Here is a 57,509-nt window from a genome sequence, read left to right on the forward strand (position 1 = left end):
CGCGCCGGACAGGCCGCGGGCCTCGACGTCGACGCGTTCGCACCCCGGCTGTCCTTCTTCTGGGCGATCGGCATGAACTTCTTCATGGAGATCGCAAAGCTGCGCGCCGCCCGCCTGCTCTGGGCCAAGCTCGTGCAGCAGTTCGACCCGAAGAACGCCAAATCACTCTCGCTGCGCACCCACTCCCAGACATCGGGCTGGTCGCTGACCGCGCAGGACGTGTTCAACAACGTCACCCGCACCTGTGTGGAGGCGATGGCCGCCACGCAGGGGCACACGCAGTCGCTGCACACCAACGCCCTGGACGAGGCGCTGGCCCTGCCCACCGACTTCTCCGCACGCATCGCCCGCAACACCCAGCTCCTCCTCCAACAGGAGTCCGGCACCGGCCGCGTCATCGACCCCTGGGGCGGCAGCGCCTACGTCGAAAAGCTCACCTACGACCTCGCGCGGCGGGCCTGGCAGCACATCGAGGAGGTCGAAGCCGCAGGCGGCATGGCCAAGGCCATCGACGCGGGCATCCCCAAGCTCCGCATCGAGGAGGCCGCCGCCCGCACCCAGGCCCGCATCGACTCCGGCCGCCAACCCGTCATCGGCGTCAACAAATACCGCGTCGAAACCGACGAGCAGATCGACGTCCTCAAGGTCGACAACACCTCCGTACGCGCCCAGCAGATCGAGAAGCTGCGCCGGCTGCGCGAAGAACGCGACGAACAAGCGTGCCAGGACGCTCTGCGCGCGCTGACCGCCGCCGCCGAGCGCGACCCGGGCCCCGGCCTGGAGGGCAATCTGCTGGCCCTGGCCGTGGACGCGGCCCGCGCCATGGCGACCGTGGGCGAGATCTCGGACGCACTGGAAAAGGTCTATGGCCGGCACGCGGGCCAGATCCGTACGATCTCCGGTGTGTATCGCAACGAGGCAGGGGAGTCGCCGTCCGTGGACCGCACCCGCGCACTGGTCGACGCGTTCGAGGAGGCGGAGGGGCGGCGTCCGCGCATCCTGGTCGCCAAGATGGGCCAGGACGGGCACGACCGCGGCCAGAAGGTCATCTCCACCGCCTTCGCCGACCTGGGCTTCGACGTGGACGTCGGCCCGCTCTTCCAGACCCCGGGCGAGGTCGCCCGACAGGCGGTCGAGGCGGACGTGCACATCGTGGGCGTCTCGTCCCTGGCCGCCGGCCACCTCACCCTCGTCCCCGCGCTCCGCGAGGAGCTGGCAGCCGAGGGCCGCGAGGACATCATGATCGTGGTGGGCGGAGTGATTCCGCCGCAGGACGTGGACGCGCTCCTGGAGGCGGGTGCCGCGGCCGTGTTCCCGCCCGGGACGGTGATCCCCGAAGCGGCCCACGACCTGGTGACGCGGCTCGGTTCCGCGCTCGGCCACGAGCTGTGAGCCGCTGAGCGATGGCCCCGAGGATCGATCTCGACAGTTATGTGAAGGGCGTGCTCGACGGGAAGCGCGCGCACATCGCGCGCGCCATCACCCTGGTCGAGTCCACCCGGCCCGACCACCGGGCGCTCGCCCAGGAGCTGCTGCGCCGGCTGCTGCCGCACTCGGGCCACGCCCGGCGCGTCGGCATCAGCGGGGTGCCCGGGGTCGGCAAGTCGACGTTCATCGACGCGCTCGGCACCATGCTCACGGGGCTCGGGCACCGGGTCGCCGTGCTGGCCGTCGACCCTTCGTCCAGCCGGACGGGCGGCTCCATCCTGGGCGACAAGACCCGGATGGAGCGGCTGGCGGTGGACCCGAACGCCTTCGTTCGCCCCTCCCCCACCGCCGGCACGCTGGGCGGGGTGGCGAAGGCGACCCGCGAGTCCGTCGTGGTGATGGAGGCGGCGGGCTACGACGTGGTGCTGGTGGAGACCGTCGGTGTCGGCCAGTCGGAGACCGCGGTCGCCAACATGGTCGACACGTTCCTGCTGCTGACCCTGGCGCGGACGGGCGACCAGTTGCAGGGCATCAAGAAGGGCGTCCTGGAGCTCGCGGACGCCATCGCGGTCAACAAGGCGGACGGCCCGCACGAGCGCGACGCGCGGGCCGCCGCCCGTGAACTCGCGGGCGCGCTGCGGCTGATGCACCCGGCGGACGCGGTGTGGACCCCGCCGGTCCTGACGTGCAGCGCCCGCGAGTCGACCGGTCTCGACACGCTGTGGGAGCGGCTGGAACAGCACCGGGCGCTGCTGGAGTCGACCGGCCGGCTCGCCGCCAAGCGCAGCGAGCAGCAGGTGGACTGGGCCTGGACGATGGTGCGCGACGAACTCCTGGAGAGCCTGCGCGGCCATCCCGGGGTGCGGGCGCTGGCACCGGACCTGGAGCGCCGGGTGCGGGAGGGGACGCTCCCGGCGACGCTGGCCGCCGAGGAGATCCTTGCCGCGTTCCGGGGACCGGGCCCGACGGTCTGAGCGGCCGCCGCCCGCCGTGCCCGGTCACATCCGGGTGTGGAGGGCGGCGGTGTGCTTCCGGACCTGTTCCGGGGTGAGGTAGCTGTCGGTGTACTCGAAGTCCCGCAGGGTCGCCGGCTTGCGCATCTGGAAGCCGGTGCGGACGAAGTCGTCCCCGGCGGTGGCGTTGATCAGCCAGTTCGCCATGACCCGGGCCTTGGCCACGTTGGTGCGCAGCGCCGTCCAGTGGTATCCGCGCGCCACGGCCTGGGCGCTGATGCCGTGCAGCTCGATCCCGAGGGGCTTGGACACGGCGTCCTTGCCGCCGAGGTCCACGACGAGCCCCAGGTCCTTGTGGACGTACGGCTGAAGCGGCTGGTTGCGCAGCTTGGCGAGGATGTTGTCGGCGAGTTTGCGGCCTTGGCGCAGCGCGTGCTGGGCGGTGGGCGGGCAGATCGCGCCGTCGCCCTTGGCCAGGTCGGGCACGGCGGCCACGTCGCCGAGTGCGAAGATCCCGTCGTGACCCGGCAGCACCATCTCGGGCGTGACGGCGAGCCGCCCCTTCACGGTCTCCGCGTCGAAGGTGCCGACCAGCGGGCTGGCGGCGACCCCGGCGGTCCAGATCAGCGTCCGGCAGGGCAGCACCCGGCCGTCGGTGAACGTCACGGTGTCGGGCCCCGCCTCGGCGACGGACACGCCGAGCGACACCTCGATGCCCCGGTCGCGCAGCACCTTGAGGGCGCTGGCACCCAGCTTGTCGCCCAGCTCGGGCATGAGCTTCGGGGCGATGTCGATCAGGTGCCACTTGACGAGCTTCGGGTCGAGGCGGGGGTAGTGCCGCAGCGCGTTGGTGGTCAGCCGCTGCAGGCAGGCCGCGGTCTCGGTGCCCGCGTACCCGCCGCCGACCACGACGAACTGGAGCCGCGACGCCCGCTCCTCCTCGTCGTCGCTGGCGTCCGCGAGGTCGAGCTGCGCGATGACGTGGTCGCGTACGTAGGCGGCCTCGGCCAGCGTCTTCATGCCGCGGGCGTGGTCGAGGAGGCCGGGGATGTCGAAGGTCCGGGTGACGCTGCCGGGGCTGAGGACGAGGTGGTCGTACCGTTCGTTGACGACCTCGTCGGTGATCTTGCGGATCACGCACACCTTCGCCTCGGGGTCCACGCCGATGGCCCCGCCGGGAATGATCCGGGTGCGGTGGCGGCTGCTGCGGCGCAGCGAGAGCGCGACGGACTGCGGGGTCAGCACCCCGGACGCCACCTGGGGCAGCAGGGGCAGGTAGAGCTGGTACGAGAACGGCGCGACGAGCGTGATGTCCGCTTCCCCGGGGCGCAGCCCCCGCTCCAGACGGCGTACGCACTCGACCCCGGCGAAACCGGCTCCGACTACGAGAATCCTGGGTCGTGCCACAGTGATCGTCCCTTCTGGGGGTCTGCACGGTCGTCCGTTCGCCTGCCCCGTCACACGCGCCCGTCACCTCTCATCTTCACGACCGCGAGGCGAGTGCGCCTGCTGGGAAGGCAGAACGGACGACCGTGCCGGATCATCTGGCCAGGTACGTGACCACCCCGCAGGCGCCGCCCGCCGCGCCCGCGCAGACCACGGCGGCCGCGACACAGCGGGCCCGCAGCCTGCGGTAGCGCTCGGTGTACTCACCGCGCAATTGCAGGGCGCGGGCGGAGATCCGTGCCAGCACCACCCGGGATTCGGCGGTGCGCTCGGCGGTGTAGACGCGCTCCACGTCCTCGCGCTGGGCAGTGGTGAGCCAGGGCAGCTGGTCCGTGAAGCGCCGGGCGAGCCTGCGTGCCTGCTCGACCTCGGCGTTCCACAGCAGATAGCCCTCCATCCTGGCCAGGCCGCGGGCGCTCTCGGTGGCCGGGTCGGACGGTGCCCGTCCCTCCTCGCCGCTCACTCGTGCTTGTCCCCCGGCGCCACCGTCACGGAGGTGTGCGGCTTCGTGGCGGTCTCCTCCAGCTCGCGCACGGCGGGGTGGTGGAGGTCGAAGGCCGGGGATTCGGAGCGGATGCGGGGCAGGGTGACGAAGTTGTGCCGCGGCGGCGGGCAGGAGGTGGCCCACTCCAGCGAGCGGCCGTAGCCCCACGGGTCGTCCACCTCGATCTTCTTGCCGTACTTGGCGGTCTTCCAGACGTTGTAGAGGAAGGGCAGCATCGACAGGCCCAGCAGGAAGGACGAGACGGTCGAGATGGTGTTCAGCGCGGTGAAGCCGTCCGACGCGAGGTAGTCCGCGTACCTGCGGGGCATGCCCTCCGCGCCGAGCCAGTGCTGCACCAGGAACGTGCCGTGGAAGCCCACGAACAGCGTCCAGAAGGTCATCTTGCCGAGCCGCTCGTCCAGCATCTTGCCGGTGAACTTCGGCCACCAGAAGTGGAACCCGGCGAACATGGCGAAGACCACGGTGCCGAAGACGACGTAGTGGAAGTGCGCGACCACGAAGTACGAGTCGGAGACGTGGAAGTCGAGCGGCGGGGATGCCAGGATCACCCCGGTCAGGCCGCCGAAGAGGAACGTGACGAGGAAGCCGATCGACCAGAGCATCGGTGTCTCGAAGGACAGCGAGCCCTTCCACATCGTGCCGATCCAGTTGAAGAACTTCACCCCGGTGGGCACCGCGATGAGGAACGTCATGAAGGAGAAGAACGGCAGCAGCACCCCGCCGGTGACGTACATGTGGTGCGCCCACACCGTGATCGAGAGCCCGGCGATGGCGGTCGTCGCGGCCACCAGACCGATGTAGCCAAAGATCGGCTTGCGGCTGAAGACCGGGATGATCTCGGAGACGATCCCGAAGAACGGCAGGGCGATGATGTACACCTCTGGATGGCCGAAGAACCAGAAGAGGTGTTGCCACAGCAGGGCGCCGCCGTTGGCCGCGTCGAAGACGTGCGCACCGAACTTGCGGTCCGCCTCCAGCGCCAGGAGCGCGGCGGCGAGGACCGGGAAGGCCAGCAGGACCAGCACACCGGTCAGCAGGACGTTCCAGGTGAAGATCGGCATGCGGAACATCGTCATGCCCGGCGCGCGCATGCAGATGATCGTGGTGATGAAGTTGACCGAACCGAGGATCGTGCCGAAGCCGGAGAAGGCCAGACCCATGATCCACAGGTCTCCGCCGATCCCGGGCGAGCGGACCACGTCGGTGAGCGGCGAGTAGGCGAACCAGCCGAAGTCGGCTGCGCCGTTGGGGGTGAGGAAGCCCGCCACCGCGATGAGCGAGCCGAAGAGGTACAGCCAGTAGGCCAGCATGTTCAGCCGGGGGAACGCCACGTCGGGCGCGCCGATCTGGAGCGGCATGATCCAGTTCGCGAAGCCGGCGAACAGGGGCGTCGCGAACATCAGCAGCATGATCGTGCCGTGCATCGTGAACGCCTGGTTGAACTGCTCGTTCGACATGATCTGCATGCCCGGGCGGGCGAGCTCGGCGCGCATGAACAGGGCGAGCAGCCCGCCGCCGAGGAAGAACGCGAACGAGGTGATCAGGTAGAGCGTGCCGATCGTCTTGTGGTCGGTGGTGGTCGCCCACTTGATGACGACGTTGCCGGGTTCCCGGCTGCGTACCGGCAGCTCGTTGGAGTACGACTCCTCGTCCTCGGCCGTACCTGGTGTGCCCGTCGTCGTCACGGGGCCGCTCCTTCGCTTGTGCGTCCGTGTTACCGGATGCAGCAAAGCAGCGAAGCGGGCCCGCGGCGCGGCCCGGCACCCGCCGGGGCCCGACATTCACCCGTCAGGGGGGGTTACGGAACGCCGACGCCCCGGCGCGGCGGAGCCGGCCGGGGCGTCGGGTGACCTACGGGTCAGGCGAGGCTCGCGATCGCCTGGTTGAACGTCGCGGACGGACGCATGACGGCCGCGGCCTTGGCCGGGTCGGGCTGGTAGTAGCCGCCGATGTCGGCCGGCTTGCCCTGGACGGCGATCAGCTCGTCCACGATCGTCTGCTCCTGCTCGGACAGCGTCTTGGCCAGCGGGGCGAACGCGGTGGCGAGCTCGGCGTCGTCGGTCTGCTGCGCCAGCTCCTGGGCCCAGTACAGGGACAGGTAGAAGTGGCTGCCGCGGTTGTCGATGCCACCGAGGCGGCGGGAGGGCGACTTGTCCTCGTTGAGGAACGTGGCCGTGGCCCGGTCCAGCGTGTCGGCGAGGACCTGGGCGCGGGCGTTGCCCGTGGTCTGCGCGAGGTGCTCGAAGCTGACGGCGAGGGCCAGGAACTCGCCCAGGCTGTCCCAGCGCAGGTAGTCCTCCTTGACCAGCTGCTGGACGTGCTTCGGCGCGGAGCCGCCGGCGCCCGTCTCGAAGAGGCCGCCGCCGTTCATCAGCGGGACGACGGAGAGCATCTTCGCGCTGGTGCCGAGCTCCAGGATCGGGAAGAGGTCCGTCAGGTAGTCGCGGAGCACGTTGCCGGTGACGGAGATGGTGTCCTCGCCGCGGCGGATGCGCTCCAGGGAGAAGGCGGTGGCCTTCTCCGGGGTCATGATCTCGATCTGCAGACCCTCGGTGTCGTGGTCGGCGAGGTACGTCTTGACCTTCTCGATGAGCTTCGCGTCGTGCGCGCGGTCCTCGTCGAGCCAGAAGACGGCCGGGTTGCCGGTCGCGCGGGCGCGGGTGACGGCGAGCTTGACCCAGTCCTGGATCGGCAGGTCCTTGGTCTGGCACATGCGGAAGATGTCGCCGGCGCCGACGGCCTGCTCCAGCACCGCGTTGCCCGCGGCGTCCACGACGCGGACGGTGCCGGTGACGGGGATCTCGAAGGTCTTGTCGTGGCTGCCGTACTCCTCGGCCTTCTGCGCCATGAGGCCGACGTTGGGCACGGAGCCCATCGTGGCCGGGTCGAAGGCGCCGTTGGCGCGGCAGTCGTCGATGACGACCTGGTAGACACCGGCGTAGCTGCTGTCCGGCAGGACGGCGATGGTGTCGGCCTCGTTGCCGTCCGGGCCCCACATGTGGCCGGAGGTGCGGATCATGGCCGGCATGGAGGCGTCGACGATGACGTCGCTGGGGACGTGCAGGTTGGTGATGCCCTTGTCGGAGTCGACCATGGCGAGGGCGGGGCCCTCGGCGAGCTCGGCCTCGAAGGACTCCTTGATCTTCGCGCCCTCGGGCAGGGACTCCAGGCCCTTGAGGATGCCGCCCAGCCCGTCGTTCGGGGTCAGGCCGGCCGCGGCGAGCGCGTCACCGTACTCGGCGAAGGTCTTCGGGAAGAAGGCGCGCACGACGTGGCCGAAGATGATCGGGTCCGAGACCTTCATCATCGTGGCCTTGAGGTGCACGGAGAACAGGACGCCCTCGGCCTTGGCGCGGGCGATCTGGGCGGTGATGAACTCGCGCAGGGCGGCGACGCGCATGACGGACGCGTCCACGACCTCGCCCGCGAGGACCGGTACGGACTCGCGCAGGACGGTGGTGGTGCCGTCGTCGCCGGCGAGCTCGATGCGCAGGCTGCCGGGCTCGGCGATGACCGCGGACTTCTCGGTGGACCGGAAGTCGTCGACGCCCATGGTGGCGACGTTGGTCTTCGAGTCGGCGGTCCAGGCGCCCATGCGGTGCGGGTGGGTCTTGGCGTAGTTCTTGACCGACGCGGGGGCGCGGCGGTCGGAGTTGCCCTCGCGCAGGACCGGGTTGACGGCGCTGCCCTTGACCTTGTCGTAGCGGGCGCGGACGTCCTTGTCCTCGTCGGTCTTCGGGTCGTCCGGGTAGTCCGGGAGGGCGTAGCCCTGGGCCTGGAGCTCGGCGATCGCGGCCTTCAGCTGCGGGATCGAGGCCGAGATGTTCGGCAGCTTGATGATGTTGGCGCCCGGAGTGGTGGCCAGCTCGCCCAGCTCGGCGAGGGCGTCGTCGATGCGCTGGTCCTCGCGGAGGCGCTCCGGGAAGCCGGCGATGATCCGGCCCGCCAGGGAGATGTCACGGCTCTCGACGGTGACCCCGGCCTTGGAGGCGTACGCCTCGATCACGGGCAGGAACGAATACGTCGCCAGGGCCGGGGCCTCGTCGGTGTGTGTATAGATGATGGTCGAGTCAGTCACCCTGTGCTCCGCTCCACGTCTGCAACATTGCTTGACATCAAGATATCTCGTGAGCGGCGCGGACTCGACAGGGCCCTGCCACACACCGGCCGGAACGGTGCTACGGGCGGCCTTCGGGCGGAATCTCCTCGCCGGGCGGCACGGGTCCGGGCGGGGTGCCTTCGCCGAAGGGGCGGCCGCCGAGCTGTTCGCGGTGGTGCGGGGTCAGCCAGCCGGAGAGGTCGGGGCCCGCGGGCACGATGCCGGTGGGGTTGATGCCGGTGTGCACCCGGTAGTAGTGCTGCTTGATGTGGTGGAAGTCGACCGTGTCCCCGAACCCGGGGGTCTGGTAGAGGTCCCTGGCGTACGCCCACAGCACCGGGTCCTCCGAGAGCTTCCGGCGGTTGCACTTGAAGTGGCCGTGATAGACGGCGTCGAAGCGGACCAGGGTGGTGAAGAACCGGATGTCGGCCTCGGTGATCGTGTCGCCGACGAGGTAGCGCCGGTCCGCGAGCCGCCCGGACATCTCCTCCAGGCGGCGGAACAGCGCCTCGTACGCCTCCTCGTAGGCCTCCTGGCCGTCCGCGAACCCGGCGCGGTACACCCCGTTGTTGACGTCCCGGTAGATGCCCTCCATGACCTCGTCGATCTCCGCGCGCAGCGGCTCGGGGTAGAGGTCGGGCGCACCGGGCCGGTGCAGGGCGGTCCACTCGGTGGCGAGGTCCAGGGTGATCTGCTGGTAGTCGTTGGTGACCAGCTTGCCGGTGGGCACGTCCACGATCGCCGGGACGCTGACGCCGCCCGGATAGTCGCGCTCGCGGGCGTCGTACGCCTCGCTGAGGTAGCGGATGCCGAGCACCGGGTCCCGGCCGTCCGGGTCGAGTGTGAAGCGCCAGCTGCGGTCGTCCTGGAGCGGGTCGGCGACGCCGAGCGAGAGGGCGTCCTCCAGGCCGAGGAGCCGGCGCGAGACCAGGGCGCGGCCGGCCCAGGGGCAGGCCCGGCTGGCGATGAGCCGGTAGCGGCCCGCCTCGACGGGCCAGCCGTCGCGGCCGTCGGCGGTGATGCGGTCCGCGAAGTGGCTTCGGGAGCGTTTGAAGGGCTTGTGTCCGTACGAGCTGTTGCTGTCGATGCCGGCGGAGTCGTTCATCGCGTTCTCCTCAGGAGGCGGCTGCGGAAGGCGGGGCGTGCTGTGTACGGCGTCTGCCCCGTCGGCCGCCGCCCACGTCGGCGACCGCGACGAGCAGGGCGCCGACGACGAACGCGACGGACACGATGAGCCCGTGGTCGTACGCGTCGGACCAGCCGTCCCCGCCGACCTGGGCGAAGAACACCGCTCCGACGGCGGCGATCCCGATGGCGGAGCCGACGCGCTGGCCGGTCTGGAGGGTGCCCCCGGCGCTGCCCGCGGTGGCCACCGGCACCTCGGACAGGGTCAGGGTCTGGTTGGGGGCGATGACCAGGCCGCTGCCGAGCCCCGCGAAGAGCAGCGGGGCCGCCATCGCCCAGCCTGCGCCCCGCCCGGGCACCAGGTGGACGGCGAGCGCGGTGGCCCCGAGCCCGATGGCCACGGCGGCCAGGCCGACGACGACGAGGGGGCGGCCGAAGCGGCCGACGAGCCGGCCGCCGGGACTGGCGGCGACGGCGGAGCCCAGGGCGAAGGGAGTGATCGCCAGGCCGGCCTGGAGGGCGGTGTAGTGCAGACCGCTCTGCAGGTAGAGGGTGGTGATGAAGAAGATGGAGGTGAATCCGGCGAAGTAGAGCAGGATGAGCAGACAGCCCAGCCAGTACGAGCGCACCTTGAAGAGCCGGAGGTCCACGACCGGCTGGGTGCCGCGACGCCCGCACCGGGACTCCCAGCCGACGAACGCGGCGAGCAGCGCCGCGGCCAGGATCAGCAGCAGCCACTTCTCATCGCCGGGCCACTGCCGGGACTGGACGAAGGGCAGCAGCAGGGCCAGCACCCCGGTGCCGAGCAGGAGCACGCCGAGCGGGTCGAGGTCGCGCAGCCGGACCGGACCGGCGGACGGGGTGTCGGGCAGCAGGCGGCGGGCCAGCAGGAGGCAGACGAGTCCCAGCGGGAGGTTGACGTAGAACACCCAGCGCCAGCCCTCGTCCGCTCCGGCCGCCTGGATCAGCAGGCCGCCGAGCAGCGGGCCGACCGCGGTCGAGATGCCGACCACGGTGCCGAACATGCCGAAGGCGCGGCCGCGTTCCCGGCCCTGGAACATCTGCTGGATGAGGGCGGAGATCTGCGGCGAGACCATGCCTCCGGCCAGGCCTTGCACGAGCCGGGCGATCACCAGCCACAGGCTGGACTGGGCGGCGCCGCAGGCCGCGGAGGACAGCGTGAAGAGCGTGAGCCCGGCCATGAACACGGCACGCCGTCCGCGTGCGTCGCCGAGCCGCCCGGCCGGGATGAGGAACAGGCCGAAGGCCAGGGCGTAACCGGACAGGACCCACTGCAGGTCGGACTCCGGAGTGTGCAGCCCCTCCTTGATCGAGGGGAGCGCGACGTTGACGATCGAGACGTCCAGGAGGGTCATGAACCCGGCGACCAGGCAGACCGCGAGCGCCTGCCACCGTCGCGGATCGGGCGTGTCCTGCCCGTCGGAACCCCGGTCCCGCGCGCTGTCTGCCATGGTTCGCACCCTAGGACGCGCGCCCGGATTCCTCATCCCGGCTGGTCCACCCGGCCGTGCCGCGTACGCGCGGTCGCGGTCCGGTTAGGGTACGGCGCATGCAGTCGTACACGATCGGGCAGGCGGCCCGGCTCCTGGGCGTCAGCCCCGACACCGCGCGGCGCTGGGCCGACGCGGGGCGCGTCGCGACCCACCGCGACGAGGGCGGCCGCCGGCTGATCGACGGCCGCGACCTGGCGGCGTTCTCGGTCGAGGTCGCGCAGAACGGCGCGGGCGACGAGGAGGTCTCGTACACCTCCGCGCGCAACGCGTTCGCGGGCATCGTCACCGCCGTGAAGCTGGGCGACGTGGCCGCGCAGGTCGAGATCCAGGCGGGACCGCACCGGCTGGTGTCCCTGCTGACCAGGGAGGCCGTGGAGGAACTGGGCCTGGAGGTCGGTGTGCAGGCCACCGCCCGGGTGAAGTCGACCAGCGTGCACATCGACCGGGCCTGACGCTCAGTCCATGCCCTTCCGGGCGGCGGCCAGGATCTTGACCACGGTGTGGAAGAAGCGGGTCGTCGCGTCACGGCCGAGGACGCCTTCCTGGAAGCCCTTGGCGGCCGGTGCCTTGCCGTTGACCAGGTGCCAGACGACGAAGGCGTCGTGGTCGGTGTGGCCGATGATCTCCATGTCCTTCTTCGGGGAGAGCATCGGCAGGGCCAGGTCCGGGGCGATGCGTCCGGTCGTGAACACGACGCAGCAGCGGATGTCGTCGGTGACCGTGACGTCCTTGAACGGGTCGAGCGCGATCAGCTCCTCCAGCTCGGGGACCGTGCGCAGGCACACCGCGACGTCGTAGCCGAGGGCCCCGGAGAGATGGCCGCCGATCCGGGCGGTGAGGGCGGCCCGGTCGGTCTCCTCGGTCTCGAAGAAGACGTTGCCGCTCTGGATGTAGCTGCGCACGGAGGCGAGACCCAGCTCCGTGAAGAGGCCGCGCAGCCGCTCCATCTTCACGGAGCGGCCCGGCACGTTCAGTCCTCGGAGCAGTGCGATGTACAGCAATTCCGGGTCACCTGTTCATGCGGGAGGGCCGCGGGCGCGGCGGACGCCGACAGCGTAGCCCCGCCGTCTTCGCAGCGGCGCGATCTCGGCCTACGGTGGGAACGGTTCACGCCGTCCGGGTCCGACAGCTCTCCTGGGAGATTCCGTTGCGCATGCTGATCAACGTTCCCGAAACCGTGGTGGCCGACGCGTTGCGCGGGATCGCCGCCTCCCATCCCGGGCTCACCGTGGACGTGGAGAACCGGGTCGTCGTACGCCGGGACGCGCCGGTGGCCGGAAAGGTGGCCCTGGTCTCCGGTGGCGGGTCGGGGCACGAGCCGCTGCACGCCGGGTTCGTCGGGCCGGGGATGCTGTCGGCGGCGTGTCCGGGCGAGGTGTTCACCTCGCCGGTGCCGGACCAGATGGTGCGGGCGGCGGCTGCCGTGGACAGCGGCGAGGGCGTGCTCTTCGTCGTCAAGAACTACACCGGGGACGTCCTCAACTTCGAGATGGCCGCCGAACTCGCCGAGGAGGAGGGGCTGCGCGTCGAGCAGGTGCTCGTGGACGACGACGTCGCGGTGACCGACAGCCTCTACACCGCCGGGCGCCGGGGCACGGGGGCCACCCTGTTCGTGGAGAAGATCGCGGGTGCGGTGGCCGACGAGGGCGCCCCGCTGGACCGGGTGGCGGCGGTCGCCCGCCGGGTGAACGAGTCCTCGCGCAGCTTCGGCGTGGCCCTGAGCTCCGTCACGACGCCCGCGAAGGGCTCCCCCACCTTCGACCTGCCCGCCGGCGAGCTCGAACTGGGCATCGGCATCCACGGCGAACCGGGCCGGGAGCGGCGGGCGATGATGACCTCCGGGGAGATCGCGGACTTCGCCGTGAACGCGGTCCTGGACGACCTGCGGCCCAGCGGTCCGGTGCTCGCCCTGGTCAACGGCATGGGCGCGACCCCGCTGCTGGAGCTGTACGGGTTCGGCGCCGAGGTGCACCGGGTGCTGCGGGAACGGGGCGTGGTCGTCGCTCGTACGCTCGTGGGGAACTATGTGACGTCGCTCGACATGGCGGGCTGCTCGGTGACGCTGTGCCAGGTGGACGAGGAGCTGCTGCGGCTCTGGGACGCGCCGGTCGAGACGCCGGCGCTGCGCTGGGGCCGCTGATCCGCGCGTGACGGACCGAGGAGTGCATGTGCTCGACGCCGATTTCTTCCACCGCTGGATGACCGCGACCGCCGGTCTGGTCGACCGCGAGGCGGCTCGTCTGACTGAGCTGGACTCCGCGATCGGGGACGCCGATCACGGCAGCAACCTCCAGCGCGGGTTCGCCGCGGTCTCGGCGGCCCTGGCGAAGGAACCGCCGGGGACCCCGGGAGCCGTGCTCGCCCTCGCCGGACGGCAGCTGATCTCCACGGTCGGCGGGGCCTCGGGCCCTCTGTACGGGACGCTGCTGCGGCGTACGGGCAAGGCCCTGGGCGACGCGCCTGCCGTGTCCCCGGCGGATCTGGCGCGGGCGCTGGGCGAGGGCGTCGCGGCGGTGGCGCAGCTGGGCGGGGCGCAGGCCGGTGACAAGACGATGCTCGACGCGCTGCTGCCGGCCGTGGAGGCGCTCGGGACCTCGTTCGCGGCAGGGCGGGAGGCGGCGGCCGCGGGCGCCGCGGCGACCGTGCCGCTCCGGGCGCGCAAGGGCCGGGCGAGCTATCTGGGCGAGCGGAGCATCGGGCACCAGGACCCGGGGGCCACCTCGGCGGCGCTGCTGATCGCCGCGCTGGCGGACGCTGCGGAGAGGGACGGGGGCGCGGAGTGAGCGGGCAGGTGGGCATCGTGCTGGTCTCGCACAGCGGGCCGGTGGCCGAGTCCGTGGCGGAGCTGGCCCGCGGGCTGGCGGCGGGCGGGGCGACGGCTCCGGTGGCCGCGGCGGGCGGCACCGGGGCGGGCGGGCTCGGCACGAGTACGGAGCTGATCGCGCAGGCCGCCCGGACGGTGGATGGCGGGGCGGGCGTCGCCGTCCTGGTCGATCTGGGCAGCGCGGTCCTGACGGTGAGGGCGATGCTGGCCGAGGGCGACGAACTCCCGGCCGGGACGCGGCTGGTGGACGCCCCGTTCGTGGAGGGCGCGGTGGCCGCGGTGGTCACGGCGTCGGCGGGCGGGGACCTCGACGCGGTGCAGGCGGCGGCCTCGGAGGCGTACGACTACCGCAAGGCGTAGGGCGGGGGCGCCGCGCACACTTGACGGTATGACGGCCAAGAAGACCACCCGCCGCAGCGCGGGGCTCCTGCTGTTCCGCACCGGTGCTGGGCGCGGCCTCGAAGTGCTCATCGGCCACATGGGCGGCCCGTTCTGGGCGGGGCGCGAAGAGGCCGCCTGGTCGGTGCCGAAGGGCGAGTACGCCCCCGACGAGGAGCCGGCGGCGGCTGCGCGGCGGGAGTTCGAGGAGGAGTTCGGGCATCCGGCGCCGGACGGTGCGTGGGTGGCGCTGGGCGAGGCGCGTCAGCCGAGCGGGAAGACGGTGACCGTGTGGGCCGTGGAGGGCGATGCCGACCCGGCGACGGCGGTGCCCGGCACGTTCTCGATGGAGTGGCCCCGGAAGTCGGGGACGCTGCGGGAGTTCCCGGAGATGGACCGGTTCGCCTGGTGCACGCCCGAGGAGGCGGTCCGGCGGCTGGTGAAGGGACAGCGGGTCTTCGTGGACCGGCTGCGCAGGCATCTGGCGGGCGGCGGAGCGCTCAGTGCGGGCGGAGGCGGATGACGGCGAGGCCGCCGTCCAGGTCGACGGTGGACCGGTGCGGCGGGGCGCCGTCCTTCTCGTCGTCGCGGAGCAGCAGGGCGCTCTGCCGCTCCTTCAGCTCGCTCTGCTTGCCGGGCGAGAACGTGGCGTGCAGCTGCTCGAAGCCGGTCGCCGAGATCTGGCCCTGGCGGGCGCTGTTGCGCCAGGGCAGCAGCCCCGCGCGCCCGGCGCGCAGCAGCAGCTGGTCGAGGAAGGCCGCGACGGTCAGACCGATGACCAGGCCGGGCAGTGTCATCAGTACGAGGAATCCCATGCGGCCAGTCTCGTCGGTCGGGGGCGGCCGGTGCAACGGCCGCCCCCGTACCCAGGGCCAGGGCCCGTCCGGTCAGCTCTGCGGGAGGATGACCGCCCGGCCGTTGATCTTGCCGGCGTGCAGGCGCTCGTAGGCGAGCGGTGCCTCGTCCAGCGGGTACGTCTCGACGTGGACGTCCACCGCGCCGGTGCGGGCGAGGTCCAGGACCTCGGCCAGCTCGGAGCGCGATCCCCAGTACGGGGCGGTGACCGTCGTGTTGAACGGGAGGGCGCCGAAGCCCACGGGGAGCGCTCCCCCGCCGATTCCGACGATGGTCACGTCGGAGTCGACGGCGGCCGCGGCGCCCGCGGTGGCGACGGTCGGCGGGGCCCCGACGAAGTCCAGGACGACCTGGGCGCCGATGCCGCCCGTCAGTTCCCGGATGCGGGCGGCCGCGTGCTCGTCGGACAGGACGGTCTCGTGCGCCCCGACGGTGCGGGCGAGGGCCAGCTTGTCCTCGGTGACGTCCAGGGCGATGACCCGGGCGGCCGTGAGGGCGCGCAGCAGCTGGATCGCGACGTGACCGAGGCCGCCGGTGCCGATGACCACGGCGGTGGCGCCGGGTACCAGCTTCGGCAGGGAGCGCTTGATGGCGTGGTACGGGGTGAGGCCCGCGTCGGTGAGCGGCACGGTCCGGACCGGGTCGAGGTCGCCGAGGGGCACCAGGTGGCGCGGGTCGTCCACGATCATGTACTCGGCCATGGCCCCGGGCGAGCCCAGGCCGGGCGGGTTGATGCCGAGCTCGGCGGCGCGCAGGCAGTAGTTCTCCTTGCCCTCGGCGCACTTCACGCAGGTGCCGCAGCCCCAGGGGCCGTAGACGGCGACGGACTGGCCGGTCTCCAGGCCGGTGACGCCGTCGCCGAGAGCGGCGATCGTGCCGACGCCCTCGTGGCCGAGGGTGAGCGGCAGCGGGTACGGGAACTGGTCCGCGGGCCAGCTCATCACGGCGATGTCGGAGTGGCAGACGCCCGCCGCCGTGACCTTGAGCAGCACCTGCCCGGGGCCCGGCTCGGGGTCGGGCACGGTGACGACCTCGGGTGCGGCGCCGATCTCGCGGTACTGAACTGCCTTCATGGGGTCCTCCTCGACCTCTGTGGCTTGTGTGCTGCCCCCCGGAATCCCCCGTTGTCCCCCGCGCCCCGCTCAGGAGGCCGAGTAGCCGCCGTCCACCAGGTGGTAGCTGCCGTGGATGAACGAGGCGCGGTCGGAGAGCAGGAACGCGGCGAGCTCCGCGACCTCCTCGGACGTGCCCAGGCGGCCGGCCGGGTGCAGCGAGATCAGGTGGTCGCGGGCCGGGCCCTCCGTGTTCCGCAGGAGGGGGGTGTCGATGAAGCCGGGGCCCACCGCGTTGATCCGGACGTTCTGGGCGGCGTACTCCAGGGCTGCGGTCTTGGTGAGGCCGACGACGCCGTGCTTGGCGGCGACGTAGGCGGGCGAGCCGGCGAAGCCGTTGGTGCCCAGGATCGAGGACATGTTGACGATCGCGCCACCGCCCGCGGCGACGATGGCGGGCAGCTCGTAACGCATCGAGTAGAAGACGCCGCTGAGGTTGGTGGCGACGACCCGGTCCCAGTCCTCGATGGCGTATGCGCCGGTCGGGTCGCTGGGACCGCCGATGCCCGCGTTGTTCACGGCGAGGTGCAGGGCGCCGAAGGTGTCGACGGCGAACCGGACGCCCGCCTCGACGGACGCGGGGTCGGTGACGTCCATGGCCACGGCGGCGGCCCGGCCGCCGGCGCTCTCCAGCGCGGCCGCGGCCTCGCGGGCGCTCGCCTCGTTGTAGTCGGCGACGACGACCGAGGCGCCCGCGCCGGCGAGCCGGTGCGCGAGGGCCAGGCCGATGCCGGAGGCCCCTCCGGTGACGAGGGCGGTGCGGCCGGCGAACTCCTGGTCGGTGGGGGTGGTGCTCATGGTGTGCCGTTTCCTTCCGTGGTGCTGGTGTTGCTGTGCGGCGCGGGGCCGGCGAACAGTTCGCCGGACAGGGCGTCGAAGGCCCGTTCCACGAGCCGGGGCAGCTCGTCGGGGCGGTTCCCGCGGACCCAGGCGGCCTGGGCGGCGAGGAGGGCGCCGGCGCCGGCGGCGACCGTGACGGCGGGCCGCAGATCGCTGAGGGGGTCGGTGCCGAGCCGGTCCGCGATGATGGCGACCGAGTCCGCCTGGGCGTCCACCCGGATGTGGTGGAAGGCCGCGTAGAGGGTCGGTTCGCGCTCGGCGAGGACCAGCAGTTCGTAGATGCGCGGGCGGCGGTGCCAGGCCGGTACCCCGGTGTCCGCGAGCCAGTCCTGGACGGCCCGGTGGTAGGCGGTGAGCGGGGGCTCCCCGGCCGGGCGGGCGCGCAGGGCCTCGTTGATGCGGTCGCCGTCGCCCCGGATCGAGTCCAGGACGGCGTCCTCCTTGCTCGCGAAGTACCGGCTGAAGGTGCGGCGGTCCAGGTCGGCGCGTTCCGCGATCTCCTCGACCGTGACCTCCTTGAGCCCCCGGTCGAGCACGAGCTCGAACGCGGCTCCGGCCAGCGCGTCCCGGGTCCGGCGGGCCTTGCGGCCCCGCCGGTCCGGAATCTTCCGTTCCGCATGCATGTCTTTCACCGTACACCCGAAAATGTCCCGACGCGACAGAAGTCTCGTCGGGACATCGTGTACCTGTGACCGGCCCAGATCACCGCATGCCGAGCACCTCGGCCGGCCGCATCGCCTCGTACACCGTCGGCCCGGACGGGGCGGGGTGCGACTCGGCGACCCGGCTCAGGGCGAGTACGGCGATGTCGTCGCGGCGCACACCGCCGGAGAACTCCTCCAGGTCCTCTCCGAGCGCGTCGAGCAGTTCCTGGGGGCCCCGGCGCGCCCAGCGGCTCAGCCGGGCGTCGAGCGGATAGAAGCGTCCCTCGGCGTCGCGGGCCTCGGTCACCCCGTCGGTGAACATCAGGAGCGTCGCGCCGGGCGGGAAGTCGAGCGGTTCCGCGGTGCGGCCCTCGCCGCCGAGTCCCGCCAGGCCCAGCGGCACCGACGTCCGGCGCAGCGGGACGGGGACGGCAACCCCATCGTGCACCAGGCGGGGCAGCAGATGGCCGCAGTTGACGGCCTGCGCCCGGCCCTCGCCGTCGAACCCGAGCACGAGCGCGGTCACGAAGCGTTCCTGGTCACCGGTCTGGGCGGCGAAGGCGTTCTGCCGGACGACGGCGTCCTCCAGCCGGTCCACGACCCCGATGAGGGAGGGCTCCCGGATGGCCGCCTCACGGAACGCGCCGAGGACGGCGAAGCCGACGCCGATGGCCGGAAGTCCCTTGCCCTGGACGTCCCCGATGATCACGCGGGTGCCGTAGGGCGACTGAACGACCTCGTAGATGTCACCGCCGACCAGATGGTCCTCCTCGATCGGCGTGTACGAGCCGTGGGCGGTGATCTGGTCGGTGGGAATGGGCAGGGGCCGCAGGATCTGGCGCTGGAGGGTGACGGCGGCGGAACGCAGCCTGGCGACCTCGGTGGCGTGCCGGATGCGCAGCACACAGGCGCCGATGCCGAGGAGACATGCCAGCACGGTGAAGACGACGCTGCTCGCGACGTCCCAGTAGCTTCCCCCGGCCACCAGGCGCGAGGCGACGGCCACCGCCATGACGGAGACGGCGACACCGGTGGTCTGGGCGATCGTGCCGAAGACCGAGACAAAGGCCGGTACCACCACCAGCAGGGGTACCAGACGCAGATCCTGGCCCGTCAGCACGTCCAGGCAGACGATGGCGGCGGTGAGCAGGGCCAGCGCGCCGAACAGCACCCCGTTCCCGACCCTGGGGGCGCGCACGGCGGCCTCTCCGAGGTCGGTGCCGGGAAGCGTCACGCGGGGCGCGGGCCGGCTCAGGAGTCCGAACGTCAAGGCCCTCTCCTTCCGGGATCTGCCGGCCGGATGCCGGCGCGTACCTCCATTCGACCCGCTCGGAGGGCCGCCGCACACGAGGCTTACGGCCCCGAGGGCCCGGCCGAAGGTCCCGGAGAGCGGGGGCGGTGTCTCCGGGCCCGGAGACACCGCCCCGCTCAGCGCGCCGCCGGAGTCGTGGCGGGACGGCCCGGCGCGGGCACACCGGCCGGTACGAGGGCGGCCAGGAACTCGACCCGCCGGCGGAGCTCGAAGCCGAGCGACTCGTAGAGCCGGACGGCCCCGGTGTTGGCGGCGGCCGCGTGCAGGAACGGGGTCTCGCCGCGCTGCCGGATCTCGTGGGCGACGGCGCGCACCAGTCCGCCGCCGAGCCCCTGGCCGCGTACCGACTCGTCGGTGCACACGGCGCTGATCTCGCTCCAGCCCGGCGGGCGCATGCGCTCACCGGCCATGGCGACGAGCACCCCGTCCCGGCGCACACCGAGGTAGGTGCCGAGTTCCACGGTCCGGGGCTCGAAGGGGCCCGGCCTGGTGCGGGCGACCAGGTCGAGCATTTCGGGCACGTCGGCGGGGCCCAGCCGGACCGCTTCGGGAAGGGGCGCCGCGGCCACGCCCGCGTCCACGAGCTGGACGCCGGCGGCATGGAAGGTGATCTCCCAGTCGGCGGGCGGGGGCTCCCGGAACGCGGTGACGGTGACCTCTCCGCCCGGCCCGGTGAGCGCCGCCACGTCGGCCCAGTCGGCGGGCCCGGGGTCCGGCGGGAGGGCCACCCAGGGGGCGACCTCGGCGGGGTAGCGGGCCACGCGGCCCCGGTGTTCGGCGAAGTGGGCGTGCGGGCCGCGCAGCGCGGTGCCCACCGGGTCGTCCAGGGGGTGGCCCGGGTCCGGGTGCCCGTTCACGCGGTCACCTCGATCACCGTCTTGCCCAGGGCGTGGCCGTCCTCCACCGCGCGCAGCGCCTCGGCGGCCCGGTCGAGGGGCAGGGTCCGGGTCACATGGGTGCGCAGGACCCCCTCGACGGTCAGCCGCGCCACCTCGTCGAGGACGGCGGCGGTGCGGGCCCGCTGGACGGGTGCTCCGCCGAGCTCGGTCACCAGGGGCTTGCCGCCCGCGCTGATGAGCGCGGCCGGGTCGGTCAGGCCGGCCGCCTCGCGCAGGGTGTCGCCGCCGACCAGGTCGAAGACGGCGTCCACGCCCTCCGGGGCGGCTGCCCGCACCCGGTCGGCGAGGCCGGGGCCGGACGGGATGTGCTCGGCGCCCAGGGACTCCACGAAGTCCTTCTTGGCCACGCTCGCGACGCCGAGGACCCGGAGGCCCGCGTGGCGGGCGAGCTGGACGGCGGCGCTGCCCACACCGCCGCCGGCGCCGGTGACCAGGAGCGTGGCGCCGGGAGCCGGGGCGAGCTGCCGCACCCCGTCGTAGGCGGTGGCGGCGGCGACGGGCAGGACCGCCGCGTCGGCGAAGGACAGGGCGGCCGGTTTGTGGGCGGTGACCGCGACGGGCATGAGCGTGTACTCGGCGTACCCGCCGGTCAGCGGGTTGCCGAACACCTCGTCGCCGGGGGCGAAGCCGGTCACCCCGGGGCCGGTCTCCACGACGGTGCCGGCGGCCTCGCTGCCGAACACGGTCGGGAAGGGCGACGGCCGGCTGCCGGGCCGGGTGTAGCCGGTGCGCAGCTTCCAGTCGACCGGGTTGACGCCCGCCGCGCGGACGGCGACGAGCAGTTCGCCGGGGCCGGGTTTCGGCCGTTCCAGGTCGGCGAAGCCCTCCACCTCCGGCCCGCCGTTGCGGGTGAACACGTACGCCTTCGGCATGAGCTCCTTCTCCCCTGTTCCGTGCGCCGGCGCCCCGCTGAAGGGCGCCCCAGCTGCGGCAAGGACGGGTGGCGCGCGGGTATTCCCGTACCGTCGATTTCGACTCAATCACGGTCCGGTCCGCGCCGGTGGGCCCCTGCGGCGGGCCGTCCTGTGGCACGCTGAGGGCGGCCGTCCCACCGGGCTCCCCCGTACCGGTGGGGCGGTCGCGCGCCGTCGCGGAGCCGGCGCCCCGGGCCGGTCAGTCGCCGTCCCGCCCGGGGGCCCGGCCCGCGTAGTAGGTGGCGATCATGTCCTCCTCGCCGTGTCCGGCGGCCTCCGCGCGCTCGAAGCGGGCGGCCGACGCGGCGGCCAGGTCCAGCCGGACGCCGGCCTGGGCGGCCGCGTCGAGGATGAGCCGGGTGTCCTTGAGTGCCGTGGAGAGGGCGAAGCTCGGCGTGAGGTCCCCCTCCAGGACGGCGGCGGACTTGGCCTGGAGGTAGCCCGAGTCCAGCGGCCCGCCCCTGACCAGGCCGAGGAAGGTACGCGGGTCGACGCCGAGCCCTTCGGCGAGGTTCAGGCACTCCGCGACGCCGCCGACCATGTTGACGACCCAGGCGTTGACGACGAGCTTCAGCCGGGACGCGGCTCCCGGCTCCTCACCGGCCCACACCGTGCGCTGCCCGATCGCGTCCAGCACCGGTCCGGCCACCGCGCGGGCGGCCTCCGGGCCGGAGACGAGGACGGTCAGCGCACCCTGCTCGGCGGGCTGCCGGGTGCCGACGACCGGGGCGTCGAGGTGGATCAGCCCGAGGTCGGCGGCGCGCTGGGCCAGCTCGACGGCGCCGTCCGGGCCGACCGTGGAGGTCTGGAGCAGCACCTGGCCCCGGTGCAGCCCCTCGGAGGCGGCGGCGAGCGCGGCGGCGACAGCGGTCGTGTCGGTGAGCGCGGTGAGCACGAGGTGGGCGCCACGCACGGCCTCGGCCGCCGTGTCCGTCACGGTCGCGCCGTCGGCGGCGAGCGGGGCGGCCTTGGCCTGGGTGCGGTTCCAGGCCCGGACCTCCAGACCGGCGCGGAGCAGGCTGCGGGCCATGGCCGCGCCCATGATCCCGGTGCCGAGTACGGCGACGACCGGCTGCTGGGGTGCGGCGGGGACTGCTGAAGTCATGGGGTTCCCTTCGTCGGCCGCGCCCGGGGGGCGCGGCGGATTCGGCTTCTCAGGGGTGCCGCAGGGCGCCTTCCAGCACGGCGGCGTGTACGGCTCTGGCCAGTCGCGCGCCCCAGCGGGAGCGCGGACCGGCGAACGGTTCGGCGGCGCCGGTCTCCGGCCCGGGTCCGGGCGCGGCGAGGCAGACGGCGTCCGTGGGGGTGCCGGAGCAGTCGAATCCGGCGTCCAGGAGCGCCTGCACCTTGGCCTCCGTGGCGGTGGCGACGGCGTTGACCAGGGCGGCGTCGGACAGCGGTACCGGGAACGTCACCACGATGTTGACGGTGCCGGGGCGCGGCGGTCCGCCGGTGCCCTCGGCCGGTGCGGCTGCCCAGCCGCGTACGCCCAGACCGCAGGTGGCGGTGGCGTGCACGTCCTCGTCGTCGGCGGTGGTGTACGCGGTGACGTCGGCGGCGGTCATGAGGCCGGCGCCCGGGCCGGTGAGGCGTGCGGCGGCGGCGATCTCGGCGAGATGGCGGTCCGGGTCCATGCGGGGGTAGCCGCCGGGGACCTGCGCGTTGAGGATCCACTCGCGCGGGCCGATGCCGCCGCCCAGGACCGCGCTGCTGCACACCCGCCAGCCGGGTCCCAGCCGCCACACGAGGTGGTGCAGTTCCGCGCCGTCCTCGCGCCGGGCGTGCAGTTCGCCGCGTTGCGCGGGAAGCGGGACGCGTACGGAACGGATGGGGCACCCCCGGGTGGAGCGGCGGGACGCCGGTCGGCGTGGACCCGTTGATCATATGCGGCGGGGCCGGGGCGCCCGGGGCCCGGCCCGTTCACCCGGATGGCGTAATGGGCGCGAGAACCGCCCTGCCGCGTGACGCTGGGGCTGTGCCGGTCCGGGGCGGATGCCGCGCGCCGCGTCCGGTGGCCGGGCGGTTGCAGCGTCCATCCGGGTGAGGCGCGATGGAATCCGGACGCGCCTTCTCTGCTGGACCCACCCACAGGACGCGCCCGGGCGAGGAGGATTCGGATATGGGAGCCGCTGACGGTTTCACGGATTCCGGAGAGCTCGACGGCCTGACGGTGTACGACACCGAGGGCGAGAAGATCGGCAACGTGGGCCGCGTGTATGTCGACGACAACACCGGCCGCCCGGACTGGATCACGGTGAAGACCGGCCTGTTCGGCATGAAGGAGAGTTTCGTGCCTCTCGCCGGAGCCCGTCGAGTGGGCTCCGACCTGCACATCTCCCATGGCAAGGACCAGGTCAAGGACGCCCCCCGGGTGGACGCCGACGCGCATCTGTCGGTGTCCGAGGAAGAGGAGCTGTACCGGCACTACGGCCTGACCAGGAACACCCGGGGCAACCTGGGCGACGGTTCCGGCACGGGCGCGCCGACCACCACGGGCACCGGCACCATGGGCGCGGGCGGGACCGGCGCGGCGGCCGGGGCCGGAGCAGGGGCCGGGGCCATGGGCGCGGCCGGCACCTCCGGCACGGACCGCACGCAGACGGCCGGCACCGGCAGGCACCGGGACGCCGAGGCGACGGGCACGGGCGCGGGACGTCCGCTGGCCGGAGCCGGCGCGGGTACCCGGTCCGGGGCCGACCTGGGCGGCAAGGAGGAGATGATCCGCTCCGAGGAGCAGCTGCACATCGGCACCGAGGAGTACGAGAGCGGCAAGGCCCGCCTGCACAAGTACGTCGTCACCGAGAACGTCACGCGCAGCGTGCCGGTCTCGCACGAGGAGGTACGGGTGGTCCGTGAGCCGCTGCAGCCGGGCGACCGGACGGCCGCGCGAACGGGCGACCTGACGGAGCAGGACGTGGAGGTCACCCTGCACGCGGAACGCGCCACGATGCGCAAGGAGACCGTCCCGGTCGAGCGCGTCCGGATGGAGACCCAGAGGGTCACGGAGCAGAAGGAGGTCTCCGCCGAGCTGCGCAAGGAGCAGATCGACTACGCGGACGGCACCACCAAGGGCGGCAAGGACATGGGTGGCAAGGACACCGGCGGCGACATGGGCCGAGGACGCCACCGCTGACCCCGCCGGCATGACCGCCGCACCGCACCACAGGCGAAGGGCGGGCCCGCCGACGGGCCCGCCCTCTCGTGTGCCGGGACCGGTCAGGGCAGGAAGCGCACGGAGGGTCTGCCCTGCGGCCCGTCCGGGGTCACGACGGCCCTGACCCGGTACACCTCCTGGATCAGCTCCTCGGTGATCACCTGCTCCGGGGTCCCGCGGGCGACCGCCCGTCCGCCGCTCAGCACCACGATCCGGTCGCAGAACATGGCGGCCAGATTCAGGTCGTGCAGGGCGACGACGGCGGTCAGCGGGAGCGAGGCGACCAGGGAGAGCAGTTCCAGCTGGTGCTGGATGTCCAGGTGGTTGGTCGGCTCGTCCAGCAGGAGTTCGCGCGGCCGCTGGGCGAGCGCGCGGGCGATCTGGACGCGCTGGCGCTCCCCGCCGGAGAGCGTGTGCCAGGACTGGTCGCGCCGGGAGGCGAGCCCGGTACGCTCCAGCGCCTCGTCCACCGCCGCCGCGTCCTCCTCCGTCGGGGCGGCCCAGGCGCGGCGGTGCGGGATGCGGCCCAGGCGCACGACGTCCAGGACGCTCAGCTCCTCCTGGGTGACGGCGTGCTGGTCCACGACCGCGACGCGGCGGGCCACCGCGCGGCGCCCGACGGCGGGCAGGGTGGCGCCGTCCAGGGTGACGACGCCCATATGCGGGGCGAGGACCCCGGCGAGGATGCGCAGCAGCGTGGACTTGCCGGAGCCATTGGGGCCGATCAAACCCACGGTGGTGCCGGGCTCCGGGGCGAGGGTCACGCCGTCCAGGAGAAGGCGGCCGCCGGCTTCCCGGCCGACCCGTGCGGCCCGCAGGCCCTCGGCCGCCGCCCCGGTCACGCGGGCCGCCTGGTGCGGTGGAGGACGACGACGAAGGCGGGCACGCCGATCAGGGCGGTGACGACGCCCACCGGGACCTCCTGGGGATCGAGGACGGTCCGGGCGAGCGTGTCGACCCAGACGAGGAAGACGGCCCCGGCGAGCGCGGTGACCGGCAGCAGCCGGCGGTGGCCCGAGCCGGTGAGGGCGCGGGCGGCGTGCGGCAGGACGAGCCCGACGAAGCCGACGGCCCCGGCCGAGCTGACGAGGGCGGCGGTCAGGAGCGCGGTCGTGCAGAGCAGGACGGTCCGGACACGGCCGACGTTCACGCCGAGGGCCGCGGCCGCGTCCTGCCCGAAGGCGAAGGCGTCGAGCGTACGGGCGTGGCCCAGGCAGATCAGCAGGCTGACGGCGAGGACGGCGGAGCAGACCCAGACGTCGGTCCAGCCGACTCCGCCGAGCGAGCCGAGCAGCCAGAACAGCACCCCGCGGGTCTGCTCGGCGTCGGCGGCCGTCATGACGACGAACGAGGTCAGCGCCGAGAAGAGCTGCATCGCCGCCACGCCGGAGAGCACGACCCGGTCGGTGGAGCCGCCCAGGGTGTGGCTGAGCAGCATCACCAGGGCGAAGGAGCAGAGGGCCCCGACGAACGCTCCGGCCGGCAGCGTCACCGCTCCCCCGCCGACGCCGAGCACGACGACCAGGACAGCGCCGGTGGACGCGCCGGAGGAGACGCCGAGGACGAAGGGGTCGGCGAGCGGATTGCGCAGCAGGGACTGCATGACGGTCCCGCAGACCGCGAGGCCGGCCCCGCAGACGGCGGCGAGCAGGGTGCGCGGCATGCGCAGGTTCCAGATGATGCCGTCGCGGATCGGGCTGAGCCGGGCCTCGCCGATGCCGAGATGGGCGGCGACGGCGGACCACACGTCCACGACGGAGATCCGGGCCGGTCCGATGGTGACGGCGACCGCGACGGACAGGGCGAGCAGCAGGAGGCCGCCGGCCCACAGGAGGCCGCCGCGCAGTCCGCGCAGCCGGGGGCGTGCGGGCGCCGCTCCCGGCGCCTCGCCGTGCGGGGCCTTCTCGGACGGGCCGGCGAGCCGGCCGGTGGCCGTCACCCCGCGAGTCCGAGGTCGCGCAGCCCGGCGGCCACCAGTTCGACGCCCTCGACCGTGCGGATGGTCGGGTTCATGGCCTGGCCACTGAGCAGGACGTAGCGCTTGTGGCGTACGGCGTCCATCTTCTTCGTGACGGGGTTGGACTCCAGGAAGGCGATCTTCCCGGCGGCGCTCTCGGCGGTCTGCGACTTGCGGGTGAGGTCGCCGACGACGAGCACGTCCGGGTTGCGGTCGGCGACGGTCTCCCAGTTGATCTGGGGCCATTCGTCGTGGGTGTCGTCGAAGACGTTCTTCAGGCCGAGCTCCCGGGTGATGATGCCCGGCGCCCCGCAGCAGCCCGCCAGGTAGGGGGCCTCGGAGTTGGCGAACCAGTACATGACGGAGGTACCGGACGCGTCGATGCCGTCGGTGGCCTTGCGGATGCGTTCGCGGAGCCGCGCGACCAGCTTCTCGCCGCGCTCGGGCACGCCGAACACCCGGGCCAGGTCGCGCACTTCGGCGTAGACGCTGTCCATGGTCAGGGCGCCGCTGCGGACGCCGTCGCCGTCCTTGGTGTTGTCCTTGGCGGCGCAGTCGGCGGGCGCGACGTAGGTGGGGACGCCCAGCTCCTCGAACTGTGCGCGCGGGGCGACACCGCCCTTGGCGAGCGTCGACTCGAAGTCGGCCGCGACGAAGTCGGGCTCCTGGTCGAGGACCTTCTCGGACGAGGGCCGGTTGTCGGCGATCCGCTTCACGCCCGCGTTGGCCTTCTCCAGGCCCTTCATCACCGGGTCGGTCCAGGTGGCGGTGGCGGCCATCCGGTCCTGGAGGCCGAGCGAGAGCAGGATCTCCGTGGTGCCCTGGTCGACGGAGACCGCGCGCCGGGGCGGGGCGTCCACGGTGACGGTGCGCCCGCAGTTCCTGAGCGTGACCGGATAGCCGTCCGTCCGGCCGGAGGCGTCGGCCCTTCCGGACGGGGCCCCTTGGCAGGCCGTCAGCAGCAGGAGGGCGACGGTGAGCGGAACGGCACAACGTAGGGGCGGCACGGGGCATACCTCGGCGTCTCTGGGCCCATGCGCGGGGCCCGCTGTACGGTCCGCCGCCCGGTCCCGGGCGGCGGTCGCCAGCAGGTCTTCGGACTCGGGTTCGCTCGGACGGGACGCCTTCCCGGGAGACGCCGGGTCTCCCAGTGGCCGTGGCCCCGCCCGTCCCCCTCACCGCTGCGCGTCAGTTCCGGATTCGCACCGGATTCCCTGACTCCCACGAGGAGTTCGACTGGCTCCGGCACGCTACCACGGGCCTACGCGCAGCTCAGCGGCGCCCTCGCCCGCCAGGGATCGGCCGGTCAGGGGCGCTGGAGGGCCACGACCGCGTTGTGCCCGCCGAAGCCGAAGGAGTGGCTGACGGCCCGGCGGACCGGCCGCACCAGCGGCACCTTCGTGACGCAGTCGATGTCGAACCCGGGCGCGGGCGCGTCCAGGTTGGCGACCGGTGGGACGACCCCGCGCTGGAGGGTGAGGATCGTCAGCCCCGCCTCGATCGCCCCGGCCGCGCCCATGCAGTGCCCCAGCACGCCCTTGGGGGCGGTGACGGGTGGCCGGTGCGGGTACACCCGGCTGATCAGCGCGGCCTCGGCGGCGTCGTTGCGTACGGTCGCGGTGCCGTGCGCGTTGACGTGCTCCACCTCGTCGGACCGCCAGCCCGCGTCGCGCAGGGCGGCCTCGACGGCGGCCCGGGCGACCCGCCCGTCGGGGTGCGGGCTGGTGGGGTGGTGGGCGTCCGTGGTGGCCCCGGTGCCGGCGATCAGGGCCCTGGGTTCGGCGCCCCTGGCCTCCGCGTCGGCGGCGCGTTCCAGCACCATGACGGCGGCTCCTTCGCCCATGACGAGTCCGGCGCGGTCGGCGGCGAAGGGCCTGCTGAGCCGGGACAGGTCGCCGTCCGCGCGGGCGGCGGCGCCGGACCGGGCGAAACCGGTCATGGCGATCGGGAAGACGGTCGACTCGGTCGCCCCCGCGATGGCGACGTCGCACTGCCCGGTCGCGAGCAGGTCGCGGGCGACGGACAGCGCGGTGACGCCGGACGAACAGGCCGTGCAGGGGGCCATGCTGGGTCCGGTGGCCCGCATCTCGATCGCGATCTCGGCGGCGGGCATGTTGGGGATGGTCAGCAGGACCCCGGCGGGCGAGGTGGCCTCCGGGCCCCGCCGCTCCAGCACCAGCGCCTGGTCGGTGAGGTGCGCGGAGCCGCCGCTGCTGGTGCCGACGACGACCGCGACCCGGCTGCCGTCCCAGCCGGCCGGGTCGAGCCCGGCGTCGGCGACGGCCTCCCGGGCGGCCAGGACCGCGAACTTGACGTACCGGCCCATCCGGAAGGCCGTACGGCGGCCGATCTCGGCGTCCAGGTCGACGCCGTCGACCACGCAGGCGAAGTCGATCGCGCACCCGGCGAGCGCGGGGATGTGGCGGGCCGGGCTCACAGCCGCGCACACCCCCTCCCAGGTGGACTCGGTGTCGTTGCCGACCGGGGTGATCATGCCGAGACCGGTGACGGCGATGGCCGGTGTCCTCATCGGGCGGCGCCCACCGCCGCGTCGAGGTGCGCCGTCAGCTCGGCGAGGGTGGTCCCCCGGGTGAGGGTGCCCGTGTCCAGCTCGACCCCGGTGGTCTCCCGGAGGACGACGGCGAACTCGGCCGCCGCGAGGGAGTCCATGTCCAGGCTGTCCATGGTGGAGTCCGGAAGGATCTCGGCCACGGGCACCTTGAAGGTACGGCTGAGTACGTCGGTGATACGGGGGTGGATCGTGCTCATGGTCTTCCTTTCCTCATGCCATCCGGGCGGGGTGTCCGGCGCCCGCGCGCACGGCCCCGACGCCGGAACAACTGAGCAGCGTCGCTCCGGTTACGCCCAGCGGCGAACCGATTCGCCAACACCCGGCCGGGGCGCCCCGCACCACCGGGCGAACAGGGCGACGGTCGTCCAGTAGGCGAGGAGGACGGCCCCCGCCCCGAGTCCTGGTACGGCGCGTGCCGCGCGGCGCGCCCACGTGCCCCTCAACAGCCCGCCTCCCGGTGCCAGTGGGCCTCCGGATCGTCGTACGCCTCGGCGTAGCCGGGGCCCGTGATCGGCCAGTCGGCGAGCATCTCCTCGGGGAACGCGAAGGAGTCGGCGAGCTCCGGGAGGTGCGGGGCCACCGCGTCGATGAGCCGTTCGGTGTGGTCCGTCAGCGCCTGTGCCTGTCCGGCGCTCAGGTGCCCGGCCGCGAGCAGGTCCCCGCTGTCGCGCGCCACCCGGCCGAGGGCGAACAGCCGGGCCAGCTCGCCCAGCCGGTCGCGGTCCGCTCCGGCGGGCAGCGCCTCGACCGCCTCCTCGTACGCCTCGGCCGCCTGCCGGCAGGCGTGCGCCTCGACCCCGCGCAGCGCGGGGCCCGCCGCCGCGTTCCACCGGCCCAGCGGGTCGCCGGGAGCCGTCCGGGCCGCCCGGGCCCCGGCGCGCGCGAACCACAGCTCCTCGGCGCGGCCCAGCAGCCGGACCAGGAACCGGAGATCGGTGAGCTCGCCGCTGTCCGGGGCGCCCGGCTCGTACGGGGGCCGGTCGGCGAGCAGGGCGGCGGCGGCCCTGGCGTGGACGGCGAGGTTGTCGCCCTCGGCGGTGATGGCGCCCTCGACGCCGGTGACGAGCGCGGCCATCCCGTTGTTCTCCAGGAGGCCCTGCGCGCCGCAGCGTTCCCGGGACTCCACGATCACGGCCCTGGCCTGCCAGGTGATCCAGCCCTTGGCGATGTCCACCAGGCGCTCGGCCGCCTCCCGCCCGGCCTCCGGCCCCGCCTGGGCCGCCTCCCAGCGGTCCAGGACGCGGCGGTGCAGCAGGCTCATGGCGAAGACCGTGGCCATGGCCTCGGCGAGCGGCCCGTGGTGGGTGCGGTACGCGAGCACCGGCAGCCGCGCCCCGCGCCCGGCGGAGACGTGGCGGTGGCCGCCGTACCGCACGGCGACGGCCAGCGTGGCGCGCGCCGAGCCGACGGCGCTGGCGCTCATGGAGATCCTGCCGGTGACGACCCGGGAGATGGAGGCGAGGAAGCGGCGCCTGCGGCCCTCAATGGCGCTGCGGAACTCCCCGTCGCCGTCGATCCATCCCTGCGGGCCCGTCAGCAGCGCCTCGCGCCCCACGAAGACGTGGTCGAACGAGGTCAGGCTGTGGTCGACGGGGCTGCCCATGCGGGCGGGCAGCCTGCGCACGCGTACGCCCGGCAGCGGGCCGGTGGCGTCGGTGAGCGGCACCAGCAGCAGGAAGACGCCCCGGTCGGCCCCGCCGGCCAGCAGCCGGGCGGCGACGAGCCCCGACTTGGGACCGCCCGGCTGCCCGGTATTGGGCATGAACTTCTGCGCCCCGCAGTGCGGGGTGTGCAGCACGAACCCGTCGCGCACGGGGTCGTAGGAGGCGGTCGTCTCGACGGCCGCCGCGTCGTTGCCGTGCGCCACCTCCGTGCAGAGGAAGGTTCCGGTGCGCCGCAGCGTCAGGAAGTCCGACAGGTCGCGGGGGTTGTCGGCGATGTGGTCCAGGAGGCTGCCGAGGAAGAGGTTGTAGTGGATGCCCGCGATGGTGGCGAGCGCCGGGTCGACCGGGGCCAGCCACTCGTGCAGGGCCGCCAGCGCCCGGAAGTCGGAGGCCGGGCGGGCGGCGCTGTCCAGGGCGTCGTTGAGGGTGCGCAGTCGTGCGTACGCGCGGGCGAGCCGTTCGTCCGGAGTGCCGCCGGCCGCCGGCCCCGGCGGCAGCCGGAACGGGTCGGTGGCGACGAGGCGCTGCCAGAAGCCGTGCTCCCGGCGGGCGTCGGCGCCGAGGAGTACGGAGGTGAGCGGGCGTGCGAGAGGGTCGGCGACGGTGAGCGTGGTGGTCATACAAAGCTGAACGACCGGCGTACGGTCAGGACACCGCGCTCGGGCAGATGTTCACCGTCCGGAGGGGCGAACCCGTTCGAAGCAGAGGGCGACGTTGTGGCCGCCGAAGCCGAAGGAGTGGCTGACGGCCCGCTCCACGCGCAGGCGGCGCGGCTCCTTGGTGACGCAGTCGATGTCCCAGTCGGCGGGCGGGGCGTCCAGGTTGGCGACCGGCGGGACGACCCCGTGTTCGAGGGTCAGCACGGTGGCGGCGGCCTCGATCGCGCCCGCGGCGGCGAGCGTGTGCCCGAGGACGCCCTTCGGGGCGGTGACCGGGGGCCGGTGCGGGAACAGCCCGGCGATCAGCTCGGCCTCCATCGCGTCGTTCAGCGGTGTCGAGGTGCCGTGCGCGTTGACGTGGCCGACCTCGTGGGCGGCCCAGCCCGCCTGGGCCAGGGCTGCCTCGACGGCGCGCCGGGCGCCCCGGCCGCCGGGGTCGGGCGCGGTGGGGTGGTGGCCGTCCGTGGCGGCCCCGGTCCCGGCGAGCACGGCCCGCACCCGGGCGCCCCGGGCCGCCGCGTGCGCGCCGCGCTCCAGGACGAGCACCCCGGCGCCCTCGCCCAGCACGAAGCCGTCGCGGTCGGGCGCGAAGGGCCGGGAGGCGGCGGCGGGGTCACCGGTGCGCGTGGACAGCGCGCCCAGCTGCGCGAAGGCCGCGGCCACGAGGGGCGTCAGGACGGATTCCGCGCCGCCCGCGACGACGAGGTCGCACCGGCCGGTGGCCAGGAGGTCGTGCGCGGTGGCGAGGGCGGTGGCACCCGAGGCGCAGGCGGTGGCGGGGGCCAGGCTGGGGCCGTGGGCGCCCAGGTCGATGGCGATCTCGCCGGCCGCCGCGTTGGGCATCATCATCGGCGCGAGGAGCGGCGAGACGGCCTGCGCGCCGCCGAGGTCGAACCGGCGGACGTTGTCCACCAGGGCGGAGACCCCGCCGACGCCGACGCCGAGCACGACGCCCACCCGGCTGCCGTCCCAGCGGTCCGGGCGCAGCCCGGCGTCGGCGACGGCCCGGCGCGCGGCGACCAGGGCCATCTTGGCGAACCGCGCCATCCGCCAGCCGGCGCGGCCCCCGATGGCCCCGTCCAGATCCGTCCGGTCGGCCGGGCAGGCGAAGTCGGCGGGCAGCCCGGCCAGTTGCCCGCAGCGCCGGGCCGTGGACCGCCCCGCGCACAGCCCGGCCCAGAAGGCGCGCTCGTCGTCGCCCGCGGGGGTGACCAGCCCCAGCCCCGTCACCACGGTCGCCGTTCCCGTGTCCCGCACCATGCCCCGGTCCTCCCCTGCGTCATTGGTCCTCTGAAGGGGAACGCGCCGGGGGCCGTCGAGGGTGCGGGCCGAGCCGGATGTCAGCCGGACCCGAGCGCTTGGCGCAGCTCCGCCTCGTCCGGCGGGTTCGCCCCGGCCCGGGCCACCGTCACCGCCGCGGAGGCCGCCGCGTGGCGCAGCACGTCGCTCACGGTGCCCCGTTCCGGGGAGCGCAGCCGCTTCCGGCCGGCCTCGCCGAGCAGGCCGTGGGCGGCGAGCGCGTGCAGGGTGCCGGACATGAACGCGTCGCCCGCGCCCACCGTGTCCACCACTTCGGCGGGCAGCGCGCCGGTGTCCACCTGGCCGCCCGGCAGGACCGCCGTGGCACCGGCCGCGCCGCGGGTGACGAGGACGAGGGCGGGGCCGGACGCGAGCCAGCGCCGGGCGGCCTCGGCCGGGTCCTGGCGGGGGTAGAGCCAGCCCAGGTCCTCGTCGCTGGCCTTGACGACGTCGCTGAGGGCCACGCACCGTTCGACCCGGCGCACGGCGGTGCCGTGGTCGCCCATCAGCGCGGGCCGCACATTGGGGTCGTAGCTGACGGTGGCGGCCGTCCGCAGCGATTCGACGGCGTCGAGCACCGTGGCCGCGCCGGGTTCGGTCACCGCCGCGATCGACCCGGTGTGGACGTGCCGGGGCCGCCGGTCGAGGGCGACCCGGCCGAGCGTCCAGGCGATGTCGAACGCGTAGGCGGCCCGGCCTTCGCCGTCCAGGGTGACGACGGCCGACGGGGTGGGCCCGGGGGCTCCGTCCGTCAGCACCTCGACGCCCGCCCCGGTGAGGTGCGCGCGGATGAGCCGTCCGTTGTCGTCCCGGCCCAGCTGGGTGAGGAGCGCCGCGTCGTGGCCGAGCCTGGCCAGGCCGTACGCCAGGTTGGCCGGGCTGCCCCCGGGGTGCACCCGGTCGGGCGCCCCCGGGACGCGGACGATGTCGGCGACGCATTCACCGATGACCAGGAAGTCGGGACGGTCGGGCATGAGGGCGGGATCTCCCGGGGTGCGGCGGACGGGTGGCGGAACGTCCGGCCCACCGTACGGCCCCGGGCCCGGGGCCGTACGGGCGGTGGCCCTATGTGTCCAGCGCGTCGGCCACCAGTTCCAGGAACCGGGCGTGGGCGTGGGCGCTGCACACCGGTTCCGGGTTCCACGGGACCACCCGGGCGGTCGCGGCGACGGCCGCCCACTCGGCGTTGTCGCGCAGCTCGGCGAGCGGGGTCGCGTTGCCCCGGATGTCGGCGAGGACGACGTCGGGGCGCAGGGCCGCGGCCTCGGTCCAGCCGGCCGTGGACCAGTTGGCACCGGGGCCTTCGGCGGGCTCGATCAGGCCGACGCCGAGGTCGGCGAGGACCCGGAGCTCGGGCCACATGCGGGGGCGGGCCAGGTATGCCTGGTCCTGGTCCGCCGGGGACAGGGCGAGCACCCTCGCCCGGTCCGGGCCTTCGGTGAGGGCGCGCAGGCGGTCGCGGGCGGCGTCCAGTTCGCGGGCCGCCGACGCGGGTTCCGCGGCGCCCAGCGAGCGGGCCAGCTCCGCGAACCGGTCGCCGATCCCGGCGAGGGTGCGCGCCTGGCCGACGTCGATGACGACGACCGGGACGTGGCCCTCCAGATGCTTGGCGGTCTCCGGGTCGAGGCCGTAGACCTGGCCGCCGCCGTAGCTGACGGCGACGACGAGGTCCGGTGCGCAGCGCAGTAAGGCGTCCACGTCCAGGGTGGTCCCGGCACCGGCGTACGCGATGCCGTCCGGCGGGAGAGACCCGGTCTTCGCGGGGTCGGGTGCGGCCGGGTCGTCGTGGCCGGAGCCGAAGATCCCGGCCGGGCGTATCCCGTGGTCCCACAGGGTCGCACCGGCCTGTATGTAGGCGAGCACCCGTTGCGGGCGCTCGCCGGTTGCCGACAACTGCCCCCGGTCGTCGGTGAATTGCCACACGGTCCGCTCGTCCACGTCTCATGCCTCCCAGCCGGATTCCGCCGCCCTGGCGACGGCGGTCGACCAGTACCTGCCCAGCGGGAGCGGGCCGCATCCTCCGCAGCGGCGTCGGGTGCTACAGATCCGCCCGGGTGGAGCGTACGAGGTAGCTGACGGGGCCGGGATCGGGGACGTGGATCGCGGTGAAGCCGAGCCGGTCGTAGAAGGCTCTGGCCGGGGTGTTGGAGGTGAGCATGGACAGGTGGACGCCCTCGACCCCCTTGGCGTTCAGGGCCGCGAGGAAGGTGTTCATCAGCTCCTTGCCGTACCCCTTGCGCTGCCAGTCGGGCAGCAGGTCGATGTGCAGGTGGGCGGGGTGGGCGGCGAGTTCGGGCAGGACCATGCGCTCCGGATTGTGCAGGAGGGCGGTCATCTCGTCGGCGGGGGTGCGCGGCGGGCCCTCGGGCAGCGGGAAGCGGTCCGCGACCCGGGGCAGCCAGCTCTCGCGGTACTCCTTCACGAAGCGGGGCGTGTCGGCGGTGCCGAGGATGTAGCCGACGGCGCGTCCCGTGCCGTCGTCCAGGACGAAGGCGAGGTCCGGTTCCAGCTCGGCGTACGGCGTGGCGAAGATGGACGGCACCAGCTCGTGGTCCGGGTAGATGTCCCGGGCGTCGGCGCCGCCCGCGGCGGTGCGTATGCAGATGTCGGAGAGCGCGGCGCTGTCTTCGGGGCGGTAGGGCCGGAGGCCGGGATGCGAGGTCACCGGCTCATCCTGCCCACTCTGAGAGCGCTCTCACAAGGGGGTGTCAGGGGTTGACGGCCGTGAGGAGGACGACCGCGTCCTCCAGGGCGAGCAGCCCGTGCCGCTCCTGCGGGATCGGGTGCAGCCGTCCCGGGGTCAGTTCGACGTCGCCGGAGGCGGCGGTGAGCCGGACGGAGCCGCGCAGGACCTGGAGCGAGGCGGCCGGCGGGGCGTTGTGCTCGTCCAGCGCGGAGCCCGAGGTGAGTGCGATGACGGTCTGCCGCAGCGGGTCCTGGTGGAGCAGGAGGTGGGCGCTGCGGCCGTGCGGGGCCTCTCGGGCGGCGGCCAGGTGCTCGGCGGCGAGGGCATTCAGATCGTTCGGAGCGTCCATATGCCCACTGTGCCGCAGCCCCGGCCCGCCCGCGAACCTGCCGCACGCGCCTGGAAGCGCTCCCACGCGTCCAGGCCCGTGCGGCCGGTCATGGCGGCGTCAGGCGCGCAGCCACACCGCCGTGTCGTGCGGGAGGCGGCCCGCCTCGTCCAGGGGTCCGCTGGTGAGCAGCACCGCGCTGTGCGGGGGCAGCTCCGCGGCGTCGGCGGCCAGGTTGACGACGCACAGCAGTCCGTCGGTCCTGGCGAAGGCGAGCACCCCGGGCGCGGCGTCGAGCCAGGTCAGCCGCCGGATGCCGGGCTCGCCCCCGGTTCCGAAACCCGGTTCGGAGCGCCGCAGTCGAAGCGCCTCGCGGTACAGGTTGAGCATGGAGTCCGGGTCGCCGTTCTGGATGTCGGCGGCGTAGCCGGACCAGCCCTCCGGCTGCGGGAGCCAGGGTTCCGTGGTGGCCCCGAATCCGGCGTACGGTTCGCCCGCCGCCCAGGGCATGGGCACCCGGCAGCCGTCCCGGCCCGGGTCGGCGCCGTTCTTGCGGAAGTGCATCGGGTCCTGGATGCGGTCGAGCGGGATGTCGGCCTCGGGGAGGCCCAGTTCCTCGCCCTGGTAGAGGTAGGCCGCGCCGGGCAGGGCCAGCGAGAGGAGGGCGGCGGCGCGGGCCCGGCGGGTGCCGAGGGCGAGGTCGGTGGGGGTGCCGAAGGCCTTGACGGCGAAGTCGAACCCGGTCTCCTCCCGGCCGTAGCGGGTGACCGTCCGCGTGACGTCGTGGTTGCAGAGCACCCAGGTGGCGGGAGCGCCGACCGAGGCGTGCTCGGAGAGCGTGTCGTTGATGGCGGTGCGCAGCTTCTCCGGCTCCCACGGGCAGGCCAGGAAGTTGAAGTTGAAGGCGGTGTGCAGCTCGTCGGGGCGCAGGTAGCGGGCGAAGCGCTCGGTGTCGGGGAGCCAGACCTCGCCGACGAAGACGCCGCCGTACTCGTCCGCGATGGCCCGCCAGGAGCGGTAGATGTCGTGGAGTTCGTCGCGGTCCACGAAGGGGTGCGGGTCGCTGCCGATGACGAAGTCGGGGAGCGCGGGGTCCTTGGCGAGCAGGGCGGCGGAGTCGATGCGCACACCGGCGACGCCGCGTTCGAACCAGAAGCGCAGGACGTCCTCGTGCTCGCGGCGGACGGCGGGGTGCGCCCAGTTGAGGTCGGGTTGCTGGGTGGCGAAGAGGTGCAGGTACCACTCGCCGTCGTCCAGCCTGGTCCAGGGGGTGCCGCCGAATTCGGAGACCCAGTCGTTGGGCGGGATCTCGCCGTTCGCGCCGCGGCCCTTGCGGAAGTGGAAGAGGTCGCGCTCGGGGCTGCCGGGGCCGGCTTCGAGAGCGGCGCGGAACCAGGCGTGCTGGTCGGACACGTGGTTGGGCACGATGTCCACGATGGTGCGGATGCCCAGCTGGCGGGCCTCGGCGATGAGTTTCTCGGCCTCGGCGAGGGTGCCGAACGCGGGGTCGATCGTGCGGTAGTCGGCCACGTCGTAGCCGCCGTCGGCCAGCGGTGAGAGGTACCAGGGGGTGAACCAGAGGGCGTCCACGCCCAGTTCCACGAGGTAGGGCAGCTTGGCCCGTACCCCTGCCAGGTCGCCGGTGCCGTCGCCGTCGCCATCGGCGAAGCTGCGTACGTAGATCTGGTAAATGGCGGCGTCGCGCCACCAGGGTGCGGTGGCCTCGGACGGACGGTTGGCTGCCACTGACGTTCCTTTCGGGCAGGTGGGACTCCGCCGCCGGCCCGGCAAGCGGGGCAGGACGGGTGGACCGGCGGCGGAGCGCTGAGGGGAAGGCGGTTCGGGGAGCGGGCGTCAGCCCTTGAGGCCGCCCGCGGTGAGACCGCTCATGATGTTGCGCTGGAAGAGCAGGAAGATCAGCAGCGTCGGGATCGACGCGATGGTGAGCGCGGCGATCAGGACGTTCTCGGGGACGCCGCTGGCCAGGGAGTAGATGCCCACGTTGAGGGTCTGCTTGTTCGGGTCGGGCAGGGTGAGCATCGGCCAGAGGAAGTCCTTCCACACGCCGACGACGGCGAAGATGGAGACGACCCCGAGGATCGGCCGGGAGATGGGCAGGATGATCGAGCGCAGGGTGCGCAGCGGTGAGGCGCCGTCCATCGCCGCGGCGTCGAGGAGCTCGCCCGGGATGGAGTCGAAGAACCGCTTCAGCAGGAAGATGTTGAAGGCGTTGGTGACCGACGGCAGCCAGATCGCCCAGGGCGAGTTGACGAGGTTGCGCTGGACCAGCGGCACGTCCAGGACCGTCAGGTACTGCGGGACGACGAGCACGGTGGCCGGGATCATCAGCGTGGCCAGCATCATGCCGAGGATGACCTTGCCGAACACCGGCCGCAGCTTGGACAGCGAGTAGGCGGCGGCCACGTCGAAGATCAGCTGGAAGGCGAGTGCGCCGAAGGCGTAGTACAGGGTGTTGAACAGCAGCTTGGACAGGTCCATGACCGTCCAGGCCTGGCTGTAGTTCTCGGTGTGGAGGGAACTCGGGAAGGCGGTGGGCGGGCTCTGCACCACTTCCTGGGTGGTCTTCAGGCCGCCGGTGACCATCCAGTACAGGGGGCCGAGGAAGACGGCCGTGAACAGGACCATCACCAGGCCGAAGACGATCCAGTAGACGGCCTTGCCGCGTGGCCGGCCGAGCTGGGCCGGCGAGATCAGGGTGCGCTGGCGGCCGCGCTCGGCGGCCCCCTCGGACCTGCGCCGGGCGGACTTGCGTGACGTGCTCCCGCGCCGGGAGACAAGCGTGTTCGATGCCATGGTCGTGGCTCCCGTCCTAGTCTTCGCTGCTGCGGCTCAGTCGTACGTACACCGCGGAGAATCCCGCGAGGACGACGAGCAGGACGAGGCCGAGTGCCGCCGCGCTGCCGTAGTTGTTGAAGTTGAAGGCGTACTGGTAGATGAGGTAGACGACGGTGGTGGTGGAGCCCTCGGGGCCGGCGCCGTTGGTGAGCAGGAAGGGCTCGGTGAAGACCTGCATCGTCGCGATGATCTGCATGAGCAGCAGGAGCGAGAGGATGAGGCGGGTCTGCGGGATGGTGACGTGCCAGATCTTGCGCAGCAGCCCGGCGCCGTCGAGTTCGGCGGCCTCGTACAGCTCGCCGGGGATGCCCTGGAGCGCGGCGAGGTAGATGAGGGTGGCGCCGCCCATGTTCATCCAGGTCGCCGCGATGACGACGGAGAGCATCGAGGTGCTGGTGTCCTGGAGCCATTGCTGTTCGGGCAGGTGGAAGACGGCCAGGATGCGGTTGAAGAGCCCGTAGCCGGGGTCGTAGAAGTACTTGAAGAGCAGTACGGAGGCGACCGGCGGCAGCATCACGGGGAGGTAGACGAGCAGCCGCAGGTATCCCTGGCCGTGCCGGAACTCGTTGAGTACGACGGCTACGGCGAACGGGACGACGAAGCCGAGCAGCAGGGCGAGGACGGTGAACAGCAGGGTGTTGCGCCAGGCCTGCCAGAAGGCCGGGTCGTTGAACACGTACGTGAGGTTGGACCAGCCGGCCCAGGTGGTGGTGCCGTCCTCGTTCTTCTGGAAGGCCAGGATGAATTCCCGGACCATCGGATACCAGGAGAAGAGCGAGAAGCAGAGCACCGCTCCGATCAGGAAGCCGTGCGCCGAGATGTTGCGGCGCAGGGCGCGCAGGAACTCCTCGCGGGCGGAGTCCGGGCGGGCGGAGCCGCGGTGTCCCGGGCCAGGCCGGGTCGCCTTGCGGGGGGACAGGGTTGGGGCCGACATGGTGTCTCCTCGGTGCCGGTGTACGACGAGCGCGTAGCGGACGGGGTCCGGATGCGGGGCCGGGTCCGCGTGACCCGGCCCCGCGCGTCCGTTACTGGTTCGCCAGAACCTGGTTGACCTGCTGCTCGGCGGTGGAGAGCAGCTTGTCGATGTCGGCGTTCTTGTTGGTCAGGACACCGGACATCGCGTTGTCGAGGATCTTGTAGATCTCCTGCGCCTTCGGCGGCTCGGCCTTGCCGGGGACCGGGTTGTCCATGAACGCCTTGAAGTTCTCGACGGGCATCGTCGCGTTCTGGGCGCGTGCGGCGTCGTCCTTGGTCTTGCTCTCGCCGAGGAAGAAGTTCGGCTGCGGCAGGCCCACGGGGAGCTTGTCGGCCTTGGTGCGGGCCCAGTCGAACTGGCCCTTGCCGGGGGTGAGGTTCTTGAAGTTCAGCCAGGCGATGGCGGCCTTGATCTGGTCGGGTGAACTGCCCTTCTTGATCAGGTAGTTATTGCCGCCGAAGAGGGTTCCCTTGCCGCCGGGGATGGGGCCGAGGCCGAAGGTCTCGTACTGGGCGCCGAGCTGCTGCACCATGTACGCGATGTCGTCGGGGGCGGCGAGGAACATGCCCAGCTTGTCGCTGGCGATCTGCTTCTGGAGGTCGCCCCACTTGAGCAGCTGGGTCTTGCCCATGCTGTCGTCCTCCCAGCGCATGTCGTGCAGCTGCTGGAGGACCTGCTTGCCGGTCTCGTCGTTGAAGGCGGCCTTCTTCCCGGAGGCGTCGACGATCTCCCCGCCGAGACCGAACTGCGTCGCGGCGAAGTGCCAGCCGCCGTTGTTGCCGGCGCTGTACTCGCCGTATCCGGAGATGCCCTTGCCGAGGGCCGCGATCTTCTTGGCGGCGGCGCGCACCTCTTCCCAGGTGGCGGGCGGCGTGTTCGGGTCCAGACCGGCCTGCTCGAAGAGCTTCCGGTTGATCATCAGGCCCATGGTGTAGTTGCTCGTCGGCAGGCCGTAGAGCTTGCCGTCCTTGCGGGCCACGTCGACCACCTGCGGCTGGATGTCCTTCAGCGCGGGCACGGTCTTGTCGTTGACGTACGCGGAGATGTCCTCGGCCCCGTCGTTGTCCAGGACCTGCTGGAGGTCGCTGAAGTACGCGTAGAAGACGTCGGGCTGCGACTTGCCCTTCAGCATGGCCGTGAAGCGGGGCGGCTCGTTGCACTGGCCCGGGGTGGACTTACCGTTGATCGTGACGTTCGGGTACTTCTGGTTGAACGTCTTGATGTCCTCCTTCCACTCCCGCAGCTCCGCGGCCTTGGCGGCCGGCGGCATGCAGTCGATGGAGATCGTCACCTTGGTCTTCGGGTCCAGCGGAGCCGAGGGGTCGGACGAACCCTTGGACGAACTGCTCGTGTCGTCGTCCTTGCTGCTGCTCGTGCCGCAGGACGCGAGCGAGGTCAGGGCAAGTGCGGTGACAAGGGCAGCCGCGGAGGCACGGCTGATACGGCGTGTGCGGCGCAACCCAGCACTTCTCATCGATGGTCCCCTTCGGGCATGAGCGTGGATGGCCCTCGGCCGACTGACTGCCGGGGCGAGGCACACTCAACCAGCGCCGACATGTGAACGCAATATCTCGCGCAGTTTTCGTAAAAGTTTGACAGTCGTTGGTACGCCGCATGCGGAACACGGCGTGGGCGCAGCACGGGGCGCCGCCCGGCGGACCGGACGGCGCCCCTGTGTGCGGTGGTTGCTACGGGTTGATGTTGATCTTCATGGTGGACGTCGTGTTCTTCACGTCCTGGGCGTTGTCGCTGAACCTGAGCCCGTTGAAGGTGACCTCACCGACGGCGGGCCCCTGGCCGGCCTCGGGCATCTCGTTGGCCCACAGCCCGAAGCCGGACTTGGCGTCGAAGGCGTCGCCGCTCTTGTGGGCGCCGGAGATCGAGATGTCGGTCAGGATGGTGTCCTTGATGGGGAACTGCGGCTGGCCCCCCACGTAGTTGGTCTGGAACATGATGCCGCTGTACGTCGGGGCGACGATGTCGACATGGTTGATCCGGATGCCCTGGAAGACCTTGGAGGCGGAGAACAGCCAGATGCCGGGGAAGGTCTGGGAGCCCCAGAAATGGCCGCCGGAGCGGACCACGGAGACGTTCTCGACCGTCGTCGGGCCGGTCCCGAAGCCGTTCATCGGGTAGCCGAAGTCGAGCGAGCTGACGGTGATCCCCGAATACACCAGGGTGTCCGCGATGCGGATGTTGCGGAAGGTGTTGTCGTAGCCGCCGTAGACGGCCACACCGGCCGCGCGCCAGGTCAGGAGCGAGGTGAGGTTCTCGTAGACGTTGTTCTTCATGTCCGCGCCGCCTGCGTCGATCGCCGAGAAGAGCGCGAAGCTGTCGTCACCGGTGGCCCGCGACTCGTTGTTGACGACGTGGTTGTCGGTCGAGCCGTTGGTCATGTTGATGCCGTCGGCGAAGGTGTCGCGGATGCGGGAGTTCTTGATCGTGATGTTGTCGGTGTTGGCGCCCCAGTAGAGGCACACCGTGTGCTCGTTCCAGATGTTGTCGATGACCATGTCCGACACGTTGGAGAAGTCGAACACCTTGCCCGGTCCGTCGATGCGCGAGGTGTAGTTCCCGAAGTACGCGAAGTTCGCGAACGTCGAGCCCTTGGCGCTCGCCTCGGCCCGGAAGCCGATGTCGGTGTTCTCCTGCGTCGAGGGCGCGTGGAATCTGGTGTACCAGGGCCCCGCGCCGATCACCTGCACGGCCTTGCCGTAGACCTGGAACTTGCCGGCGGTCTCGTAGTCGCCCGCGGGCAGGTAGACGCCGACCAGCTTGCCCGTGGTGTCCATCCGCACCTTGTCCAGGGCGTTCTGGACGTCCTGGTGGGTGAAGCCGGCCGGAACGGCGTAGCCGGCCGGGTCCGGGTTGGCGATCTGGGTGGCCTGCTCCAGGCCGATGAAGTCGATCGCGTAGGTGCTGGTGTTGGCCGCGTCCTTCTGGAGCCGGATCCTGCTGCCCGCCGGGACCGTCCTGCCCAGCATCACATTGGCCTCGTCGTAGATGTGCCGGGGTGAACCCGAGCCCGGGGAGTTGCCGGGGCCCGTCTCGGCGCCGTACAGCCAGGCGTACTTCGAGGTGAGGTCGATCGCCTTGAGGAAGGTGCCGTCCACATAGATGTTGAGCTTGGAGTCGATGCCGCCGCCGCCCGCCGAGTCCGGGATGGAGTAGCGGGTGACCAGGGTGTTGGTGCTGGCCCGGGTGGTGAATTCGACGTAGTTGCCGGTGCTGTTCAGCGTGACCGCCTTGCGGCCCGACGCCTCGCCCGCGACGTCGCCGACGGTCCTGTTCGGCCCGACGACCTTCGCGCCGCCGCCGGTGACGCCGTCCTCCGCCTCGTAGGTGTCGTACGGCATGTTGGCGCCGCGCCCGACGAAGAAGGAGCTGCTGACGGTGTTGTTCTCGCGCTTGACGGGCAGCTCCTCGGCGTCGTCCGCGACCACCGTCTTCACGGTGTACGAGCCGTTGGCCGCCGTCCAGGAGCCCAGCTTCACCGGGGCGCTGGTGGCGCCCGCGGCGATCGAGCCGGTGTAGCTGCCGGTGAGGGTCTTCACCGTGGCGCCCTTGGCGTCGAGCAGGGTCACGGTGACGGCGTGGGCGCCCGCGGCCGAGGCGACCGTGCCCTGGTTCCGGATGGCGACGGAGAAGGTGACGTCGTCGCCCTGGGCCGGGGCGGACGGCGAGGTGGTGACCGCGGTGGGCACCAGGTCGGAGCTGGCGACCGGCTTGACGACCAGGCCGGAGGCGCTGGTGTAGGTGTTGTCGGTCTCGTTCTGCTCGATGATCTGGTTGTCCGGGTCGGCGACCGCGCTCAGCGTGTACGTGCCCGCGTCGCGCGCCCCGATGTCGGCGCTGGCCTGTGTGGAGGCACCTGCGGCGAGCGCGCCCACGGTGGCGGTCGCGACCTTGGTGTCACCGAGCCGGAATTCGAGCTTGCCGGCCGGGGCGGCGACGGCGCCGGTGTTGCGCACCGTCGCGGTGAGCGTCACCGGGTCCGACTCGACGGGCGCGGCCGGGCTCGCGGTGACCCCGCTGACCTGGAGGTTCGGGTTGGGGGCCGGGGCGCCCAGCACCTGGAACTCCGCGACCTGCCCGGCGGGCGCGCCGGTGTTGGAGGTGAACTTCAGCTGGACGTCGGCGACCCGGGCGTCGACCGGGATCGTCACCGTGTTGGCGCTGCCCGGGCTGAACGCGTAGTCCTTGGCGGCGACCAGGCCGGTGAACGACGAGGCGCTCTGCTCGCGGCCGAGGACCTGGATGTTCTGGGTCCTGGCGCCCCAGCTGCTGTCCGGGTTGAGCTTCACGACGACGCTCTGGGTGTCCGCGTTGGCGCCCAGCTTCACCGTCAGGGTGTTGGGGTAGCTGCCGCCGGCGCCCTCCCAGTAGGTGGAGAGCTGGTTGTCGTTGGCGTTCTCCGCGACGAAGGTGTGCACCACCGAGGAGGCGGTGATGGGCTTGCCGACGGCGAGGTTGGAGGCCGCACCGGTGGAACCGTTGCGGGTGACGGTGTTGCTGTCGCCCGAGACGTTGCCCGCCGCGTCCCTGGCCCGCACGACGTACGACACGGTGGTGCCGGCGGACTGGGTGTCGGTGTAGGTGGTGACATCGCCGGCCACGGTCTTGCGCAGCACGTTGTTGGCGTAGATGTCGTAGCCGGTGACGCCCTTGTTGTCGCTGGACGCCGTCCAGGTCAGCTTGATCTGGCCGGAGGAGGGCTCGGTGAAGCTCAGGTTCGACGGTGCGGTGGGCGCCTGGGTGTCACCGGAGTCCCCCTTGCGGGTGACGGTGTTGCTGTTGCCCGAGACATTGCCCGCCGCGTCCCTGGCCCGTACGTAGTACGAGACGGTGGAGCTCGTCGGGCGGGTGTCGGTGTACGTGGTCACGTCACCGGCGACGCTGGTCAGCAGGGTGTCGTCGGCGTAGACGTCGTAGCCGGTGACGGCGGTGTCGTCCGTCGACGCCTGCCAGGTCAGCTTGATCTGCCCGGTGGCCGGTTCGGTGTACGCCAGCTGCGCCGGGGCGCTCGGTGCCTGGGTGTCACCGGTCTCGGGACCGTAGACCTCCAGCTCGGAGACCTGGGCGCCGGGCTGCACGCTGTTGGCGGTGACCAGGACGCGGACGTAACGGGTGGTGGTGGCGTCGAAGGTGATCGTCGCCGTCTCGGAGCCGGGGCTGAAGGTGTATGCCTCGGTCTGCGTCAGGTCCGTGAAGTCGGAGCCGTTGGCGCTGCCCTGGATCTTCAGCGTCTGGCTGCGGGTCTCCCAGCCGTCGGGCAGCCGCAGCACCACGCGGTCGACGCGCACCGAGGAGCCCAGGTCGGCCTGGAGCCACTGCGGGAACTCGTTGTTGCGGCTCTCCCAGTAGCTGGCCCGGTTGCCGTCGTTGGCGTTGGCCGCGATGTACGTCTGGGTGTTGCTGCTGGCGGTGAGCGGGCGCCCGGAGGCGAGGTTCACCGAGGACTCCGCCGCCGCCCGGACCTCCAGCTCGGCCAGTTGGCCGTTGTCGGAGGCGGTGTTCGCGGTGATGTCGGCCCGGACGAAGCGGGTCCGGGTGGCCGGGAAGCTGATGGTGACCTCGTTGGAGCTGCCCGGTGCGAAGGAGTAGGAGGCCGAGGTCTTCAGCGTGGAGAAGCTGGTGCCGTCGACGCTGCCCTGGAGGGAGAGCGTTTGGCGGCGGGCCGACCAGTCGGCGGGGAGCTTCAGTGTGACCTGGTCGATGCGGGTGACCTTGCCCAGGTCGCTCTGCACCCACTGGGGCAGGGACTTGCCCGATCCTTCCCAATAGGTGGACTGCTGTCCGTCGGCGATGTTCCCGGCGGACTTCCCGCTGCTCGCGGCGGCGCGGTGGCCGGCCGCGATGTTCGGGCCCCCGGCGGCCGAGGCGTTCAGCGCCGGCCAGGCGACCATCATCAGGCTGGTGGAGACGGTCGCGGAAAGAATCCGCCATCTCCAGCGTCGCGTTCTCATCTGTCCCCGATCTGCTGCCTCGGCGCAGGACGGCCGAGGCGCGGCTCAGTCTGCGACCCCGCCGGTACATGACTTTCTGCACCGACGGGATGACCTTTTGCGTTTTGCGGTCAGAGAGTTGCAGAGAATTGACGTGGAGTCCACCACTCCGGCAGAAGTTCGCAGCCTTGCAGGCGTTGCCCCTTCGGGCCAACATCCCTGACAAGAAGGGCATTTGACTACGGAAACACGGAGCCGGCCGCACACCCCCGCGCCCGCAAGGAATTTGCGTAAATTCGCAAGCCCATGAAAGGGGCCAGCTCGGACGGGGTGCCCGCGCAGGACCGGACTACTCGGCCCAGGCGCGCTCCAGCAGTACGGGGAAGGCGGCGGGCTCCCGTCCGATCAGTTCGGCCAGGGCGGAATCGACGGTGGCGAACTCCCCGCCTCGCGCCGCCGCGAAGATGCTCAGCATCAGGTCGGCGACCGGGGCGGGAGCACCGTGCGCCACGACCTGGTCGCGGAAGGCGTCGCCGGGGACGACGGTGCGGGTGAAGGGCCGCCCGGTGATCCGCGCCGCCATTTCGGCGACGGCGTCGAAGTCGAGCGCCGCCGGACCGGTGAGCGGCGGGGTGGGCCCCTCGAAGCGGCCCTCATCGGCCAGGATCAGCGCAGTGGCCTCGGCGAGATCGTCGTGGCCGGTCCAGGCGACGGGGCCGTCGGCGGGGAGCGCGGCGTCACCGGTGTGACGGGCGGCCTCCAGGAAGCGCAGGGCACTGGCGGCGTAGAAGCCGTTGCGCAGCGAGGTCCAGGGCAGGCCGGTGGCGCGGAGCAGGTCCTCGGTCCGGGCGTGGTCACGGCACGCCTGGAAGCGTGAATCGTGGGCGGCTCCGGCCTGGCTGGTGTACAGGATGCGGCGGGCCCCTGCCGCCGCGGCGGCTTCGATGGCGGTGCGGTGACCGGCGACACATTCCTCGCCCGTGCGGTCCAGGGAGACGAGCAGCACCTGCTCGGCACCCTCGAAGGCGTGGACGAGCGAGGCGGGGTCGTCGAAGCTGCCCCGCCTGACACGGACGCCGCGGCCGGCGAGGTCAGCGGCCTTGCGGGGATCACGGACGCTGACGCCCACGCGACCGGCGGGAACGTGGACGAGCAGGTGCTCGACGATGCGGCGGCCGAGCTTTCCGGTGGCTCCGGTAACGATGATCACAGGGTTCTCCCAACAGCGTTCACGGCGATATTTCCAGTGGAATCATCTTCACGATAACACTGGAACTTACACTGGAATCAAGAACCCGATATCATCGATACATGTCGATCCGTGAGACCGTCGCCGACCCCCGCCGGCGCATCATCGAGGCAGCCGTCGAACTCCTGGAAAGCGGCGGCCCCGGCGCGGTGAGCACGCGCGCGGTCGCCGCCGCGGCGGGGATGCAGCCGCCGGCCATCTACCGCCACTTCGGCGACAAGGACGGACTGCTCGAAGCGGTCGCCGAGCACGGCTATGCGCAGTTCCTGGAGAGCAAGCGCGCTCAGCTCGACCCCGCGCCGGAGGACCCGGTGGAGGAGCTGCGCCGCGGCTGGGACGTGGCGGTGGAGTTCGGGATCTCGCGTCCGGAGCTCTTCGCCGTGATGAACAGGGCCACCGGCTCGACGGCGGACGCGGCACACCGCGCGGGTACGGAGATCCTGCGCGGCCGGGTGCGCAGGCTGGCGGCAGCGGGGTGGCTGCGGGTCGATGAGGAGCTGGCCGCCCAGATCATCCGGGCCACCGGCCAGGGTGGGGTCACCACGTGGCACGCCACCCCCGTGGAGCGCCGCGATCCGGCGCTGCTGACCGTCCTGCGCGAGTCCATGGTCGCCGCGGTCACCCGTGCCGAGCCGGTGGTCCCCGCCGCCGAGTCCGGCCCCGCCCCGGCGGCCCGCGCGCTGCGCGCCGCCCTCCCCGACGACACCGGCGTCCTGAGCGAAGCCGAACAGCGCCTGCTGCACGAGTGGCTGACGCGCCTGGCGGGGGACGGCGGCCCGCCGGGGGCGTGAGTTCAGCTCATCGACCGGGCGGCGTCCACCGGTAGCGGACGTCCGGCTCGTTCTCCTCGTTCCGGCTGCCGTCGTCGAAGGCGACCGCGGTGAAGCCGTGGCGCTCGTAGAAGGACCGGGCCCCGGTGTTGCGCTGGAAGGTGTAGAGGGTGAGTCCCGTGGGGCTGGCCTCCTTGGCCGCCGCCAGCAGGAGCGAGCCGATGCCCCGGCGGCGCAGGCCGGGGTCGACGTAGAGGTGTTCCAGCTCGGAGCCGTCCAGGGAGAGGAAGCCGGCGATCCGCGCGTCCCCGCGCGTCTCGGCCACCCGGACATCGGTGCCGGGCAGCACCACATGGGTCAGCCACGCCAGCGTCGCCTCGTCGCTGTGCACCCGCGCCAGATACGGCATGGCGGCGGCGCGGGAGGCGAGGAAGAGCCGGGTGAGGGGCCCGGCGTCGTCCGCCCGGGCCTCCCGGAGCACTGCGGGGCTGCTGTCCAACGGCATGCGAGGTCTCCTGTCCGAGTCGCCGCCGACCTGGGCTCGGGGCGCACGGTGATCGAACATACGTCGGACATGCTCCGGATCTCCATAGGATATGAGCGCCCCTGCCCCACCGGTGCCGCCCGAGGCACCCGCCCCCGCCGAGGAAACGACGTAACGGTGTACCAGCCCCATGAGTTCACGCTGACCGAGGACGGCTATCGGGGGCCCGCGCCCTCCTGGAGCGGCGGGGCCCCTTCCCTGTGGCTGGTGGACACGGAGCGCGCGGCCGGGGCCGCCCTGCTGCTGGCTCCGAAGATCCTCGACGCCTCGGAGCTCACCCGGATGGAGCGGCTGGCCTTCCCCGCGGACCGGGCCTGCTACGCCGCCGCCCACCTGGCCCTGCGCCTGCTGCTCGGAGCCCGTCAGGGCCTCGCCCCGGAGGCCGTACGGCTGACGCGGGAGCGCTGCCCCTCCTGCGACGGCCCGCACGGCCGGCCCGCGACCGGCGGCGGCACGCACTTCTCGCTCTCCCATACCCGGGGCGTCGCCCTGCTGGCGTTCGCGGACGCCCCGGTCGGGGTCGACGTGGAGCGGGTCCCGGATGCGCGGGTGGTGGCGGAGGTGTCCGGGCAGCTGCACCCGGCCGAGGCGGCCGAGCTGGCCGGGCTGCCGCAGGAGGAACGGCCCGCCGCCTTCGCCCGGGTGTGGACCCGCAAGGAGGCGTACCTCAAGGGCGAGGGCACCGGCCTGGCGGGCGGACTGGACCGCGAGCACGTCGGCACCGGCCCGCGCCCCGTCGGACCGCCGGGCTGGGCCGTCACCGATGTCGCCGTTCCCGCCGGCTACGCGGCGGCGGTGGCCGTGCGGGCGGCGGGGCGACCGCCCGCGGGGGACCACGACCGGCGAAAATGACCGCACGGGCACATCGCACCGACCGACCGATACGGAGGAGTGGCAGATGCCGCACGCACGAGCCGGACAGCAGGCGCGCCCCGAGGATCTGACCGACGTGGCACGGCTGGTGACGGCGTACTACGCACTGCACCCCGATCCGGCCGAGCCCGGCCAGCGGGTGGCGTTCGGCACCTCCGGGCACCGCGGTTCGTCGACGGCCACCGCGTTCAACGAGGACCACATCGCGGCGACGAGCCAGGCCATCAGCGAGTACCGGGCGCGGCAGGGCACGGACGGGCCGCTGTTCCTGGGGGCGGACACCCACGCCCTGTCGGAGCCGGCCCGGGTCACCGCCCTGGAGGTGTTCGCCGCCAACGACGTGCGCGTCCTCATCGACACCGAGGACGGGTACACGCCGACGCCCGCGGTGTCGCACGCCATCCTCACGTACAACCGCGGCCGCGCGTCCGGCCTCGCGGACGGCGTCGTGGTCACCCCCTCGCACAACCCGCCGGGCGACGGCGGGTTCAAGTACAACCCGCCGAGCGGCGGTCCGGCGGGGTCGGACGCGACCGGCTGGATCCAGGACCGGGCCAACGAGATCATCACGGGCGGGCTCAAGGGCGTCCGCCGGATGCCGTACACGCGGGCGCTCGCCGCCGCCACGACCGGCAGGTACGACTTCCTGGGCACCTACGTGGCGGATCTGCCCTCCGTCCTGGACCTGGACGCGGTGCGCGAGGCAGGTGTCCGGATCGGCGCGGACCCGCTGGGCGGCGCCTCGGTCGCGTACTGGGGGCGGATCGCCGAGCAGCACCGGCTGGACCTGACCGTGGTCAACCCCCTGACCGATCCCACCTGGCGGTTCATGACGCTGGACTGGGACGGGAAGATCCGGATGGACTGCTCGTCGCCGCACGCGATGGCCTCGCTGATCGAGCGGCGCGACCGCTACCAGATCGCCACCGGCAACGACGCCGACGCCGACCGGCACGGCATCGTGACCCCGGACGGCGGGCTGATGAACCCGAACCACTACCTCGCCGTGGCCATCGACTACCTGTACGCGCACCGGGAGAACTGGCCGTCCCGGGCGGGCGTCGGCAAGACCCTGGTGTCGTCCGGGATGATCGACCGGGTCGCCGCCGACCTCGGCCGGGAGCTGGTCGAGGTGCCGGTCGGCTTCAAGTGGTTCGTGGACGGGCTGTCCGACGGCTCGCTGGGCTTCGGCGGCGAGGAGTCGGCCGGGGCGTCGTTCCTGCGCCGGGACGGCTCGGCGTGGACGACCGACAAGGACGGCATCCTGCTCGCCCTGCTGGCCTCCGAGATCCAGGCGGTCACCGGCGAGTCCCCGTCCCGGCGCTACGCCGCGCTGACCGCCCGGTTCGGCGAGCCCGCCTACGCGCGGATCGACGCCCCCGCCGACCGCGAGCAGAAGGCGGTCCTGGCGCGCCTCTCCCCGGAACAGGTCGACGCGGACACTCTGGCGGGCGAGCCCGTGACCGCCGTGCTGACCACGGCACCGGGCAACGGGGCCGCGATCGGCGGGATCAAGGTGACCACGGAGAACGCCTGGTTCGCCGCGCGCCCCTCGGGCACCGAGGACGTCTACAAGGTCTACGCGGAGTCCTTCCGGGGCGCTGAACACCTGGCCCGGGTGCAGGAGGAGGCCAAGGCCGTGGTGTCGGCGGCGCTGAACGCCTGACCCGGCGCGGTGCCCGCCCTCCCGGTGCCGGTTCCGGGAGGGCGGGCTCAGCTCACGGGGTCCACACGGTGGGCCTCGGGGCGTCCGCCATGCCGTTCCCGAGGAAGAACCCGGGGTGCGGGGGCTGGTTGTAGGCGGTGTTCTGCCAGGCCAGGGCGGTGCGGTAGGTGGTGTCGTGGAGCAGGGTGGTGATCCTGGTGCCGGTCTCGTAGGGCGTGGAGTAGATCCGTAGCGCGGTGTTGTTCGTCGTCGCCCAGACCACTTCCTCGCGCCAGTCGCCGAGGAGGTCGCCGGAGATGACCGGGGTGGCCTTGGTGCCGTTGTTGGCGTGGACGGAGGCGCCGGTCAGCAGGCGGGTGTCGCCGGAGGTGCCGTACTTGTCGATGTGGGTGCCGTCCAGCAGTTCCCGGGTGGTGTCACCGTCCCACCAGGCCAGGAAGTTGGTGCTGGAGGGCTTGCGGCTCGCGACCACCGTGCCGTGCGGGTCGCGTATCCCGGAGGCCGCGGACGACCAGGACTCGGCGCCGGGGCTGCCCGCCCAGATGTCGTCGCTGACACCGCGTCCGTTGTCGCCGCCGGCGGGCGTCGACCAGATGATCTGGCCCGTCCTCGCGTCGGCCATCCAGGACGAGGGCTTCGAGCCGTCCTCGTCCACCTTGAACTCCTCCAGTCCCGGGCGCGCCGGGTCCAGGTCGCCGACGTGCATGGCGTCGCCGTGGCCGTTCCTCGTCGTCCAGAGAGAACGGCCGTCGTCGTCCACGGCCATGGCGCCGTAGACGATCTCGTCCCTGCCGTCGCCGTCGACGTCGGCGACCGACAGCTGGTGGTTGCCCTGGCCGTCGTAGCCGCGTCCGGTATTGGTGGAGCTGTTGGTGTCGAAGGTCCAGCGCCGGGTGAAGGCCCCGCCCCGCCAGTCCCAGGCGGCGATCACCGTACGCGTGTAGTAGCCGCGGGCCATGATCAGTGAGGGCCGGCCGCCGTCAAGATAGGCGGTCCCGGCGAGGAAGCGGTCGACGCGGTTGCCGTAGCTGTCGCCCCAGGACGAGACGGTGCCGCGGGCGGGGACGTAGTCGACGGTGCCCATGGCGGCGCCCGTCAGGCCGTCGAACATGGTGAGGTATTCGGGGCCGGACAGGACGTAGCCGGAGGAGTTGCGGTGGTCGGCCGACGCGCTGCCGATGACGGTGCCCCGGCCGTCGACGCTGCCGTCGGCGGTCTTCATCGCCACCTCGGCCCGGCCGTCGCCGTCGTAGTCGTACACCTGGAACTGCGTGTAGTGCGCGCCGGAGCGGATGTTGCGGCCCAGATCGATCCGCCACAGCCGGGTGCCGTCGAGCCTGATGCCGTCGACGACGGTGTTGCCGGTGTAGCCGGACTGGGAGTTGTCCTTGGCGTTGGTGGGCTGCCACTTCAGTACGAAGTCGAGCGCGCCGTCACCGTCGAGGTCGCCGACGGAGGCGTCGTTGGCCTCGTAGGTGTAGGCGACGCCGTCGGGGGTCGTGCCGCCCGGGGGCGGGCTGATGGGCACGTCCTTGTACCCGGCGCGGAACTGGACCGCGTGCCCGGAGTCGCCCTGCTCGACACCGTCGACCACCGCGCGCACGGTGTAGTCGGCCGAGTTGGGGGCGCCGGGGTGGAAGTAGTTGGTCGAGCCGGTGACGGGCGAGGCGTTGACCTTCGTGCCGGCGCGGTAGACGTTGAAGGCGACCGAGTCGGGGTCGGTGGCGAGCCAGCGCCAGCTGATGAGGTTGCCCGAGTCGGTGTGCACACTGACGACGCCCCGGTCCAGCGCCTCCACCTGACGTGCGGTCGCGGCGTGCGAGGCATGGCCGGTGACGACCAGTCCGGCGGCGGCGAGGATTCCGGCGGTGACGGCGCCGAGCAGGGTCCGGGCCCGGGCGGTACGGCGTCTGCGGGAAGTACGGGGATGCGCGAGAGCCACGGTACGTGCCTTCCGGTGCGGGGGTGGGTACTCCTCAGTGGCCGCGGAGCACGGAAAGGTTGCCGCCTCCCGCGATCCCGTGCGCCCTCACCCGTTCGGCGCCGCGCGGTGGCGACCCCGGCCCGGGGGCGCGCAGGCTGTCCGGAGAGCTGCCGATCGCCAGGGGTGGCGGAGCCCGTTGGGGGTGTCACGTGTCGGATACCGGTACCACGGCCCCCGGTGCGGAGCCGGACGGCGGCGAGATGGCGGAGGCGCTGCTCGACACGCTGTTCAGCCAGTCCGCGGTCGGTCTCCACGTCCTGGACCTGGATCTCCGGGTGGTCCGCGTCAACGCCCTGACCGAGTTGGTGGAGCCGGAGCAGATCGTCGGCCTGCACTTCACCGACGCCTACCGGCTGGACGACCCGGAGGAGGCGGAGCACCTGCTGCGCCAGGTCCTGAAGACGGGCGCACCGGTCGTCAACCACGCGGTGCGCGGGCGCGTCGCCCTGGCTCCCGGCCCCGACCGCAGCCTGAACGTCACCCTGCACCGCCTGGACGCCCAGGACGGCCGCCCGCTCGGCCTGCTGGCGGCCGTGGTCGACGTCAACGAGCGGGAGAAGGCGCACATCCGGGCCGATGTGCTGGCGGCGGTGCGCCGGGGTGCTGGCCACTCCCTCGATGTGGTGGCGACCTGCGAGGGGCTGGTGTCGGCGTTGGTGCCCGCGTTCGCCGACCTGGCCGTGGTCGAGGTGGTGGACGAGGTGCTGCGCGGGGCCGATCCCCCGCTGAGCCCGCTGGGCCGGGACGTCCCGCTGCGGCGTGCGGCGGTGCGGGGAACGGAGGCGGCGCCGGACAACCTGGTCGGTGAGCTGCGCCGGCTGCCCGAGGCGACCCCGTTCGCCCTCGCCGTCACGGATCTGCGGCCCCGGCTGGTGCAGCTGGGCCCGGACACGCCCTGGCTGGACGCGGACCCGCCGACGCGCCGGATGATCGAGGCGACGGGGGCCCACTCGATGATCGTGGCGCCGCTGAAGCTGCACGGCTCCGTGCTCGGCCTGGTCAGCCTGTACCGGCACCGGGGCGATCCGTACAACGAGCGCGACCTCACCCTCGCGCTGACCGCCGCCGCGCACACGGCGCTGAGCATTGAGAACGCCCTGCGCTACGCCCGCGAGCACGTGATCGCCTCGACCGTCCAGCGCCGGCTGCTCCCCCAGCACGAGGGCGACCAGGTCGCGATCGAGACGGCGCACGTCCTGCTGCCCGGGCGCAACAGCGGCTGCTGGTTCGACACGATCGGGCTCTCCGGCGCCCGGACGGCGCTCATCATCGGCAATGTCGCCGGACACGGGTTGCAGACGGCCATCACGATGGGGCAGCTGCGCACCGTCATCCACGCGCTGGCGGGGCTCGACCTGGAGCCCGACGAGGTGCTGGCCCGGCTCAACGACACTGCGGACCGGCTGGTCGAGGAGCGGCGGTCGCTGCCGCCCGGGGACTCGCTGCACCGCCAGCCGCTGACCGCGACCTGTCTGTACGCGGTCTACGACCCGTTCACGCAGGTGTGCACGGTGGCCCGCGCCGGGCATCCCGCTCCGGTGGCCGTCGGCCCGGACGGGCGTCCGCTCCTGCTGGACGTGCCGGAGGGACCGGCGCTCTTCTCGACGGACAGCGCGCCCTTCGCGACGGGTTCGGTGCGCCTGGAGGAGGGCAGTGTGCTGGCGTTCCTCACCGGTTCGCTGCTGCCCGAGGAGCGGTCGGTGGAACGGGTGCGGCAGGCCCTGGCCTTTCCGGAGCGACGGCTGCGCGACCTGTGCGACGCGATCGTGTACAACCTGCCGGCCGAGGCCGATCCGGACGGGGCCGCGCTGCTGCTCGCCCGGACCGGCGTGGTGCCGCCGGACCGGGTGGCGACCTGGGAGCTGGCCCACGACCGGACCACGCCGGCGGTCGCCCGCACCCTGGTCCGGGACCGGCTGGAGGGCTGGGAGCTGGACGAGGACACCATCGAGGCGACCGAGCTGATCGTCAGCGAGCTGATCACGAACGCGGTCCGCTACGGGACGCCGCCCCTGCAACTGCGGCTGCTGCTGGACCGCGCGCTGACCTGCGAGGTGCACGACACCAGCCCGGTGGCCCCGCATCTGCGGCACGCGCGGACGGTGGACGAAGGCGGGCGCGGTCTGTTCATCGTGTCGCAGCTCGCCAACCACTGGGGCACCCGCTACAGCACGAACGGCAAGGCGCTGTGGACGGAGCAGGAGATCGGGGACGAGGACTCCTGACGCCCGACTCCTACGGGCATACGGGTGCGGGTGCACCCCGGTAGCGGTGAACACATCAGGGCCACTTATTGACCGGCGCATGACAGTGCCGTACGGTCACGGCTGTTCGCATACAAGAACTCGGTTCATCATGCGGGACATGAACAGCGTCGTTCCGCATGGTCGAGGGATCGCCTTACCACCGCACCGAACCACTCATTGGTGCCCGCGGAGGACGCCGCGGGCGGTGAAAGGAACACCCAGTGCGTACCAGAAATCAGCATGCCAGACGGCGGGGCGGCCGGACAGCCGCCTCGTTCGTCGCCCTCTCCTCACTGATCCTCGCCGGTGTCACGGCACTGGTCGCGACCGGTTCCGCGACGGCCGCGCCCGCGACCGGCGCGTACAGCCTGTCGAACGCGGCGAGCGGGCTGTGCCTGGAGGTCCCCGGCTCGGGAACGTCCGACGGCACCCAGCTCGCCCAGCGCGGCTGCACCGGCGCCGCCCATCAGACGTGGCAGCTCAAGGCATCCGGCAGCGGCTACACGCTGACCGCCGCGCACAGCGGCAAGTGCGCCGGTGTGCGGGACGCCTCCACCAGCGCGGGCAAGGCCGTCGAGCAGCAGACCTGCACCGGTGGCGCCGGCCAGGTGTGGACGCTCTCACCGGTGAGCGGCGACACCTATCACGTCGTCAACGCCAACGGCGGCAAGTGCCTCAACGTGAAGGACAGCTCCACCGCGGCCGGTGCTCTCGTCCAGCAGAACTCCTGCGACTCGGTCACCAGCAAGAGCTGGACCTTCACCCCGGCGGGTTCGACCCCGACGGACCCGACCGACCCCACGGACCCGCCGACCGATCCGCCCACCGACCCGGGCACCCGCCCCGCGTGGCCGTCGGCCAACGGCAGCCAGGCCCTCACCTCGACCATGAAGGTGTCGGGCAGCTACGACGGCGGCATGAAGCGCTTCTACGGGAGCGGCGACCTGGGCAGCGACGGCCAGGACGAGGACCAGCCCGCGCTGATCGAGCTGGCCGACGGGGCCACTCTGCAGAACGTCATCCTGGGCTCCCCGGCGGCCGACGGGGTGCACTGCGCGGGCGCCTGCACGCTGAAGAACGTCTGGTGGGAGGACGTGGGTGAGGATGCCGCGACCTTCCTCGGGGGCTCCTCCTCGCTGGTCCGCACGGTCGACGGCGGCGGCGCGCGGCGCGCGGACGACAAGGTCTTCCAGCACAACGGCGCCGGCACGTTGATCATCAAGAACTTCCAGGTCGAGGACTTCGGCAAGCTCTACCGCTCGTGCGGCAACTGCTCGACCCAGTACGGCCGGCACGTCCAGGTGCAGAACGTGTGGGTCACCGCGCCGGGAGACACCCTGGTCGGCATCAACACCAACTACGGCGACACGGCGCGCTTCTCGGGCGTCACGATCTACGACGACGCGGACCACGACATCGACATCTGCACGAAGTACAAGGGGGTGACCAGCGGCGAGCCGTCCAAGACGGGCACCGGAGCGGACGGCACGAACTGCATCTACAGCAGCTCGGACATCACGTACGCCGACTGACGGCCACCGGCCCGCGGCCCGTCCCCCTCGCCGGGGCGGGCCGCTGCGCGCGCTCAGGCCGTGGCGTCCGACCAGGCGTAGGGCGGCGGCACCGGGCCGTCCGTCCGGCCCGCGCCCGATTCCCCGATGGCGCGGTCGGCCACGCTCATCAGCTGCCCGGCGACGTCATGCATCGCCCGGCTCGCCGCGACCTCGTCCCCGATCGTGGGGACGTCGGGGTCCCGGGGGCTCAGCCGGGCGATCCCCTGGCCGGTGAGTCTCGCGGTGCCCGTGTCCAGCACCGCTTCCGCCTTGGTCGTCCCGCCCTCCTCCTCCGTGAGCTCGACGCGCACCGTCCATTCCAGCGTGCGGTTCATCGCGTACCTCCACGCCCGCACCGGCCGGCGGGCGCGGGCCGACGCACGGGTCCACCTCCAGCATCCACCCGACCGGCCGCCACCGCCCGTCCGGCCTGCGCCCTGTCCCGTGCCGAAATAGGATGCTGACACCCGGCCCGCCATCCCCCGTCCCGCGGAGCGGCCCATGAACCGGCGTCGTCCCTCCCGGTCGGCCAGCTCCGACGAACTGCTCACCACCCTCCACGACCTCACCTCCCGGGCCCGTCGCGAGGTGGAGCTGCACCAGGCCCGGGTGGAGCTGGCCGAGGCGCTCCAGCGGGAGATGCTGCCGCCCGAACTGCCGTCGGCGCCGGGCCTGCGGACCGCCGCCCGGTACGCCCCCGCGCGCAGCGGCCTGGACATCGGCGGCGACTGGTACGACGGGTTCGTGCTGCCCGACGGGGCGCTGGCGTTCGCCGTCGGGGATGCCCAGGGGCACGACGTGGAGGCCGCCGCCTTCATGGGCCAGATCCGGATCGCGATGCGCGCCTTCGCACTCACTGCGGAGGACCCTGGCGAGGTCATGAGCCGGACCAACGACCTGCTGCTCGCCGCCGACACCGGACGGCTCGCCACCTGCACCTTCGTACGTCTCGACCCGGCAAGGGGCGAGCTGCGCAGCGCCCGGGCCGGTCATGTGGCCGCCGTCTGGGCCACCGCCGACGGCCGGGCCGGCACCACGGACGACGAGGGCGGGCTGCCGCTCGGGGTGCAGGCGGGCGAGGAGTACCCGGTCACCACGCGCTCGCTCGGCGGCGAGGGGGCGTTCGTGCTGCTGACCGACGGGGTGGTCGAGGGCCCCTCGTACTCCCTGGACGAAGGGCTGGACGAGGTGGTGCGGCTCGTACGCTCCGGGGTGACCGGGGAAGCGGACGCGCTGGCCGACGCGGTCATGGGCTCCGCCGAGCGGACGGGGCACCAGGACGACGCCGCGGTGCTCGTCCTGCGGCACGGGTGCCCGGCCTCCGGCGGAGGGTGAGGCGGGCCCCGGCCGCCCGTGCGTGTCACACCGCCGTCCGGACCGGGGCCGGTGTCTGATGAGAGGCGTGATCCACAGCGAACGGAACCGCCGGTACCTGGTGGCGGTCCTGCGTGTCGTGGGCGTCGCCGCCGTGTATTACGGCGCGGCCCGGCTGGGGCTGCTGCGGCAGGTGACCGTCCACGGGGCGGTGGTCACACCCCTGTGGCCACCGACCGGGATCGCACTGGGTTGTCTGCTGTACCTGGGGGCGCGGGCGTGGCCCGGCGTCGCGCTCGGCTCCCTGGCCGTCGTCGCCACCCTCGCCGGCATGGCGCGACCGGCCACCGGCGCCATCGTGGTGGG

At 72.6% G+C, this 57,509-nt stretch carries 49 protein-coding genes, 3 pseudogenes and 1 riboswitch (1 of these 53 running past the window's edge); of the genes and pseudogenes, 16 read left to right on the top strand and 36 right to left on the bottom strand.

All coding sequences use genetic code 11. From position 1 onward, the window contains the following. Both AB0L33_RS26100 and meaB read left to right on the top strand, forming a co-directional pair. The coding region (locus AB0L33_RS26100) for a methylmalonyl-CoA mutase family protein (RefSeq protein ID WP_365685315.1) at positions 1-1,392 on the top strand (1,392 nt) is incomplete at its 5' end. A gap of 11 nt (positions 1,393-1,403) precedes the next feature. Continuing rightward, positions 1,404-2,402 (top strand): methylmalonyl Co-A mutase-associated GTPase MeaB, encoded by a 999-nt coding sequence (gene meaB / locus AB0L33_RS26105; protein ID WP_365685317.1) that lies wholly within the window; start codon positions 1,404-1,406, stop codon positions 2,400-2,402. 24 nt (positions 2,403-2,426) lie between these two features. Here meaB and AB0L33_RS26110 read toward each other — a convergent pair whose 3' ends face one another. The 6 genes from AB0L33_RS26110 to AB0L33_RS26135 form a co-directional block, all read right to left on the bottom strand. Next, positions 2,427-3,788: an NAD(P)/FAD-dependent oxidoreductase gene (locus AB0L33_RS26110; protein ID WP_365685319.1), complete on the bottom strand. Its 1,362-nt coding sequence runs from the start codon at positions 3,786-3,788 to the stop codon at positions 2,427-2,429. Positions 3,789-3,921: 133 nt separating this feature from the next. Next, on the bottom strand, positions 3,922-4,290 hold the full coding sequence (locus AB0L33_RS26115) for a hypothetical protein (protein WP_365685321.1): 369 nt from the start codon (positions 4,288-4,290) through the stop codon (positions 3,922-3,924). Beyond that, the gene (gene ctaD / locus AB0L33_RS26120; protein ID WP_365685323.1) at positions 4,287-6,017 is read right to left on the bottom strand and encodes a cytochrome c oxidase subunit I; all 1,731 of its coding nucleotides are present in this window, start codon (positions 6,015-6,017) and stop codon (positions 4,287-4,289) included. The genes AB0L33_RS26115 and ctaD overlap by 4 nt, the downstream gene beginning before the upstream one ends. 173 nt (positions 6,018-6,190) lie before the next feature. After that, complete coding sequence (locus AB0L33_RS26125) at positions 6,191-8,410, bottom strand: NADP-dependent isocitrate dehydrogenase (protein ID WP_365685325.1); 2,220 nt, start codon at positions 8,408-8,410, stop codon at positions 6,191-6,193. Between the two features lie 100 nt (positions 8,411-8,510). Beyond that, positions 8,511-9,536 (bottom strand): glutathione S-transferase C-terminal domain-containing protein, encoded by a 1,026-nt coding sequence (locus AB0L33_RS26130; RefSeq protein WP_365685327.1) that lies wholly within the window; start codon positions 9,534-9,536, stop codon positions 8,511-8,513. Between the two features lie 10 nt (positions 9,537-9,546). Next, positions 9,547-11,028, bottom strand: a complete 1,482-nt coding sequence (locus AB0L33_RS26135) for an MFS transporter (protein ID WP_365685329.1) — start codon at positions 11,026-11,028, stop codon at positions 9,547-9,549. 98 nt (positions 11,029-11,126) lie between these two features. Here AB0L33_RS26135 and AB0L33_RS26140 point away from each other — a divergent pair, with 98 nt between their 5' ends. Beyond that, complete coding sequence (locus AB0L33_RS26140) at positions 11,127-11,522, top strand: molybdopterin-binding protein (protein WP_018102867.1); 396 nt, start codon at positions 11,127-11,129, stop codon at positions 11,520-11,522. A gap of 3 nt (positions 11,523-11,525) precedes the next feature. Here the strand turns inward: AB0L33_RS26140 and AB0L33_RS26145 are convergent, their stop codons facing one another. After that, positions 11,526-12,071, bottom strand: a complete 546-nt coding sequence (locus AB0L33_RS26145; RefSeq protein WP_365685331.1) for a DUF1697 domain-containing protein — start codon at positions 12,069-12,071, stop codon at positions 11,526-11,528. A 146-nt stretch (positions 12,072-12,217) separates the two neighbouring features. Here AB0L33_RS26145 and dhaK point away from each other — a divergent pair, with 146 nt between their 5' ends. From dhaK to AB0L33_RS26165, 4 genes are read left to right on the top strand one after another with little or no spacing between them, the layout of a single operon-like run. After that, complete coding sequence (gene dhaK, locus AB0L33_RS26150; protein ID WP_365685332.1) at positions 12,218-13,210, top strand: dihydroxyacetone kinase subunit DhaK; 993 nt, start codon at positions 12,218-12,220, stop codon at positions 13,208-13,210. A gap of 28 nt (positions 13,211-13,238) precedes the next feature. After that, on the top strand, positions 13,239-13,853 hold the full coding sequence (gene dhaL / locus AB0L33_RS26155) for a dihydroxyacetone kinase subunit DhaL (RefSeq protein ID WP_365685334.1): 615 nt from the start codon (positions 13,239-13,241) through the stop codon (positions 13,851-13,853). Continuing rightward, a complete protein-coding gene (locus AB0L33_RS26160; protein ID WP_365685336.1) occupies positions 13,850-14,254 on the top strand; it encodes a PTS fructose transporter subunit IIA in 405 nt (134 codons plus the stop codon). The genes dhaL and AB0L33_RS26160 overlap by 4 nt, the downstream gene beginning before the upstream one ends. A 28-nt stretch (positions 14,255-14,282) precedes the next feature. Continuing rightward, the gene (locus AB0L33_RS26165) at positions 14,283-14,795 is read left to right on the top strand and encodes an NUDIX domain-containing protein (protein ID WP_365685337.1); all 513 of its coding nucleotides are present in this window, start codon (positions 14,283-14,285) and stop codon (positions 14,793-14,795) included. On the opposite strand, the gene AB0L33_RS26170 is transcribed toward AB0L33_RS26165, so the two are convergent. The 9 genes from AB0L33_RS26170 to AB0L33_RS26210 all read right to left on the bottom strand — a co-directional run bounded on the left by AB0L33_RS26170 (position 14,773) and on the right by AB0L33_RS26210 (position 22,677). After that, entirely contained in the window at positions 14,773-15,087 is a 315-nt protein-coding gene (locus AB0L33_RS26170; RefSeq protein ID WP_365685339.1) for a DUF6191 domain-containing protein, read from the bottom strand. The two genes, AB0L33_RS26165 and AB0L33_RS26170, sit on opposite strands and share 23 nt — an antisense overlap. 72 nt (positions 15,088-15,159) lie before the next feature. Next, positions 15,160-16,200: an NAD(P)-dependent alcohol dehydrogenase gene (locus tag AB0L33_RS26175; RefSeq protein WP_365685341.1), complete on the bottom strand. Its 1,041-nt coding sequence runs from the start codon at positions 16,198-16,200 to the stop codon at positions 15,160-15,162. Positions 16,201-16,269: 69 nt separating this feature from the next. After that, positions 16,270-17,037 (bottom strand): SDR family NAD(P)-dependent oxidoreductase, encoded by a 768-nt coding sequence (locus AB0L33_RS26180; RefSeq protein ID WP_365685343.1) that lies wholly within the window; start codon positions 17,035-17,037, stop codon positions 16,270-16,272. After that, positions 17,034-17,702, bottom strand: a complete 669-nt coding sequence (locus tag AB0L33_RS26185; protein WP_365685344.1) for a TetR family transcriptional regulator — start codon at positions 17,700-17,702, stop codon at positions 17,034-17,036. Before AB0L33_RS26185 ends, AB0L33_RS26180 begins: the two co-directional genes overlap by 4 nt. 79 nt (positions 17,703-17,781) lie before the next feature. Further along, positions 17,782-18,993, bottom strand: coding sequence for a PP2C family protein-serine/threonine phosphatase (locus AB0L33_RS26190; RefSeq protein ID WP_365685345.1), 1,212 nt, complete (start codon positions 18,991-18,993; stop codon positions 17,782-17,784). A gap of 158 nt (positions 18,994-19,151) precedes the next feature. Then, positions 19,152-19,892, bottom strand: a complete 741-nt coding sequence (locus AB0L33_RS26195; RefSeq protein WP_365685347.1) for a GNAT family N-acetyltransferase — start codon at positions 19,890-19,892, stop codon at positions 19,152-19,154. Beyond that, a complete protein-coding gene (locus AB0L33_RS26200) occupies positions 19,889-20,806 on the bottom strand; it encodes an NADP-dependent oxidoreductase (RefSeq protein ID WP_365685350.1) in 918 nt (305 codons plus the stop codon). Before AB0L33_RS26200 ends, AB0L33_RS26195 begins: the two co-directional genes overlap by 4 nt. 241 nt (positions 20,807-21,047) lie before the next feature. Next, positions 21,048-21,953 (bottom strand): NAD(P)-dependent oxidoreductase, encoded by a 906-nt coding sequence (locus AB0L33_RS26205; protein ID WP_365685351.1) that lies wholly within the window; start codon positions 21,951-21,953, stop codon positions 21,048-21,050. Between the two features lie 49 nt (positions 21,954-22,002). Beyond that, positions 22,003-22,677 (bottom strand): adenosylcobinamide amidohydrolase, encoded by a 675-nt coding sequence (locus AB0L33_RS26210; protein WP_365685537.1) that lies wholly within the window; start codon positions 22,675-22,677, stop codon positions 22,003-22,005. 290 nt (positions 22,678-22,967) lie between these two features. Here AB0L33_RS26210 and AB0L33_RS26215 point away from each other — a divergent pair, with 290 nt between their 5' ends. Then, positions 22,968-23,981, top strand: a complete 1,014-nt coding sequence (locus AB0L33_RS26215) for a PRC and DUF2382 domain-containing protein (RefSeq protein WP_365685353.1) — start codon at positions 22,968-22,970, stop codon at positions 23,979-23,981. 83 nt (positions 23,982-24,064) lie between these two features. On the opposite strand, the gene AB0L33_RS26220 is transcribed toward AB0L33_RS26215, so the two are convergent. From AB0L33_RS26220 to AB0L33_RS26300, 17 genes and pseudogenes are all read right to left on the bottom strand, one after another. Next, positions 24,065-24,844, bottom strand: coding sequence for an ABC transporter ATP-binding protein (locus AB0L33_RS26220; RefSeq protein ID WP_365685355.1), 780 nt, complete (start codon positions 24,842-24,844; stop codon positions 24,065-24,067). After that, positions 24,841-25,857, bottom strand: coding sequence for an iron chelate uptake ABC transporter family permease subunit (locus AB0L33_RS26225; RefSeq protein ID WP_365685538.1), 1,017 nt, complete (start codon positions 25,855-25,857; stop codon positions 24,841-24,843). Before AB0L33_RS26225 ends, AB0L33_RS26220 begins: the two co-directional genes overlap by 4 nt. A gap of 80 nt (positions 25,858-25,937) precedes the next feature. Next, positions 25,938-26,966, bottom strand: a complete 1,029-nt coding sequence (locus AB0L33_RS26230; protein WP_365685357.1) for an ABC transporter substrate-binding protein — start codon at positions 26,964-26,966, stop codon at positions 25,938-25,940. A gap of 61 nt (positions 26,967-27,027) precedes the next feature. Beyond that, a riboswitch (cobalamin riboswitch) is annotated at positions 27,028-27,215 on the bottom strand. 50 nt (positions 27,216-27,265) lie between these two features. Next, positions 27,266-28,489 carry a beta-ketoacyl-[acyl-carrier-protein] synthase family protein gene (locus AB0L33_RS26235; protein WP_365685359.1) on the bottom strand — a complete coding sequence of 408 codons (1,224 nt, stop codon included), beginning with the start codon at positions 28,487-28,489 and terminating at the stop codon, positions 27,266-27,268. Further along, on the bottom strand, positions 28,486-28,728 hold the full coding sequence (locus AB0L33_RS26240; protein WP_365685361.1) for an acyl carrier protein: 243 nt from the start codon (positions 28,726-28,728) through the stop codon (positions 28,486-28,488). The genes AB0L33_RS26235 and AB0L33_RS26240 overlap by 4 nt, the downstream gene beginning before the upstream one ends. Before the next feature lie 90 nt (positions 28,729-28,818). After that, positions 28,819-30,815, bottom strand: a pseudogene (locus AB0L33_RS26245) (acyl-CoA dehydrogenase). Between the two features lie 51 nt (positions 30,816-30,866). Further along, positions 30,867-32,114, bottom strand: a complete 1,248-nt coding sequence (locus AB0L33_RS26250) for a beta-ketoacyl-[acyl-carrier-protein] synthase family protein (protein ID WP_365685363.1) — start codon at positions 32,112-32,114, stop codon at positions 30,867-30,869. An 80-nt stretch (positions 32,115-32,194) separates the two neighbouring features. Beyond that, positions 32,195-33,127: a carbohydrate kinase gene (locus tag AB0L33_RS26255; RefSeq protein WP_365685364.1), complete on the bottom strand. Its 933-nt coding sequence runs from the start codon at positions 33,125-33,127 to the stop codon at positions 32,195-32,197. Positions 33,128-33,218: 91 nt separating this feature from the next. Continuing rightward, on the bottom strand, positions 33,219-34,091 hold the full coding sequence (locus AB0L33_RS26260) for an ABC transporter substrate-binding protein (RefSeq protein ID WP_365685365.1): 873 nt from the start codon (positions 34,089-34,091) through the stop codon (positions 33,219-33,221). Positions 34,092-34,191: 100 nt separating this feature from the next. After that, a complete protein-coding gene (locus AB0L33_RS26265; RefSeq protein WP_365685367.1) occupies positions 34,192-34,818 on the bottom strand; it encodes a GNAT family N-acetyltransferase in 627 nt (208 codons plus the stop codon). Between the two features lie 43 nt (positions 34,819-34,861). Beyond that, positions 34,862-35,188 (bottom strand): cupin, encoded by a 327-nt coding sequence (locus AB0L33_RS26270; RefSeq protein WP_132902544.1) that lies wholly within the window; start codon positions 35,186-35,188, stop codon positions 34,862-34,864. A 99-nt stretch (positions 35,189-35,287) separates the two neighbouring features. Continuing rightward, complete coding sequence (locus AB0L33_RS26275; protein WP_365685369.1) at positions 35,288-36,913, bottom strand: glycoside hydrolase family 13 protein; 1,626 nt, start codon at positions 36,911-36,913, stop codon at positions 35,288-35,290. 108 nt (positions 36,914-37,021) lie between these two features. Continuing rightward, complete coding sequence (locus AB0L33_RS26280) at positions 37,022-37,981, bottom strand: carbohydrate ABC transporter permease (protein ID WP_365685370.1); 960 nt, start codon at positions 37,979-37,981, stop codon at positions 37,022-37,024. A gap of 16 nt (positions 37,982-37,997) precedes the next feature. Next, complete coding sequence (locus AB0L33_RS26285) at positions 37,998-38,957, bottom strand: sugar ABC transporter permease (protein WP_365685371.1); 960 nt, start codon at positions 38,955-38,957, stop codon at positions 37,998-38,000. A 91-nt stretch (positions 38,958-39,048) separates the two neighbouring features. Then, positions 39,049-40,473 (bottom strand): extracellular solute-binding protein, encoded by a 1,425-nt coding sequence (locus AB0L33_RS26290; RefSeq protein WP_365685373.1) that lies wholly within the window; start codon positions 40,471-40,473, stop codon positions 39,049-39,051. A gap of 214 nt (positions 40,474-40,687) precedes the next feature. Next, positions 40,688-44,965: a discoidin domain-containing protein gene (locus tag AB0L33_RS26295; RefSeq protein ID WP_365685375.1), complete on the bottom strand. Its 4,278-nt coding sequence runs from the start codon at positions 44,963-44,965 to the stop codon at positions 40,688-40,690. A 328-nt stretch (positions 44,966-45,293) separates the two neighbouring features. Further along, the gene (locus AB0L33_RS26300) at positions 45,294-46,154 is read right to left on the bottom strand and encodes an SDR family oxidoreductase (protein WP_365685377.1); all 861 of its coding nucleotides are present in this window, start codon (positions 46,152-46,154) and stop codon (positions 45,294-45,296) included. A 101-nt stretch (positions 46,155-46,255) separates the two neighbouring features. Between AB0L33_RS26300 and AB0L33_RS26305 the strand changes: the two genes are divergently transcribed. Then, complete coding sequence (locus AB0L33_RS26305) at positions 46,256-46,984, top strand: TetR/AcrR family transcriptional regulator (protein ID WP_365685378.1); 729 nt, start codon at positions 46,256-46,258, stop codon at positions 46,982-46,984. Between the two features lie 7 nt (positions 46,985-46,991). Here AB0L33_RS26305 and AB0L33_RS26310 read toward each other — a convergent pair whose 3' ends face one another. Next, positions 46,992-47,468, bottom strand: a complete 477-nt coding sequence (locus AB0L33_RS26310) for a GNAT family N-acetyltransferase (RefSeq protein WP_365685379.1) — start codon at positions 47,466-47,468, stop codon at positions 46,992-46,994. Between the two features lie 156 nt (positions 47,469-47,624). Here AB0L33_RS26310 and AB0L33_RS26315 point away from each other — a divergent pair, with 156 nt between their 5' ends. Together AB0L33_RS26315 and pgm are read left to right on the top strand one after the other, a co-directional pair. After that, positions 47,625-48,359: a 4'-phosphopantetheinyl transferase superfamily protein gene (locus AB0L33_RS26315; protein WP_365685380.1), complete on the top strand. Its 735-nt coding sequence runs from the start codon at positions 47,625-47,627 to the stop codon at positions 48,357-48,359. Positions 48,360-48,405: 46 nt separating this feature from the next. After that, complete coding sequence (gene pgm, locus AB0L33_RS26320; RefSeq protein ID WP_365685382.1) at positions 48,406-50,046, top strand: phosphoglucomutase (alpha-D-glucose-1,6-bisphosphate-dependent); 1,641 nt, start codon at positions 48,406-48,408, stop codon at positions 50,044-50,046. Between the two features lie 52 nt (positions 50,047-50,098). Here pgm and AB0L33_RS26325 read toward each other — a convergent pair whose 3' ends face one another. After that, entirely contained in the window at positions 50,099-51,988 is a 1,890-nt protein-coding gene (locus tag AB0L33_RS26325; RefSeq protein ID WP_365685383.1) for a rhamnogalacturonan lyase, read from the bottom strand. Positions 51,989-52,179: 191 nt separating this feature from the next. Between AB0L33_RS26325 and AB0L33_RS26330 the strand changes: the two genes are divergently transcribed. The 3 genes and pseudogenes from AB0L33_RS26330 to AB0L33_RS26340 form a co-directional block, all read left to right on the top strand. Next, complete coding sequence (locus AB0L33_RS26330; protein WP_365685385.1) at positions 52,180-54,255, top strand: SpoIIE family protein phosphatase; 2,076 nt, start codon at positions 52,180-52,182, stop codon at positions 54,253-54,255. A gap of 242 nt (positions 54,256-54,497) precedes the next feature. Further along, a pseudogene (locus AB0L33_RS26335) lies at positions 54,498-55,037 on the top strand (RICIN domain-containing protein); the annotation flags it as partial. A gap of 84 nt (positions 55,038-55,121) precedes the next feature. Continuing rightward, positions 55,122-55,808 (top strand): annotated as a pseudogene (locus tag AB0L33_RS26340) (pectate lyase); the annotation flags it as partial. A gap of 53 nt (positions 55,809-55,861) precedes the next feature. Here AB0L33_RS26340 and AB0L33_RS26345 read toward each other — a convergent pair. After that, positions 55,862-56,164, bottom strand: coding sequence for a dsRBD fold-containing protein (locus AB0L33_RS26345; protein ID WP_365685387.1), 303 nt, complete (start codon positions 56,162-56,164; stop codon positions 55,862-55,864). A gap of 166 nt (positions 56,165-56,330) precedes the next feature. On the opposite strand from AB0L33_RS26345, the gene AB0L33_RS26350 reads away from it, so the two are divergent. Continuing rightward, positions 56,331-57,164 (top strand): PP2C family protein-serine/threonine phosphatase, encoded by an 834-nt coding sequence (locus AB0L33_RS26350; protein WP_365685389.1) that lies wholly within the window; start codon positions 56,331-56,333, stop codon positions 57,162-57,164. Positions 57,165-57,231: 67 nt separating this feature from the next. After that, positions 57,232-57,509 carry the 5' portion of an MASE1 domain-containing protein gene (locus AB0L33_RS26355; protein ID WP_365685390.1) on the top strand. It continues 718 nt past the right edge of the window, so the window shows 278 of its 996 coding nt (coding positions 1-278); its start codon is at positions 57,232-57,234; its stop codon lies off the right edge, out of view.

It is taken from the genome of Streptomyces sp. NPDC052299 (assembly GCF_040679335.1).
Lineage (GTDB): Bacteria > Actinomycetota > Actinomycetes > Streptomycetales > Streptomycetaceae > Streptomyces.

Coding starts and splice junctions, on each gene's coding strand:
- meaB (WP_365685317.1), top strand. CDS start 1,404: ATGGCCCCGAGGATCGATCTCGACAGTTATGTGAAGGGCGTGCTCGAC.
- AB0L33_RS26130 (WP_365685327.1), bottom strand. CDS start 9,536: ATGAACGACTCCGCCGGCATCGACAGCAACAGCTCGTACGGACACAAG.
- AB0L33_RS26135 (WP_365685329.1), bottom strand. CDS start 11,028: ATGGCAGACAGCGCGCGGGACCGGGGTTCCGACGGGCAGGACACGCCC.
- AB0L33_RS26140 (WP_018102867.1), top strand. CDS start 11,127: ATGCAGTCGTACACGATCGGGCAGGCGGCCCGGCTCCTGGGCGTCAGC.
- AB0L33_RS26165 (WP_365685337.1), top strand. CDS start 14,283: ATGACGGCCAAGAAGACCACCCGCCGCAGCGCGGGGCTCCTGCTGTTC.
- AB0L33_RS26170 (WP_365685339.1), bottom strand. CDS start 15,087: ATGGGATTCCTCGTACTGATGACACTGCCCGGCCTGGTCATCGGTCTG.
- AB0L33_RS26175 (WP_365685341.1), bottom strand. CDS start 16,200: ATGAAGGCAGTTCAGTACCGCGAGATCGGCGCCGCACCCGAGGTCGTC.
- AB0L33_RS26180 (WP_365685343.1), bottom strand. CDS start 17,037: ATGAGCACCACCCCCACCGACCAGGAGTTCGCCGGCCGCACCGCCCTC.
- AB0L33_RS26185 (WP_365685344.1), bottom strand. CDS start 17,702: ATGCATGCGGAACGGAAGATTCCGGACCGGCGGGGCCGCAAGGCCCGC.
- AB0L33_RS26200 (WP_365685350.1), bottom strand. CDS start 20,806: ATGCCGAAGGCGTACGTGTTCACCCGCAACGGCGGGCCGGAGGTGGAG.
- AB0L33_RS26205 (WP_365685351.1), bottom strand. CDS start 21,953: ATGACTTCAGCAGTCCCCGCCGCACCCCAGCAGCCGGTCGTCGCCGTA.
- AB0L33_RS26215 (WP_365685353.1), top strand. CDS start 22,968: ATGGGAGCCGCTGACGGTTTCACGGATTCCGGAGAGCTCGACGGCCTG.
- AB0L33_RS26235 (WP_365685359.1), bottom strand. CDS start 28,489: ATGAGGACACCGGCCATCGCCGTCACCGGTCTCGGCATGATCACCCCG.
- AB0L33_RS26240 (WP_365685361.1), bottom strand. CDS start 28,728: ATGAGCACGATCCACCCCCGTATCACCGACGTACTCAGCCGTACCTTC.
- AB0L33_RS26250 (WP_365685363.1), bottom strand. CDS start 32,114: ATGGTGCGGGACACGGGAACGGCGACCGTGGTGACGGGGCTGGGGCTG.
- AB0L33_RS26255 (WP_365685364.1), bottom strand. CDS start 33,127: ATGCCCGACCGTCCCGACTTCCTGGTCATCGGTGAATGCGTCGCCGAC.
- AB0L33_RS26270 (WP_132902544.1), bottom strand. CDS start 35,188: ATGGACGCTCCGAACGATCTGAATGCCCTCGCCGCCGAGCACCTGGCC.
- AB0L33_RS26280 (WP_365685370.1), bottom strand. CDS start 37,981: ATGGCATCGAACACGCTTGTCTCCCGGCGCGGGAGCACGTCACGCAAG.
- AB0L33_RS26285 (WP_365685371.1), bottom strand. CDS start 38,957: ATGTCGGCCCCAACCCTGTCCCCCCGCAAGGCGACCCGGCCTGGCCCG.
- AB0L33_RS26290 (WP_365685373.1), bottom strand. CDS start 40,473: ATGAGAAGTGCTGGGTTGCGCCGCACACGCCGTATCAGCCGTGCCTCC.
- AB0L33_RS26295 (WP_365685375.1), bottom strand. CDS start 44,965: ATGAGAACGCGACGCTGGAGATGGCGGATTCTTTCCGCGACCGTCTCC.
- AB0L33_RS26305 (WP_365685378.1), top strand. CDS start 46,256: ATGTCGATCCGTGAGACCGTCGCCGACCCCCGCCGGCGCATCATCGAG.
- AB0L33_RS26310 (WP_365685379.1), bottom strand. CDS start 47,468: ATGCCGTTGGACAGCAGCCCCGCAGTGCTCCGGGAGGCCCGGGCGGAC.
- pgm (WP_365685382.1), top strand. CDS start 48,406: ATGCCGCACGCACGAGCCGGACAGCAGGCGCGCCCCGAGGATCTGACC.
- AB0L33_RS26345 (WP_365685387.1), bottom strand. CDS start 56,164: ATGAACCGCACGCTGGAATGGACGGTGCGCGTCGAGCTCACGGAGGAG.
- AB0L33_RS26350 (WP_365685389.1), top strand. CDS start 56,331: ATGAACCGGCGTCGTCCCTCCCGGTCGGCCAGCTCCGACGAACTGCTC.